Source organism: Propionibacterium sp., assembly GCF_047719395.1.
In the GTDB taxonomy this organism is placed as follows: domain Bacteria; phylum Actinomycetota; class Actinomycetes; order Propionibacteriales; family Propionibacteriaceae; genus Propionibacterium.
In genome coordinates this window covers 1-53343 of sequence record NZ_JBDNTB010000012.1, presented here as the reverse complement: position 1 = coordinate 53343, position 53343 = coordinate 1, and the positions used below count along the sequence as shown (strand labels likewise).

The following is a 53343-nucleotide window of genomic DNA, read 5'->3' as shown; positions in this document are numbered from 1 at the left end:
CTGACAAGCTCGGACGCAAGCGCCCCTACCTGGTGGTCGCCGGCCTGTGCGTCGTGCTGCCCTTCGTGTACTTCCCGATCATGGAAACCGGCAAGAGCTGGCTGGTGCTCATCGCCGTGCTGCTGGGCTACGCGACCGCTGCTTATGGGGCCGTCGGTATTCAGATGTCCTACTTCCCCGAACTGTTCGGCAGCCGCTACCGCTACGCCGGCATGACCCTGGCCCGCGAAGTCTCCACCGCGATCGGCGGCGGCATCGCACCCTTCGTCTGCACCGCCCTGCTCGCCAAATTCCACATCTGGATTCCGCTGGCCATCTACATGGCCGTCGCCGGCATCATCGCCTTCGCCTCAGCATGCACCGTGCCCGAGACCGCCAACCGCGACCTCACCCTGCTCGACGACGCCAAGCCCGGAGAGGCCCAGCTGCCCAGGAAATCCAGCGCTCAGGTCCTGGCTGCAGAAGCCCTCGGCTCGGATGCCCTCGTTGCCGAAACAACCGAGGCATCGGAATCAGCCGTTCCTGTCAAGGTGATCGGCATCGACGGCTCAGTTGTTGTCAACGACGATCAGACCACATTGACTGTGTGAGTTCGCACGCCTCGGACGGCCCGACTGTTGCACAGTGAAAGTGGCCCGGTGGTACATCGGCCAGATGTCCGATGCAGGTGCTGACCGCGTCGTCGTGGCGCGCCGGACCGGCATCGTTCATCTGGCCGATGGCCTCTGTGGAAGATGCGCGTCCAGGCGATCGAGAACCGGAGGACCTTCGCGCCCATCTGTGTCAGCTCGCAAAGCTATTCTGTCAGCGCCGAGCTGGGCAATCCGCTGAGGGGAATCGGGCTCATGACATTGCGTGTACTCACCGTCTGTACTGGGAACATCTGCCGTTCGCCTGCTGCAGCGGCGATGCTCAATGCAGCCCTTCCCGGTGTCGTCGAGGCCACCAGCGCGGGAACGAGATCGGTGCGAGACTCCGACATGGAACCGCACATTCGTCAGCTGCTTGTTTCCCGGGGCATCACTCCGGACCCACACCGTGCGCACACGGTGACTGAGCGTGAGCTCGACGGCATCGACTTGGTACTCACCATGACCACGGATCAGCGCGGAGCCGTGGCGGAGCTCAACCCGATGGCTGTGCGCAGGAGTTTCACTCTCAAGGAATTCGCCCGCATTGCTGTCGATCTGGTCGACTCGGGCAGGGTTCAGTGGCAGGCCCATGATGAGCCGGAAGAGAGGTTGCGCCAGATGGTGGAGCCTGCGTCCCGGTATCGCGGCAGGTCGTTCACGGGCGACGATGACGTGAAGGATCCCTACGGGGGAACGCAAACGGACTACGAGCAAGCCATCGTGCAGATCGAGCAGGCCGTCGAGACAATCCGGCGGACATTCCTGGAGTGAAAAACGCACGTTGAGAAGGCGTCCCTGCGCGCCAGTCCGTGGGCGAGGGGCGCCGCGTGGGAGAGGCTCGCATGAATGGCTCTGGGACGGGCGCGATGCCTCCTGTCCTGCCTGTCCGTCCAGGCCAGGCGTGACGCCGTCATACTCGAGGTATGCGGGATGTTGCCGAGGAAGCGTCGAGATCAACAGATTCGCGGGCTCGTTGCGGCGCCTGTTCGGTAGGCCAGCGTGGTGCCATCCTGCCAATGGGAGCTACTTCCTCGACTGAGTTGATGGAGTCAGACGAGTCTTTCTTGATGGAGTCAGACGAGTCTTTCGAACTCCTGTATTCGTATCGATAGCCATACCCATCGCCATAGCTCCCCCGAGAGCCATCAAGCCTGTTGAGAACAATGCCCAGAACGTTTGCATCAACCTGCTGCAGCGAATCGAGCGCTGCGCCGACCTCAGGTCGCTTCACCTTGTTGGCGCAAGCAACAAAGACCACGCCATCGGTCCAGCGGGTGAGCACCGCAGAGTCGGTGACCGGAAGGACAGGCGGGGCATCGATGATGACCCTGTCGTAGCTGGCTGCCATCTCCTTGATGAGTACCTTCATGCGCTCAGAACCCAGCAGCTCACTGGGGTTCGGCGCACGGCGTCCGAGTGGCAGCACATCAAGCGTGCTGTCCTGCCAGGGCTGAACGACATCTCGCAGACGGGCACGGCCAACCAGAACGGTCGTAAGACCAACATGGGACTCGATGCCCAAGGTTTTTGCTACTGAAGGCCGGCGAAGATCACCATCGACGAGCAGCACCCGCTCCCCCGTCAAAGCCAGCGCAGCCGCAACAGCGATAGCCGTGGTCGTCTTGCCTTCACCAGGGATCGCGGACGTGATCTGGAAGACCGATCCCTCAACGGTGACCGCCACGAACTGCAGATTCGTTCTCACCCGGCGCACGGCCTCCGCCCACTGGCTCTCGGAGTCGCCATCGCGAACCAAAGCCATGCGATCATCCATCGTCGCGGTGGGAAGCCCACCGAGCTCGGGGACATCGAAGGACTTGAGGTCACGGCCCGAACGGATTCGGGTGTCGAAGTTCTCCACAAGAAGAGCCGCCGCAATGCCGATGACCAGGCCGACCAGCACACCAATACCGATGTTCCTGACCGGCTTCGGGCTAGACGCAGCCGATGGAAGCGTCGCAGGAGTGATGACGCTCACTTTGATCGTGGCCGAACCATCCGACCTGGCGGGTGACAGCCCTTGAACCACGGTGATCAATTGCACTGAAATTGCCGTTGCGATCTCGTTGGCCGACTGCGCGGAATCCGCCTCGACACTGAGATCCATGACGACAGTACTGGTCGTTGAGGTGGCCACTACGCTCTTAGCAAGCTTCGTCGGCGTCGTAGCCAGACCAAGCTTGTCAATCACCGGCTGCAGAACACTGGGAGACGTCGCCACTTGAGAAAACGATTTCATCTGCTGCTGGGTGAAACTGGAACCCTCATTGATATCCGCATTTGACTGCGCGCCTGTAGTAGCGAAGAACAGCTGCGTATCCGATGTGTACTTCCGTGGCATCGCCACCGTTACCACCGCGGAGACAGCCACAGCAAACACGAGCCCAAGTACCACACAGAACCACCGCTTCCGGAGCACGTCCGCATAGTTTCGCAGGTCCATGAGCAGCCTTTCAGGCACTGAGAACGACAGCTGAAGGGTATCAGGGCACGAAGTGCGTCATACCAATACGGTGCGCTGTACGAAGCGTCACTCCTCAAACTCATGCCTTGGCCCGCGCTAGACGGTATGTCGTGACCCCATCTGGGGTAGCTCTGGCGGACCGGGGCCTCTCCGCGTAATGATGCGTGGGTTGCCAGGCGGGTGGGCTGTCTGGCTGTTCCGACATTCGTGGGAGGCCCCGTTGTTCAACGAGCGTACGAGTGTGGGACTGGATGTGCACGCCCGGCAGGTGGTGGCACACGCGATGGATTGAGGGGTTGCCGGGTCTTGCGGCGGCGATCTACGAGGCAGGCCCGACGGGCTACGGGGCCCGGGCACTGATGTTGGGGGGATCCGCTGTGTGGTGGCCGCTGCCTCGAAGGTGCAGCGTCCGGCTGGCGAGCGGGTCATGACTGATGCCCGGGATGTCGCTCATCTGGCCAGGCTGCTGAGGTTGGACGAGTACACGGCCGTCACCGTGCGGCCAGGAGACCGAGGCCGTCTGGGATCTGGTGCGGGCCCGCGAGGACTGCAGGGCCGATTTGATGGGGACCCGGCACCGGGTGCCCAAATTGTTGTTGGGCCACGGCGTGGTGTACTCGGGTGGGAAGGCTTGGGCGGGGGCCGATTTGGGTTGGCTGGAAGGCCAGCACTTCGACCTGGCGGCCACCCAGACGGCCTTCGACGAGGGCCTGGACCACGTCATTTCCACCATCCGGCGCAGGGACCGTCTCGACGAGTGGATCAGCCAGATCACCGCTGATTCATCCTGGACCCTGATCATCCGACGCCTGGGGTGGCTGAGGGGCATCTCGGATCTGACGGGGTTGGGTCTGGCCGTCGAGATCGGCGACTGGAACCGGTTCACCGGCAACTCGCTTGGCGCCTGTGTGGGCTTGGTGCCCTCCGAGTGTTCCTCGGGCGCTTCCAGGGCCCAGGGCCCGATCATCAAGACCGGCAGGACATGTCGCCGGTTGCTGGTCGAGGCGGCCTGGCATCACCAGCACCGTTACGTGGCCGGCAAGGCGATGCGCGGCCGCTGGGATCTCGCATCGCCTGAGGTCTGGGCCCGCGGCGACGCGGGCAACCGGCGTGGAACCAGTTCAAGGCCCGTAACAAGCGTCCCAGTGTGGCCAACATCGCTATCGTTCGGGAACTGGCGGGCTGGTGCGGGTCCCACAGTCTTGACCCGAACCTGCTCGCTTAACAAAACAACACTACATATCAGATGTATTTCCCCGGCAAGTTGTGAACGGCTGAGGTAGGTGAAGACCTCCGGGAAGGATGTGGGTTACCACATTCACGTGCGAACCACGGAGGTCTTCTGACTCACGCTAACGCGCCCTTGACGCCGGAGGGGCGTCGTCGTCTTGCTTTATTGCCGTTGATCGGCGCTGGTCGTTGCGGCGCACGGCGGAACGGTTCCAGTGCTCACCGGCCACGGCGGAACGGTGGGTTGACCGGTATCGGGCCAGGCTGCCGCTGACTGACCGCAGATCGAGGCCGCAGACGTCGGCGAACAGGCTGGCGGTGAAGTCGGAGCGGCGGATCGTAGCGTTACGGTTCACCCGCCAGTGGGGTCCGCACCGGATCGCGTATCACCTGCGGTTGCATCGCTCGACTGTCGGACGCGTCCTGGGCCGATACGGCATGGCGAAGCTCGCGAACACCGACCAGTCCACCGGGTTGCCGGTGCGTAAGCCGGCACCGAAGCGGTACGGGGTCGCCGCGCCCGGCCTACTGGTGCACGTCGACATCAAGAAGCAGGGCCGTATCCCCGATGGCGGTGGGTGGCGCGCTCCCGGGCGCGGATCGATCCAGGATCGCAAGGCCGGTATCGCACGCGACAAGGCTGCCCGTTCCGGCGCGGCCATCTCCCGTAGGCTACCGGTATTTCCACCATGCCGTGGACGACCACTCCAGAGTCGCCTACTCGGAGGTCCTCGACGACGAGCGCAAGGCGACCGCGACCGGGTTCTGGACCCGCGCGAACAGGTTCCTCGCCCGCCTCGGCGTGACCATCACCGCTGTGATGACCGGCAACGGATCCTGCTACCGCTCCCACGCCTTCGCGGAAGCGCTCGGCGAGGACGTGAAGCACAAGAAGCACAAGTGAACCAAGCCCTACCATCCGCAGACCAACGGGAAAGTCGAACGCTTCTACCGCACGCTCGCCACCGAATGCGAGGCTGTCGACGCCAATCCCGACTCCACCTCGATAGCTTGATCAGAAGACTGCCCGTCCCCGCTCAACTGCGGATCGTGGCTCATCACAGTGCTGCCCCGAAGTGACTTCCATCCAGGCTGGCGTCGGCCGCATCAGCGGCCAGACATGTCGCCCGTCTGGAAGGAATCCGCCGTGACCTTCGTCGCGCATGCCCACCCGTTCATCATCGGCGCAGACACCCACGCCCTCGCCATCGTGGTCGCCGCGACCGGCGAACTAACCGCAACAGAACAGTTCCCCACCACCGACGCCGGCATGAACCGGTCGATCGCATGGGCAGCACGCCGCATCGAGGGCTACCGGCCACCTTGTGGGCAATCGAAGGCGTCACCACCTATGACGCCCAACTGGCCTCTGCGGTGAATCGAGCCGGCTACGACGTCGTGGAGGCTACGCGAATGAACGCGCGAGCCCAACGCGGCAGTGGAAAATCGGATCCATTGGACGCCCACAGGATCGCTTCGGCTGTCCTGCCCCCGCGACCTGATCAGCTTCGACACCCGCGTAGCACTGGCAGCGTCCGAGCTGCGCAGCGAATCCTCGTCACCGCGCGTGAGAATATGACGACCGAGCGCATCGCGACAATGAGTTCGCTGAGCAGTGGGGTGAACGATATCCGGCGATCATCCAACTCTGGCGCAACTCCTGAGCGCAGTATCGTGCCGTTCCTCGAATACGACGTCGAGATCCGGCGAGTGATCTGCACGACCAACACGATCGAATCGATCAACGCCCGCTACCGCAGGGCCGTCCGAGCGCGCGGCCACTTCCCCAACGAGACCGCTGCACTGAAGTGCTTATATCTCGTAACACGGTCGCTTGACCCTACCGGCGGCGGGAGGCACACTGGATGATCCGGTGTAAGCCAGCCCTCAACGCCTTCGCGATCACCTTCACCGGACGGTTCGAGAAAACCACCCACTAATGAAAACCGCCAGGCCCACACACCGTTTAACGAACAGTCCCCATGATGAGAACATCGTGATCATTGGCGGGACGTTCGAGATTGCCCTTGAGGCTACTGGCCCGTCTGGTCGTCAAATTCGATTCTTCCGCGTGCTGAACGTCACCATCCTTGATTCGACAGTGGCTGAGTGGAGGGGAGATTGGTGCGCGACATGCGCGTTCTGCAAGAAAGTCTCTGTCTATGGTATGCGCATTAGTGGCTCCTAGGCGCTATCGGTGAAGATGGGCTGCCGCATAGACGACCAGTCGCGAAACAGGTAATTCTTTCGGCGTGGGCTCTGGTCGTTTGATGAACATTACACTCACCCCAACAATAAAGAGTACGACGATCACCCCTACGAGCCCCCAAACTCGCATAGACCTCAGCCAGCAGCGGATTCGATCCGTTTGTGACCAGTAACCCATCCCTTCGCTCACGATCTACCCAGTGGAAATAGGTTTACCAAGCCAGAGTGAGCGGGGCACCCAAAAAGGATTAACCCAAGGAAGTTCGCCCCCCAACGTGGGCTCTCCTGGGAGTAGTAGATCAGGGTATCCACTGTCTGCTTGAATCCGTCGAAGCCCATGCTCAGCAAATATTCCCTGAGGTCTTGTTGTGTAAGTGCGCTTGACGCAAATGACGTAGATAGTGTGTTATCTCGTAGGTCCTTTACTAAAGCGAAGACAAATAGTAGGAAGAATGTCGCCGCTCCAGTGTACAGTGCCTTGATAACTGGTCGGCAAAAGTCGAAAACCAGTAATGTCACAGCGAAGGCGATTCCCAGAGTTGGAATCTGGGCAGTGCTGGCGGAAAACTCACTATGCAGACGACAGCACCAACCAGAAATAGGCGCACCCGAGAGATATTGTGGAGCGCCCGCTCGGGCGAGTTCCTAAGAGCGATGATGTTCAACCGCAGAGCCACGACGGCAAAGCTGCGAGCAATGAACAGTCCCTGGGGAGCCTCCCAGGTCTTCCGTCGCGTCAGCGCGAGCCGTGAGGAGCTGGCTGGGCCCAGCTAACACACCAAGCGCAGCCACAACCGCGGTGAACACCAGGCTTAGCTTCAGCGCAAGCCGGATAGAGCGCTGCGTGAAGACGCTCCCCGCGAGGGAACTCTTCGACGACCTGCGTATCCATTTTCCGTACGGCGGTGAGCTGACACGAGTCCCATGCCCACTAGCAGAGAGAGCAGACCGAGCGCTAGGACGAAGAGTCCCGCGTTAAGTTGTTCCGTACTGTAGGAGCCGCCGAATGGCTAGCTATTCTTCCTTATCTGGAAGGCTGCAGGGACCGCCAAGAACAGCGCGAAGAAGTAGGAGATGCCCACATAAGTCCGCCCACCCTCCGGGAGAGGACAGTTCCCAATAGCACCGCCATGGTGGCTGCCACGAATACACCCGAGACAAAGGCGGGGTCCGTCGATCTCTGCGCGCCGATGACAATCACGATCACAAGCAGCACGATCCCGAAGGGATAGGCCGCTGAAGAAAAGAACACCAACGGCAAGTCAGCGTGACCAGAGCTGTCGCGCTCCTCACGTGGACGCAAGCCTGAAACCGCAGGCGTCAGCATCCGCAAGCCCTCGCACCTTGAACCTGAGTCTCACCTTCGGTTGGGTGCAACTGTGCTACTGCGAGCTGGCTCTCTCCCCCATACGAGCTGGCTCTCTCCCCCATAGGAGAGCCGAGCCACAGCCTTCAACGCAACAGGGAGGTCGAAGTCCGCAGTGGACCCGCACAATTGTTGTCGCAGCATGTCAAGCATTCTTCCACTCCCATCTTAATCTGACAAAGCAACAGGACAGCCGCAAACTTGTGCCTCAACTGACGGAAGGTCAAAACCTTCAACCAGAGATGGAAGACAAGGGCCTTGACATGTCGATACAATCAAATCACCTCCTTGTCTGGCACGCGGCCAAGCGCAAGAATCCTGGATTGTCCGCAATAATCATTGCGACTTGGGTCGCAGAACCATTGGTAGACTGTCATTTCGCCCTCACCATCCATTCCTGGATTTTCCGACAGAATCGGCTCCTGCCAAATCGTTCGACCATGCTCATGGAATTGATGCTTGAGCTCAGGTCCATGGCGGCTGCGACAGCTCGACCAATGGCATTTGGTTCATCCGAACTGGCCGTTACCCCGGAAATACCATCGATATGGGATTCCGTTGCACCGCCGATTCTGGTGGTGACCACTGCTGTGCCTGCTGCGTGAGCTTCCACCGGCATGATGCCGAAATCCTCAATGGCCGGGAAAACAAAGAGTCGGGCGGATTGGTAGAGTGCGTACAGCAAAGGAGTAGATGGATCGATCACAAACCTCACGAGTACGTTGACCTCCTCGGCCATTGCCCTCAGGTGAGCTTCCTCCGGTCCTCCACCTGCAATAACGACTGGAATGTCAACTTCTGCACACGCCCGAATAACCCAGTCGAGGCGCTTGTACGGAACGAATCTTGATGTACCGAGAATGAATTCTTCTGGCAGCGCTTCAATTTCACTCAACTCTTGGGAAGTAAGTCTGATTCGCCAATCAGATACGCTCTGAATCAGCTCCACGTCCACCGGACGGAGAAATGGCGGAGGAGCTTGTGCCATACACGTCGGACTCGCTCTTGAACAAACTTCGAATTTGAGGCAATGGAGATTACTTCTTGCGCCCGACGGAAATCCAGAGGCTTGAGCATCGACGACACGCCTCTGGTGGCTAGCCACTTCCCCGTTCATCCAATTCCTGCTCCCAAATATAGCGAGCGGGTGTGTGAGTGTATACAAACTTTGGCACTCTATCCCCAGCGAGGTTGCGAACATCTACGTGATGCGCAAAGAAATGCGAACTCACCAACACCCAGTCGTAGACGTCGGTAGGAGGTACAACGTGCCTCCTACGTGCGGCATGAGTGGCAGCGCCCATGCCTTGTGATGACGCAGCGGGGTCCGTGCGAGCCATGGCTCATGAACGCCAATGTACTTTTCGGGTGCGTCATTCCATAGGGCAAGAAGATCTGCTGCTGGGAATGCCTGCCGCATAGCGTCTACTACTCGTTCGGACCCGCCACGGAGGGCCAACCACTCATGAACAATCAGACCGCTCATTGGGCGGACTTTCGCGCAATGAAAGCCACAGACTCTCCGACCTATAGCCCATAAATGGGTCAACAATTCTTGACTTCGCGACTCTATTCGGGGTCTTCAGAGGTGTGCTCTCCAGCAGCGCACCCACTTGGACGAAGTGACCTCCGTGAAATGTCTGAGTCCTTCAAACCGTGCTGCCAGTTGACGTCAATAGGCCCCATCCGGCCTCAGAACCACCCGCACTGTCTTGAGAATGATCATGAGATCCCCCACCAGCGACCAATTCTCCACATACCGAAGGTCGAGCCGGACGCTCTCCTTGAGAGATAGGTCTGAGCGCCCGTTCACCTGCCACAGACCGGTGATTCCCGGTTTGATGAGCAGGCGACGGTAGTAGGCGCGGCTGTACTCCGACACCTCCCGCAGCAATCCGGGTCGTGGCCCCACCACACTCATACCGCCCCTCAGCACGGACCAGAATTGTGGCAACTCATCGATCGAGTACTTCCGCAGGATCCTCCCGATGGGTGTGATGCGGGGGTCGTTCTCCATCTTGAACAACAGCGCTTTCCCACCATTGGCGTCGATGAGTGCGTCGATCTTCGCCTCGGCATCCACGCACATGGTGCGGAACTTGTGCACTGTGATCGTCGTGCCCCGCAGCCCGATGCGGTCCTGGCGGAAGAACACCGGACCACCGTCGTCTCTCTTGATGAGCCCTGCCACCACCAGGAACACCGGTGAGAGCAGAACGAGCGCGATCGCCGAGACCACGATGTCGAAGCCGCGCTTGAGCCAAAGCCTCCAGCCTCTGAAGCGAGGCAGGTCCACGTGCACCAGCGACAAGCCCTCCACGTCGCTGATCTGTATTCTCGGCCCCGCTATGTCCATGATTCGGGGCAGGAATATGAGCTCGGTTGGTCTGCTCTCCAATTGCCAGGCGAGATCGCGCACGATCGAGCGTCTCAAACCATCAGCGATGATGACTGCACCATAGGTTCCCTCTGTAGCAGCCCAGATCAGGTCATCAGGCCTGTGAACAATCACATCTGGTGGTAGCTCGGTATTGGAAGCGCTCGGCCCCACGACGCAAACACCTGCTGCCCGGTAACCCACATCAGGTCGCTTTTCGAGCGTACGCAGCAGGTCGCTCACCTGAGGTGCAGTGCCCACGAGGAGTGTCGACGTCATGGCCCGGCCCTTGACACGTTGGGCGCTGATGACCTTCCTGAAAGTCCATCGCTCGAGCAACAGCATCGTCACGCCCACCGGGAGAGTGATGACGAACAGCCATCGTGAGATCGAGGCCTGGAGCACGTACGACACCACCGCCCAGGCACCGAAGAACCACAGGCTGGCTTCGACGACTCTTCGGTACTCCTCAAGCCCCGCCCCGAGCAGTCTCGTGCAACGCGCCCCTGCAGCGCCCATGACGAGGAACCAGGTAGGGATGGCCACCACGGCAAGCATCCAGTAGGAGATACCGATCAACCCGGTAACCCGGGAATCCGGATCCACCCAGAAGCAGACAGTCACGAGCACGGAAGCAGCGATCACCAGGAAATCGGCACAGGACAGGATTGCGCGAACTTTCCGTTGCCAGCTCCTGCGAATGCCCGTTACGGTCTGCGTTTCCGACCAGGGAAAAGACATTTCTGTGGCTGCTTGTGCTGCAGACAACCCGATCCCTTCGTTTGTCAGGAGTTTTCGCGTTTGTCAGGAGTTTTCCACCCTGCTGCGAATACGAACTGACGAATCCGAACCAGTGAATTTCAGAGGTTTCTCAACTGGTTATCGTATAGATGATAAGGAACTGAGTCGAACTCTGGGGCGAAATCTCGGTAATCGTCTGGAAAAGGATCCGCATCTGCACAAGTAAGGCCGACGCTCCCACGGGGCTCCTCACCGGTGATCGTGCTTGTCGACCCATATTCGAGCCTTCCGCAATGAGCCCGTGCCCGAGCAACCGGGCAGCATTCGCAACCATCAAGTAACCATTGATGCCATGGCCGACCTCATCCGCACTCGGTTCCAGAACCCATGGGAACCCCGAACAACCCCTTGTCGCACGGGCATGACGGAAGCACGCAGAACCGGGCGTGAAAAACCATCGGTCTCCAGTGCCGTAACCACCCATTGAGACTGGAGAATCCTCAGAAGTTCACGCCCGGTTCTTCATCAGGCAAATCTCAGACCTGCTTCGCGATGGCTGCACCCACCTCGGAGTCGATCTTGGTCCAGTACTCGATCATGTGGGTCTTCACCGGCTCTTCCACATCGGTGTCGACGATCTGGCTCACGAGCGTGTCCACAAGATCGGCGCGCTCCTTGTCGCTGAAGACGTCGCGCACCAAGGAGTGCGCCTGGCCGAAATCATCGTCCTCAGCATGCAACCGGGCTGCAGAACGCACCAGGTCACCGTCGTTCTCCCAGGAGTCATCGGCCTTGCCCTCACCCACAGCCCAGGGGCGCCCGTAGGAATTCGGGGCGTACACCGGCGCATTGCCCGAATCCGCGACGCGCATGTGCCCGTCGAAGGTGTAGGCGTTGGTCGGCACGATCGGACGATTCACCTCCAGCTGCTCGAAGTTCGGCCCGATACGGGTGCGAGCGGCGTCGTTGTAGGCGAACACCCGGCCCAACAGCATCTTGTCCGGCGAGAAACCAGTACCCGGCACGGTGTTGGACGGCGAGAACGCCGCCTGCTCGATCTGACCGAAGAAATTCTCCGGATTGCGGTTCAGCTGGAACTTGCCGACCTCGATGAGCGGATAGTCCTTGTGCGGCCACACCTTGGTGAGGTCGAAGGGATTGAAGCGGTACCCCTCGGCGTCCTCATAGGGCATGATCTGCACCTTGAAGGTCCAGCTCGGATAATTGTTCTCGGCGATCGCGTCGAAAAGATCCTCACGGTGATAATCGGCATTCTTGCCGGTGATCTCCATGGCTTCGTCGTTCGACATGTTCTCCACACCCTGGTCGGTGTGGAAGTGGTACTTCACCCAGAAGAGCTTGCCCTCGGCATTGGTCCATGAATAGGTGTGCGAGGAATAGCCGTTCATGTGGCGCCAATTGCGCGGCAGGCCACGCGGGCCCATCAGATAGGACACCTGGTGCGCCGATTCGGGCGACAGCGTCCAGAAGTCCCACTGCATGTTCGGGGAACGAAGCCCCTTGTCAGGAAGCCGCTTCTGGGACCGGATGAAGTGCGGGAACTTCAGGGGATCGCGGACGAAGAAGACCGGCGTGTTGTTGCCGACCATGTCGAAATTGCCCTGCTGGGTGTAGAACTTCAGCGCGAATCCGCGTACATCGCGCCAGGTGTCGGGTGAGCCCTGCTCACCGGCCACGGTGCTGAACCGGGCCAGCATCGGGGTGTGACGACCGAGCTGAAGGAAATCGGCCTTCGTGTAGGCGCTCACATCGTGGGTGATCTCGAGCTCGCCAAAAGCACCCGAGCCCTTTGCATGGGGGCTGCGCTCGGGGACCCGTTCACGATTGAAGTGCGCGAGGGTTTCCACCAGGTGCACGTCATGAAGGACGACCGGGCCGTCCGTGCCTACCGTCAGCGAATGCTCCTCGCTGATCGCTGGGGAACCGTTCTCGTTGGTCGGCGGATTCTTCGGATCGATGGCCATTGTGTTCTCCTCACTGCTTGTTGCGCGTCGCTGCGTGCGTCGCGGCCTTCGATGGGCCGGGGCTCTGCGTGTACTGAGGTTCTGCTTGTTCCATCTGTTCACTTGTTGTCTGGTCGGCGCGGACACCGCAACCGACCGCCACACCCATGCTTTCACGCTTGGCAAGCGGTTTCTACGATGGGGACCGTGCCCGAGCAACCGCGCAGCATCCGCAGCCACCAAGCCATCATCGAGGCCACGGCCGAGCTGATTCGCACCCGGGGTGTCTCCGGCATCTCGATAGCCGACATCATCGCCGAATCGGGCACCTCGGCAGGTTCGATCTATCACCACTTCCCCAACAAGCAGGCCATCGTGGTGGAGGTGGCTCATCAAGCAATGCGCTGGCCACTCACTGCGATCGACGCCTACGCCGACAACCCCTCCTCCCCCGCCGAACTGTTCGGCTTCGCCGTGGAAGCGCTGCGCTTCGACACCGACCTGGCAGATCTACTGGTGCAACTCGGCTCTGGCGCCCTCACCGATGATGGACTGGGACGCCACCTGCGTGCTGAGTTCACCCAACTGCGCGATGCCCTCGATGCGACCCTCGGCTCATGGGCGGAGTGCAACGGCGTCGCCCACGAACGCGTGAATGGCCTGGGTCAGATGCTGGTGGGGCTCATCTTGGGCTTCGCGGCCCAACGCGTGCTGGTGGACGAGTTCAACGATGAGGCCTACCTGGCCCACGGCAAGGCCCTGCTCATGGCGCCGGTGGAGCGCAACTGAGCTAGCGCAACTGAGCTGGAGTGGTCCTCAGCCGACGAGCTGCTGTATCTGCGCGCGGGCATCGGCGAGCGCGGGGCCGTACCAGGCCAGCGGACGCTCAGGGACAATCCGCACATCCATGCCGGGGAAGCACTCGGGGCCATCGCTCGGGGTGAATGAGTAGGGCGCGTCCATGAGCAGTACGAGGTCGGCGCCACTGGCCTTCAAGGCATCCAGCTCGAGCTTGGGATAACGGGCGTGCTGCCAGTCCTCGATGGGGAGCGGTGCCAAGCCGACACAGCTGCGGTGCAGCACATCGGCTGCATAAGTGTCTGGGCCGATGACCATCCAGGGGTCGCGCCAGATGCACACGATGGCGGTCCTGGTGATGGGCGGATCGGGTTCGAGCCAGTTGTTTCGAGCCTGCACCAACCAGTCGGGCGGGGCCACGCCGAGAGCTTGGTCGAAGAGCCGGCCAAGACTGCTCAACGCCTGGTCCACGGTATCGATGCTTGTCACCCACACAGGGACGCCGGCATCGCGGAGCTTGTCCACGTCGAAGCGGCGATTCTCCTCCTGGTTGGCGATCACCAGATCCGGGTGCAATGCGGCAATGGCTTCGCGATCGGGGTTCTTGGTGCCGCGTACACGGACAACCTCGTGCCCGGCGCGCCGTTCGATGTCAGCCGGGCGCACGCACCAGTCGGTGCACCCCACCAGCAGCTGCGGTACCGACTCGGCGAGGGCCTCGGTGAGCGATGGAACGAGGCTCACCACACGCTGCACAGGTTGGGGAAGCTCCACCTCGTAACCCAGATCATCTCTTGTCACCACTACATCTTCCTCCACGCACCTCAGCTGCCCGCATCCACGATGGCGAGCGGTGGAGCGTCGCTGTTCGAGTGCCTGGAAAAGTGACGGTGACCTTGTGGGCAATTCGATTCCATTCGGACCCCAGTGTGCGATGCCTGGAACGGCCCAGAAGGCGTCCTACAGGCAATCGCGCGTTTGGATTCCGCACAGTTTGCTCGTGAGACCCCGAATTACCGTCCTCAGCACGTGAAACTCCCGCAAATACGGAAGCGGGATTGTGGTTGCATGGGCACATGCCCACACTGACGGTCGTCCAGCACGTTGCATTTGAAGATCTCGGCGCATACGAACCGGTGCTGCTCGATTACGGCTACGAGATCCAGGTGCTCCAAGCGGGTGTTGACGACCTCGCTCCGATCAAGACGGCAGACCTTGCGATCGTGCTGGGGGGTCCCATCGGTGTGGGCGATGTGGACCGCTATCCCTGGCTCGCCCAGGAACTGGCGACCGTCTCTGACCGCGTCAATTCCGGTCGGCCAACCCTGGGCATCTGCCTCGGCGCCCAGCTGATGGCCTCAGCTCTGGGCGCGCGAGTGGCGCCGACCGGCACCAAGGAAATCGGCTACGCGCCGCTGGAACTGACCATTGACGGACGCAACTCGATCCTGGCGCCCTTCGCCAATCAGCCGGTGCTGCACTGGCACGGCGATCACTTCGAAATTCCCATGGGTGCAAAACTGCTGGCCAGCACGCCGATATGTACTGAGCAGGCATTCGCGCTGGGCCCGAACCTGCTCGGTTTCCAGTTCCACATCGAGGTTCGCCCTGACCACATTGAGCGCTGGCTGATCGGTCACACCCAGGAACTCGGCGATGCCGGAATCGATCCCCGCACCATACGCCACGACGCAGCACGGCTCGGGTCCCTGGTGGCCGAGCGGGGCGTCACGGTGCTCGAGAGCTGGCTCAAGGGCCTCGACGACTGAGCCGGTGCCCGGCGGAGTCCCCCGTCGCCCCCGACAGGGTGTCATGGGTTCATTCCATTTCGCCCTGAAAGCACGTGATGTGATCTACCGCAGATGCGTAAACATCCCTCACTGATCTTTGGCATCAGTCGAAAGTCAGCTCTAGGCTGACTCGCGACAATCGTGACAAATGTGGTTCCTGAATCGTCCTCCAGCCCGAGACATGCTCATGTGAACCAAAGGACGAATCGAGGTACCCACGACGACCACGGCGACATATCAACTCGTTCGCACTGAAATCCCGAATACGCGCCATGGGTTGTCGGCCGTGTGGAGCGACTGGGACAGCCCAGCAACAGGCAGGCGAGTTCCTGGCAGCGTCCCTATCGGCATCATTGCCGCCCTGGTTTCCCTCGTGGTATCGGCATTCATCGTACGCACCGGCTTCAACCTGGCGTATTCCGACGCTCAATCGCATCTGACCATCGCCCGGCAACTCCTCGACACTCGCAGCACCCCCGGCCTGGTCCAACTCGGCACGGTATGGTTGCCGGTTCCTCACCTGCTGTTGGCACCTCTTGTTCTTGTCCTGTGGCTGTGGCACACCGGCTGGGGTGCAGCGATACTCGGTGCAGTGTGCCTGGGTGTCACCGCTGCGAGTCTCTACAGAGTCATGGCCAGGTGGGGAGCCGGTCGGTTGGGCAGGCTGGCGGCAGTCGGCGTGGTTGTCGTCAACCCGACCATGCTGTATCTGTCCTCTACTGCACTTACCGAGCCGGTACTCATCGCGTGCATGTCGGCCAGCCTCGCGGGCATCGCCACCCTTGCCACCCGGCGCCGCCTCTCCAGCCCCGGGGAAGCCGCCATCTTCTGCGGGATCCCCGCTGCTCTGGCGGCTCTGTGCCGCTACGAAGGGTGGGCGCTCGCCGTCACCGGAGCCGTCTTCGTGGGTGTGCTGAGCTACCGGCGGAGCAATGGCAAGGCCTCCAGAACGATTGCGATGATGGTGGGATTCATAGCCCCGCCGCTACTTGCGATGTCGTGGTGGGTGGGGTTCAACTGGGTCGTCTTCCACCAGCCACTGGAGTTCCTCAGCGGCGAGTACTCAGCAAATGCTCAGCAAACCGGCGTCATCTCCGCTGGAACGAGTACGCAAGCACATCTCGCAGCCACCATACGGACATTGAACATGGCGGTCTCGTCGAGCGCGGGCTGGGTACCGCTGGTTGTTGCCGCGATGGGACTGCTCGTGGTGCTATTCAGACCGCACAGGCTCCTGCCTCTGCTGTTCCTTGTGACATCGGCATCCAGTTATCTTTTCCTGGTTGTTGCGCTGTACACCGGACAAGCGATCATCTGGAACAAGGCCACGGGGGCTTCCTATGCCTGGAACAACCGCTTCGGCATGGCCAGCATCCTTCCCATCGCCCTGCTCACCGGCGCCGGCGTCGAAGCGCTGGCCCACGCCGCCCGAAAGACAGGTATACCCACACCGGGAATTCGGGCTGTGGCAGTTCTGTGCGGTGCTTCCCTCATGATCGCGCTGGTGGCCCAGTCGATGTGGATCTTGCAGCGTCCGACCGAGCGATCTCTGGTTCTCACCGAAGCCGCCGAGTCCTGGGACGCTGGAACCTACTCACGCCATGCCGCGGAATGGCTGCACGACCACTACGACGGCGGCGGCATACTCCTTGATGAGACCATCAACAAGAATGCCAATCTTCCCCAGATCGGGATTCCGCTCCGTCAGTTCTACATCCGCGCCGACGACACCCTCTTCGACCAGGCGGTGGCCGATCCGCTCGGCCACGCACGATGGATATGGATGAGCTCCAATCAATCCGATGCTGTACGGCAGGCAATGGCCCCCGAAGAGGTCCGGAGCCACTATCGAATCGCATACCGCAACGAGGAGATCACGATTCTTGTGAGGACTGACAGATGACAACCCTCGGCAAAGGACACAATCTGTCGCCCGACATGCCATCAAGTGACCATGGGATGCCCACGATTGACTCCCGGATGGCTGATCCCCAACTGCTCATTCGCATGGGCTACGGCGCTGATGCCGTGAATGTAGAACGCAACTCGATTCCCTGGTGTCTGGAAGGCACGACACTGTGGATTGCTGCCTCTGAGCCGGTGGGCGTCTCGATGGAAATGGCCATTCGTGATGAGCTCGCCGAGAAAAACCAAGATCGCGTGCACTTCGACAACCTGGGGTTTCTGGCTGCGAGTCATGAGACAATCGCCGCTGCCCAACGGGAACTGCGGGAACAACTGAGGGTTGAGGCGTCCGAGAGACTCGCCGAGGATCATCCCCGCTTCTCGGCCCGAGACGGTCTGCACAGTTGGCAGATGGCGTTTCCGGCAATCCTCATCGCGCTCGGGGGTATCGGTTTCCTGACGGGCTGGCAGCGGATGGTCATCATCTTTTTCGCCGTCGGCAATGTATTCTTCTTCGCCAATGTAGGGTTCAAGGTGGCGGCGGCTTGTGCCAGGCCGGGCAGGAGAATCCGCGACAATCGGTTCAGATCAGCAGAAGCGCGCCTCGTGGCAGAATCCCACCCGCTCACCGCGCTACCCACCCCGCCGGAACAGAATTCCACACACCACAAACAGCTCGACGATGAATGGCCCATCTACTCGATTCTCATCCCTGTTTACAAAGAGGCAGGCGTACTGGCCCAGGTAATACGAAGTATCGGTGAGTTGGACTACCCGCACGACAAGCTCGATGTCATGGTTCTTCTCGAAGAAACAGATACTGAGACAATCGAGGCCGCTCGGACCGCGCGTCCCCAGCCGTGGGTAAGACTCGTCATTGTGCCCGACGGCGAGCCCCGCACCAAGCCACGTGCCTGCAACTACGGGCTTCAGCTGGCTCGGGGCGAATACGTGGTGATCTACGACGCGGAGGATCGCCCCGATTCCGACCAGCTCAAGCGGGCACTCATCAGTTTCAGGCAAGACGCACTTCTCCGTGAATATGGGAGCTCCACAAAAACGCTGGCCTGCGTTCAAGCCTCACTGAACTTCTACAATCCTGACTACAACGTGCTCACCCGTATGTTCTCCATCGAGTACGCGCAATGGTTCGATTCCATGCTCACCGGACTGGATGTGTTGAATACTCCAATGCCGCTCGGCGGCACGTCCAATCATTTCTTGCGCAGCGCGCTCATGGAGGTTGGCGGGTGGGATCCCTACAACGTCACAGAGGACGCCGACCTTGGACTGCGTCTCACTGCTTCAGGCTATCGCGTGGACATGATCCGCTCTACGACTTGGGAGGAGGCCACCCCTGAGTTAGTGCCGTGGATCAAGCAGCGCACCAGGTGGATCAAGGGCTACCTCATCACCTCTGCCATCAATTTGCGGCGTCCCCTGCGTTGGGTCCAGCGCAATGGCATACGAGCCTCCATTGCGATGTTCGGCCTCATTTTTGGCACCCCCATCTCCTTCCTGTTATATCCGATTACCCTGCTCTTCACCGCATTCGCATGGCTTATCGGCCCGGTATTCCCGATCTGGATACCCTGGCCGCTTCTCGTATTCGGGATGTTCAACATGATCGTCATGAATCTGGCCATGATAATCAGTTCTGGCTGTGCGGCCTGGCGCCGCTACAACTGGCGCATCGCCTTCTTCGCCGTGTTCCTGCCCATCTATTGGCTGCTTCACTCAGTGGCGGCCTGGCGGGCAGCGATTCAGCTCATCTATGCGCCATTCCAATGGGAGAAGACACCCCACGGTCTCACCGAGGAGTACGACGACGAGATCGTCGACACGCATGGTCTTGCGCACTCTGCACGGGGCTGAGGCTGACCGCTGTTACAGCCCTACCGCCCTGAGTAGGGTTTGACACGGCCTGTGGCGAGAAGCACTGCGAGAGAGGAATCGAATACCAGATGAGCACGACGACTCTCAACGAGGCACCTTCGGGCCCAGCCAGGGTCAAAGCCATGCTCGCCTCGCTGGGGCCAGAGGACCGAAGGTCGCTGGCCGGGATGGCTGCTGTCATCGCCGCGCTTCACCTCATCGGCTTCGGTGTGCTGTTCGTGCTCGTGGCGCCGAAGCACTACGCGCTGGGCGGCAGCACTCCGGTATTCACCGTGGGAGTTGGGTTGCTGGCCTACACCTTCGGGTTGCGCCATGCTTTCGACGCCGACCACATCGCCGCCATCGACAACACCACTCGTAAGCTGCTCACTGATCGTCAACGCCGGGAGTTCGAAAGCCTCGGTTTTCAGCGCCGCCCCTTGTCCGTGGGTTTCTGGTTCTCGCTGGGCCACTCGACGATCGTTTTCGCGTTGGCATTCCTGCTGAGTGTTGGGATCCGTGCGCTGGCAGGCCAGCTCAGCGATGGCGGGTCCGCGCTGCGCACCGTCACCGGGATCATCGGCTCAGCGGTGTCAGGGGTGTTCCTGTGGATCATCGGGATCCTCAACCTCGCGGCCCTGATCGGGATCGTGCGCGTCTTTCTTGGGATGCGTAGGGGGCAGTTCGATGAGGCCGAGTTGGAACACAGCCTCGACCAGCGCGGCTTCATGAACCACTTCCTCGGCGGGCTGACCAGGTCGGTGCGCAAACCCGCGCACATGTACCCGATCGGAGTGCTCTTCGGTCTTGGCTTCGACACGGCCACCGAGGTCGGCCTGCTCGTGCTGGCCGGTGGAGTTGCGGCTTTTCACCTGCCGATCTACGCCATTCTCGTGCTGCCGGTGCTTTTCGCCGCTGGGATGTCGCTGATGGATGCCCTCGACGGAGTGCTCATGAACGGCGCCTACGGCTGGGCCTTCTTCAAACCGGTGCGCAAGGTCTTCTACAACCTCACCATCACCTCGATCTCAGTGATCGTTGCCCTTGCCATCGGCACAATCGAGATCGTCAGTGTGCTCGCAGACCAGGCGCACATCGAAACAGGGATGCTCGCCGACATTGCTGCCATTCCGCTCGACATCGCCGGATACGGCATCGTCGCACTGTTCCTGCTGGCCTGGATCGTTGCACTCGGCGTGTGGCGGATCGGTCATGTCGAGGAGCGCTGGTCTGCAGATCTGCAGATCAGCGACTGAGGCCTCCAGCCTCATTCGGGCCGCCGCTGCGGCAAGAATCGGAACATGGATCCGAGCCGGCGAGCCGCGGCTAAACTCGCTTTCACTTGGTAGCAAAACCGACGGGAAGGTCGCCATGCAGCTCTCGCCCCGCGAGCAGGAGAAACTCATGATCGTGGTCGCCGGAGACCTCGCCCACAGGCGACGCGAACGGGGCCTGAAGCTCAACCACCCGGAGGCCACCGCCTACATCAGCGCAGAGCTCATCGAGGCGGCCCGCGACGGTCGCACCGTTGCGGAACTCATGTCTCTCGGCGCCACCCTGCTGACAAGGGATGATGTCATGGAGGGCGTGCCCGAGATGTTGCACACCGTGCAGATCGAAGCCACCTTCGTGGACGGCACGAAACTCGTGACGGTGCACGATCCGATCAGATGAGAGGTTGAGCGTGATTCCAGGGGAATTTCACCTCGGTGAGGAGCCGATCGAGATCAACGCGGGGCGGCCGAGCATTGAGCTCAGTGTGCTCAACACCGGCGACCGGCCGATCCAGGTGGGCTCGCACTACCACTTCGCCGAGACCAACTCCGCGCTTCACTTCGACCGGGACGCGGCCAGGGGTTTCAGGCTGGACATCCCCGCTGGAACCGCCATCCGCTTCGAGCCGGGCGACGCGCAGACCGTGCAGCTGGTCGCCATCGGTGGCGCCCGCCGGGTCTACGGCCTCGACGACCAGGTCGATGGACCACTCGATCCCGGCCCGGGCGCCACAGGCCCCGCAGGTGCCCACTCACCGGACGTCACCTCCCCCGCATCCGAGCTGCCCACCGGCGACTCGTCCCAGGATGAATCGCCGGTTACCGATGCCCCCGACGCCGGAACGAGATTGCAGTCATGAGCCGCACACTTTCCAGGCAGACCTATGCCGCACTGTACGGACCCACCACCGGCGACTCGGTGCGCCTGGCCGACACCGATCTGTGGGCCAAGGTCGAGCGCGATTGCACCATCTACGGCGACGAGGTGGTCTTCGGCGGGGGCAAGGTGATCCGCGACGGCATGGGCCACAACGGCCAGTTGGTGCGCGACCAGGGCGTGCCCGACACCGTCATCACCAATGCCCTCATCATCGATGCCACCGGCATCTACAAGGCCGATGTGGCGTTGCGGGACTCGCGCATCTTCGCGATCGGCAAGGCCGGCAATCCCGACATCCAGGATGGCGTGGACATCCCGATCGCGGCATCCACCGAAGTCATCGCGGGTGAGAACAAGATCCTCACCGCTGGCGGCATCGACGCCCATGTGCACTTCATCAGCGTCGACCAGATCTGGACCGAGCTGGCCTCGGGCGTCACCACGATGATCGGCGGCGGCACCGGCCCGGCCGACGGGACCAACGCCACCACCATCACGCCCGGCTCATGGCATCTGACCAGGATGCTGCAGGCCACCGAGGCCTTCCCGATGAATGTCGGCTTCTTGGGCAAAGGCCATGCGTCCCGGGTTGAGCCGCTGGCCGAGCAACTGCGAGCCGGCGCGATGGGCCTGAAGATTCACGAGGACTGGGGCGCCACCCATTCGGCGATCGACACCTCGCTGCGCGCCGCCGACGAGTTCGACGTGCAGGTGGCAATCCACACCGACACACTCAACGAGTGCGGCTTCGTGGAGGACACCATCAAGGCGATTGCCGGGCGTTGCATCCACACGTATCACACCGAGGGCGCTGGCGGAGGCCACGCACCCGACATCATCCGGATGGCCGGGCTGGCGAATGTGCTTCCCAGCTCCACAACGCCGACGCTTCCCTACACGACCGACACCATCGATGAGCACCTCGACATGCTCATGGTCTGTCACCACCTCAACCCGCAGGTGCCGGAGGACATCGCCTTCGCCGACTCGCGGATCCGCGCGGAGACGATCGCCGCCGAGGACGTGCTGCATGACATGGGCGTGTTCTCCATGGTCTCCTCGGATTCCCAGGCAATGGGACGCGCAGGTGAGGTGATTCTGCGCGCCTGGCAGGTGGCCGACTGCATGAAGCAGCGTCGCGGCTCGCTGGAGGGCGACTCGGAGTTCGACGACAACGAGCGCATCAAGCGTTTTGTGTCGAAGTACACGATCAATCCGGCCATCGCGATGGGCATCGCCGCCGAGGTGGGTTCGGTCGAGGTGGGCAAGTGGGCCGACCTGGTGCTGTGGGAACCCGCCTTCTTCGGGGCGAAGCCGTTCATGGTGATCAAGGGTGGCCAGATCACCGACGCCGTGATGGGTGACCCGAACGGTTCGATCCCCACGCCGCAGCCGCTCACGATGCGCCCGCAGTTCGGGGCCTTCGGCGCCGCGCCGGGCAAGAATTCGCTGACCTTCATGTCGCAGGCTTCAGTGGACGCCGGGGTGCCAGCGGAAGCGGGTCTGCACCGCGAGGTGGCAGCAGTGCATGGCGTGCGCCAGCTCACCAAGGCCGACATGGTGCACAACAGCGCCACGCCTGACATTCACGTGGATCCGCAAAGCTATCAGGTGAGCGTGGACGGCAAGCCGATCACCTGCAAACCGGCCGACCAGCTGGCTCTGGCCCAGCGCTACTTCCTGTTCTGAGGCAACATCGTGATCATCGAGGAATTGCAGGGCAATGTCGTCGACATCGACGCTGCCGAACTGAGGAGTCTGCACGTGGAGACCGTGCGTCTCGACGAGGAGGACCTGCGCAAGCCCGTGCAACGAGTGTGCAGCGACCACGGTCACGAGTACGGCCTGCGGCTGCCACGCGGTACCGTGCTCGCCGATGGTGACCTCATCGCCCGCAACGATCACGGCATCGTGGTGATCAAAGTGGCATCCACAAGGGTGATCGTCATCACGCCGGTGAGCACCGAGCAGATGGGGCGGGTGGCTCATGCCCTCGGCAACCGCCACATGCCCGCCCAGTTCAGCACCCACGCTGACGGCACGACCGAGATGGTGATGCCCGAGGACCACACGACCATCAGCTACCTGCGCCACGAGGAGGTGCCGTTCTCGGTTGAGGAGCGGGTGCTGACCGAGCCCTTCCACCATGCCGAGCACACCCACTGAGTCAGAGGCGGTCGGCCCAGGGGCTGCGCCGACCGCCGGCTCGGCCGACCAGCTTCATGGCAAGGCTCTGACATGAGCACTGCGAGGAGTAGCTCGCCTTCCCGAAATGACGCAGCCAACACAGCAACCGGCCGGACTGGGTTCACCTCTCACCCCGACTGGAACCAGACGCTCCCCTTCGCGCCCTGGCGGTTGCCGCTCGCACAGATCCTCGACTCTGCCGCCCCCACCGGAACTTTTTCGCACTCCTTCGGCATGGAGACCGCTCTTGTCAGGGGAGTAGTGCATGACGCGGACAGCTGCGCGGCGTGGCTGCGGGCCTATCTTTTCGGGTCGCTAGTGCTCAACGATGCCCTCGCGACCCGGCTGGCCGCCCAGGACTTGTCCGCCGAACAGCTGTGCGATCTGTCGGATTACCTGGAGGCATCGGTGATGGCACCCGAGGCGCGGCGCGCCAACAGCGCCGTCGGCCGGCGGATGCTGCAGATCGCCGCAGATGGGTTCGGCATCCCGGTGGTGCAACAATTCGCTGAACTTGCTGGTCAGCGGCACATTCATCCGCATCCGGCGCTGGTGGCGGCTGCAGTGGGTTGCGGGCTGGGCGCGCCGTGGCAGGAGACCTGCGGGCTGTACCTGTACTCCTGCCTCACCAGCCTCGTGCAGAACGCGGTGCGCGCCATCCCCCTGGGTCAGGTGGCTGGGCAGGCGGTGCTCGCCGGCCTGACGTCACCGGTCGTGGATGCAGTCATGGCCGCCGAACACGCCGACGAGCACGATCTCGGCGCAAGCAGCCCGCTGCTCGACGTCTACCAGTGCGAGCACGAGACCCAGCTCGGCCGCATGTTCATCTCGTAATCTCGGCAGGACAACGGAGGGAGTATTCATGTCACGACAGGCAATCCGGGTGGGAATCGGCGGACCGGTAGGGGCCGGCAAGACGCAGCTGGTCGAGCGAATGACCCGCGCGCTCACCGACGAATTCTCGATGGCCGCTGTCACCAACGACATCTATACGATCGAAGACGCCAGGATCCTCACCGCTACGAGCGTGCTGCCCCCCGACCGCATCGTCGGCGTGGAGACCGGCGGCTGCCCGCACACCGCCATTCGCGAGGACACCTCGATGAACGAAGAGGCCATCGCAGGGCTGCTCGAGACCCACCCCGATCTGGAAATCATCTTCGTGGAGTCCGGGGGGGACAATCTGTCGGCAACCTTCAGCCCGGAGCTGGTGGACGCCTCCATCTACGTCATCGATGTGGCCCAGGGCGAGAAGATCCCCCGCAAGGCAGGCCAGGGCATGATCAAGTCGGACTTCCTGGTGATCAACAAGATCGACCTGGCGCCCTTCGTCGGTGCCGACCTCGACGTGATGCGCGCCGACTCCCTGCATTTCCGCGGTGACAAGCCATTCTGCTTCACCAACCTCAAAACGGATGAAGGCCTCGACGCAGTGCTCGACTGGCTGCGTCACAACGTGATGATGGTCGACCTCAGGTGACCCGGACCGGTGAGGCGCGCCTCACCCTCGCCAACCGCGGCAGCCGAACCATTGCGGCGGAGCAGTACTGCCGCGGCGCGCTCAAGGTGATGCATCCCAGCGTCGGGGCGGGGCCGGCCACGCCGCGCTGGACGCTGGTGAACCCCGGCGGCGGCTTCGTGGACGGTGACCGCTACAGCGTGAAGATCGAGGTTGCCGAAGACGCCGTTGCGGTGGTGGATGCGCAATCGGCCACCAAGATCTACCGATGCCAACGCGACCACGCCCAGCAGAACATCGCGGTGACCCTGGGCTCCCACGCCACGCTGAGCCTGCGGCCGCATCCCCTCATCGCCTACCGCGACGCCCGCTATGTGCAGGACATGGTGGTCACGATGGATCCCACAGCCACTTTCGTCAGCCGGGAGTTGGTCACCGCCGGTTGGTCGCCTGATGGTGCCCGGTTCAGCTACGGTGCACTGCGGCTGCGCCAACAGGTGCGCTTCGCCGACGGCCGACTGGCGCTGGTGGACAACCTCGTGCTCGAACCGGACGCGTTGGACCCGTGCTCCCCCACGGTGCTGGCCGGTCACACCCACCTGGGCACACTGACCGTGGTCGCTCACGGCCTCCCCGACGTTGCGCGGATTCGTGAAGTGTGCGCTGAGTCCCGCGGCGCCATGGGCCCGGAGACGAATTGCCGCTGCGGGGTCGGTGGCATTCCCGGCACCTCGGTGCTGGTCCGCTGTCTGGGCGGCTCCACCCAGCAGGTCGAGCACCTGCTCGACACCGTGGAGACCCTGTTGTCCTAGCGAACCCCGCCGAGCGCATCGGCCAACGCGACCAGTCTGGCAAGTCCCAGTTTGGAGATGTAGATGAAGGTGGATCGCCGGTCGCGTGGATCAATCTCGCGGTAGACCAGGGACTTGGTGGCCAAGATGTCGATATGCCTTGTCAGCGTCGGGGATGTGGCGCCAGTTGCCTTGGCCAGGTCGGTCATCGACATGCCCTGAGGTGTCACCTCGGCGAGCGCGGCGAGCGCCAGAAAACCCTCGAGGCTGATCCCGACAGCCCGTGACATGGACGCCACATCTGCCATGAGCGCGCGTGCCTCGCGGATCTGGTGGAGCGCGTCGGCAGCAGGACTCAGCGCGGTTCCAGTATCCATGGACATCACGACCTCCATCACTTGTCAGACATCTGGTCAAGTGAACGACAGGTTACAGGGCTTTCTCCAACCTCTGGACGCCGCGTCGGCCCGCCTGCACTCGTGCCGATTCGGCCCTCGGGCTGGCCGGCCCCGCCCTGACCCTGGGACGCCCGTAGGCTTGAGGAGATTCGTGGGGCCTCACGCGACGGCCAGAACACCAACAGTCGGCCAGTGAGAACAGAGCACTGCATACCAACGCGATCGGGGGTGAATCCGTGGTCTACAGGATCGGGATGGTCCTCCCCCTCCAGGGGCCGGGCGGCCTCTATGGGCCCTCGGCGATGGCCAGCGCCGAACTCGCAGCCCAGGAGATCAACGACGACGGCGGACTGCTCGGCCAGCAGATCGAACTCGAGTGGGTGGACGGTGGCGAAGCCCCGGGGGCGATCGCCCGCGATGTGGATCAGCTCATCTCGCATCGCGGTATCCAGGCGATCGCCGGCTGGCACATCTCGTCGGTGCGCAATGCCCTCGTGCCCGTGGTCGCAGGCCGGGTGCCCTATGTCTATCCCGCGCTCTACGAAGGCGGCGAGGCCCGACACGGCGTGTATTGCACCGGCGAGAAACCCGAGGCCTATCTGCTGCCCGCGCTGCGCTGGTTCCAGTCCACCCTGGGTGTGCGCCGTTGGTTCCTGATGGGCGACGACTACATCTGGCCCCGCCGGGTGTGCGAACTGCTGGAGCAGCGCGCCGCCTCGCTCGGCGTGAGCATCGCCGGACACCGCTTCCTCTCCTACGGCAGACCCGATCCGATCGGCATGCAATGCGGTCTGGACACCATCCGCGCCAGCCACTGCGAGGGCGTCATCTCGTTGATGATCGGGCAGAATTCGGTGGACTTCCACCGCGCCTTCGCCCAGGCCGGCCTGCCGGACAGTGTGGTGAGGCTGTGCCCGCTGTCCGACGAGAATGTGCTGATGGCCAACGGCGCCCCCAACAATGAGGGGCTGTATGCCGCCAGTGCCTACTTCAACACGCTCACCACCGAACCGGCTCTGGACTTCATCGGCCGCTACTACCGTTTCTACGGCGACGGTGCCCCCGCGCTGTGCGGACCCGCCGAGTCGTGCGTCGAAAGCCTGGACGCCCTGGTCGCGCTGGTCCGCAAGGCCGGCTCGCTGAGCACCACCCAACTCGACCGCGTCGTCAACGGCACCAGCTTCCGGAGCCCCCGCGGCACAGTGCGCTTCCGCGGGAACGAGATCCAGCAAGCCGTCTACCTCGGCAGATCCGACGGCCTCCGGTTCGATGTGCTGACCGACATCGACTGAGCCTGGCAGGGCCACACACTCCTGGTGCATGACACCGACCTCAGATGGTCAGCACCTCGCGCACCGCACTGACCGACTCTTGGCCACCATTGCCCCCGGAGAGGATGCGTCCCGAAGCCATCACGAAGTACCGCGAGCAGTGCATCACCGCGAAGTCGATCTGCTGCTCGACCAGCAGCACCTGAATGCCGCTCGCCGCGAGTTCCAGAATGGTGCGCCGGATGTCGGCCACGATGGAGGGCTGGATGCCCTCGCCAGGCTCGTCGAGGATGAGCAACTTCGGCTGGGTGATCAGTGCGCGGGCGATGGCCAATTGTTGACGCTGGCCACCACTCATGAGTTCTGCCTTGCGGGAGCCGTATTCACGCAGATCAGGAAAGCGATCCATCATGTCGTCGATGAGGCTCTTCGGCGCGTGGCTGGATCCCGCAACCAGCTCCATGTTCTCCAGCGCGGTGAGTTGCCCGAAGGACTGCTGGCCCTGCGGCACATAGGCGATTCCGCGGCGCACCCGCTCATGCGGCGACACCTTGGAGATGTCCTCGCCGTCCCACATGATCGTGCCATGCAGGGTGCGGATCAGCCCGATGATCGTCTTCATCAACGTGGACTTGCCAGCCCCGTTGTGCCCGAGGATCGCCACCAGCCCCTCGTCGGGAACCTCCAGCGAAATCTCGTGCAGCACCTTCGTGCGCCCATAGCCCGAAACAAGGCCCTCGATACTCAACATGTTCAGACCGCCTCCGCTGCCCCGAGGTAGACATCCTGGACCCGCTTGTCCGCCTGGATCTGTTCGACCGAGCCCTCCACGAGCACAGAACCCCTGGCCATCACCGTGACGGCGTCGGCATATTTCCGCATGAACTCCATGTCGTGCTCGACGATCATGACCACCCGCCCAGGGCAGATCGTCTTGAGCAGCTCTCCGGTCTGGTCGCGCTCCTCCAAAGTCATTCCTGCGACTGGCTCGTCAAGCAGCACCACCCTGGCGTCCTGCGCCATGACCATGCCGATCTCCAGCCACTGCTTCTGACCGTGCGAGAGCGCCCCTGCCAGCTCGCTCATGTGATCGGTGAGCCCGATGACCTGCAGAATCTCATGGATCCGCTCGGGAATCCCACGGCGCAGCGTGAACAGCGAGGTCCAGCTGCGTCCACCGCGGTAGGCGATGTCGAGGTTCTGCAGCACCGTCTGACGCTCGAAGACCGTGGCGGTCTGGAAGGAGCGGCCGATGCCGAGCCGGGCGATGTCCTGCACCCTCATGCCAGCCAGATCATGCCCGCCGACGGTGATTTTCCCGGTGTAGGGGACCAGCCCGGTGATCGAGTCGATGAGCGTGGTCTTCCCCGCACCATTCGGGCCGATGAGGAAGTGCACGTGGCCCTCTGCGACGTCGAGATCCACGTGGTCGACGGCGTGGAAGGCGCCGAAGGCAACCACCAGATCCTCGATCTTGACGTCCAGGTCCTTCGCGTCGTGCAGCGATTCGCGGGGGCTCATCGGGTCACCAACTCCTCAGTTCCAGTGGCCGATGCCACGCCCTGGGCATCACTCGCCGGTGTTCGGCGCCGTTTGCGCAAGAACTTTCCGCCCATCGAGGCGAGGCCACCCGGCAGCAGGGCGATCACGACGATGAACAGCGCGCCTTCCAGGTACACCCAGAAATCGGGGAAGGCGTTCGACAAGGAGTTCTGCGCGATCGAGACGATGAGCGAACCGATGATCGGGCCCAGGAAGGTGGAGCGACCACCCAGTGCCACACCGAGCAGGAAGATGATCGAGGGCGTCACGCCGATGTCCGACGGCGAGATGATCCCCACGATGGGCACGAAGAGTGCGCCACCAACACCGGCCAGCACAGCGCCGTAGACGAAGGCGAAGGTCTTGATGGACGCCGGATCGTAGCCGAGGAAGCGCACCCGCTCCTCGGTGTCGCGCACTGCAACCAGCACCTCGCCGAAGCGGGAGTACATCAGGAAACCCGTGGCGAGGACCATGATGAAGGCCACGATCAGTGCGATGTAGAACAGCGTCAGCTGGTTCTTCGGGTCGAAGAGTGCGAATCCGAAGAAGCCGGTGAAACCGCTCAGGCCGTTCGAACCGCCGGTGGTGGTCTGTGCGCCGATGAGCAGCAGCGAGAAGGCCGCGACGAGCGCCTGGGAGAGGATCGAGAAGTAGGCGCCCTTCACCCGCCGAGTGAACACTGCGGCACCCAGACCCCAGGCCACCAGCGCCGGGATCAAGAAGATCGCGATGATGGTGAACACCGGGCTGCGGAAGGGCTCCCACCACCACGGCACTTGACCACTGCCGTACAGGAGCATGAAGTCCGGAACGCCATTGCCGCCGCTGGCGGAGGCATCGGCGAGCTTCATGTGCATCGCCATGATGTAGGCGCCCAGACCGAAGAACACGCCCTGGCCAAGGCTCAGTACGCCGCCGCGGCCCCACAGCAGGCCCAGGCCGACGGCCACCATCGAGTAGCACAAGAACTTGGCCATCAGGCCGGTGCTGAAGTCGTTGAGGAACAACGGCACCAGCGCCAGCACGATGAACAGGACCGCGAACAGGATCCAACTGGGCCGTGTGGGCCCCGCATGCGGTGCATCGCGCGTTGCGCCCACCGCATTGGCTCCGCGAGCAGGGGAACTCATCGGATTGCTCACGCCAGGCTCCTTGTCTTGAGGCTGAAGATGCCCTGCGGACGGAACTGCAGGAAGATCACGACCACGAGGAAGCTGACCCAGGTGGCCACACTCTGCGTCGACTCGTAGGCGATGGCGGACTGGATGATGCCCAGCGCGAAGGCTGCGATCACTGCGCCCCAGATGTTCGACAGACCGCCGGCGACCACGACGAGGAAGGCGTAGACGATGTAGTTCGAACCCAGCGTCGGGGTGGTCGAACCGATCAGCGTGATGGCCACGCCGGCCACACCTGCTAGACCGGAGCCGATGGCGAAGGTGAGCCGGTCTGTGTGACGGGTGGCGATACCGGAAGCTTCGGCGAGCTCACGATTCACCGTGACGGCGCGCATCTGGCGTCCGAGCTGGGTGGCCTTGAGCAGGCGTTGCAGCAGCAGTACCAGCACCACCGCCAGCACGATGATGAAGATGCGCGACACCGGAACGGTGGCGCCGAATATCGTCAGATGATCGGACAGCAGCGTGGGGATGTCGATGGACACCGCGGGGGCGCCGAAGACATTGCGCGCCAGCTGCTGCAGGATCAGCGACACACCGAAGGTGACCAGCAGTGTGTCGAGGGTTCTTGAGTACATGTATTGCAACACGCTCTGTTCCAGGATGACGCCGATGACGGCAGCCAGGAGGAAGGCGCAGGGCAGTGCGACGACGAAGGACCACCCCGGATTGCTGATCACGTGCTGCACCATGTACGTCGTGTAGGCGCCAATCATGATGAATTCACCATGGGCCATGTTGATGATGCCCATCTGGCCGAAGGTCAGGCTCATGCCGACTGCCGCCAGAAGCAGGACGGAGCCCACACTCAGCCCCGCGAAGAGCTGACCGACAATGATGTCCATTCCGTATCTCTCTTTCGCTGTCCGGGATCAGCTCAGGCCCTGGGCCCAGCTGTAGCCCTTGAGGTAGGGGTCGGGCTTGATGGGGGCGTCGGTCTGCCAGATCGTGTCGATCAGCGAATTGCTGTTGATCTGGCCGACTCGCGGCGTCTTGTACACGTGGTGGTTCTCGCCGTCGATGGTCATCTTCCCCTCGGGGGCATTGAAGGAGATGCCCCCGGAGGCATCTCTCACCTTGTTCACATCGAAGGATCCGGCCTTCTCAACGGCCAGTTTCCACAGGTACAGCGAGGAGTAGGCGGCCTCCATCGGATCACTGGTGACCCGATTCTGGCCGTAGCGCTTCTTGAAGTCCGCGACGAAGGTCTTGTTCTCGGGAATGTCGAGGGTCTGGTAGTAGTTCCAAGCCGTGTACTGGCCCTCGATGTTGTTCAGCCCGATGCCGGGGATCTCCTCCTCGGCTATGGACACCGAGACGGTGGGCATGTTCTGCGGGTTGAGGCCCATCGAGGCGAACTGGCGGAAGAAGGCGACATTCGAATCACCATTGAGGGTGTTGAACACCGCATCGGCACCGGAGTTCTTCAGCTTGTTGGCGATGGTGGTGAAGTCGGTGGCACCCAGCGGCACGTACTGCTCATCGACCACTTGCATGTCGTGCGACTTGGCATAAGCCTGGATGATCTTGTTGGCCGTGCGCGGGAAGACGTAGTCGGAACCGACCAGGAAGAGCCTCTTGTAACCCTTCGACTTCATCCAGTCCAGCGCAGGAACGATCTGCTGGTTCGGCGCGGCACCGAGGTAGTAGATGTTCGGCGAATCCTCCATGCCCTCGTACTGCACGGGGTAGTAGAGCAGGCCGTTGTCCTTCTCGAAGACCGGCTTCATGGCCTTGCGGGATGCGGAGGTCCAGCCACCGAAGACTGCAGCGACGCAGTCGGAACGGATCAGCTGGTCGGCCTTCTGGGCGAAGGTGTTCGGGTCGCTCGCACCGTCGGCGCCGACGATGTCGAGCTGCTTGCCCAGCACACCGCCACTGGCGTTGATCTCGGCCGCAGCCATGTCGAGGGAGTCACGCACCGTCTTCTCCGAGACGGCCATCGTTCCCGACAGCGAGTTGAGGAACCCCACCTTGATCTTGGAGCCAGAGGTGTTCACACAGGATTTCACCAGCTGCGAGGGGGCGGCTGATTCCTCCCCCACCCGGGCGCCGCACCCGGAGACGAACAGCCCGAAGGCGGCCGTGACTGCCACGAGCGGCAGGAGCGCCTTCCGCGGCAAACGGTTGAACTTTTGCATGAGCACCCTCCGAGATCAGCTCGGCTGCTAGGTTCCACTGAGTTTGTTTCCAGATGGAAAGACCACCGGTGAAATTAGCACCATTAAGACTCTCTACAGGGTCTGGTAACACGACCTTAACGAAGGGGTGACAAGGCCGTACGCATGCACGCACGGGTGCACGGCGGGCTGAGCCGCCCATTCTCGGTTCGGGCCAACCGGCAATACGACCGACGCCGGGGCCGCCAGGATGGCGCTGGCAACCTGTTGTCCGGCCATCCCCGAGGCATGCTGCACGGCTCAGGAATTAGGCTGAGCGGGTCGGCCCCTTGGGAAGGATGACCTTGAAGGACATCGTGGTGTTTTCCGGCTCGGCGCACGAGGAATTTGCGCAGAGCATTTGCGATCATCTCGGACTTCGGCTGTCCCCGGCCAGGCTCAGCCGTTTCAGCAATGACTGCCTGCAGGCGCAGCTGCTCGAGAATGTGCGCCAGCGCGATGTCTACATCGTCCAGCCCCTCGTGAAGCCCACCCAGGACAATCTCATGGAGTTGCTGCTGATGATCCAGGCGGCACGCAGCGCCTCGGCGGCGCAGATCACTGCGGTGGTCCCGCACTACTCCTATGCGCGCTCGGACAAGAAGGATGCCTCCCGCATCAGCGTCGGCGGGCGCCTGGTGGCTGACTTGCTGAGCACCGCCGGTGTCGACCGGGTGCTCACGATGCAGCTCCATGCACCGCAGGTGCAGGCCTTCTTCAGCGTGCCGGTGGACCAGCTGACCGCCATGGGGATCCTCGCCCAGTACTTCCACGGGCACTGTGACAACGCCGTCGTGGTGAGCCCCGATTTCGGCAACGCCAAGAGCGCGTCCACTTTCGCCAGGCTGTTGGGCGTACCCGTGGCGGCCGGGTCGAAGCGGCGCTTCGGCGATGACAATGTGGTGGTGGACACCATCGTGGGAGATGTGGTCGGCAAGCACGCCATCGTGATGGACGACGAAATCGCCACCGGCGGGTCGATCCTGGAACTCACCCGGCAGCTCAAGAACCAGGGCGCGCTGGATGCCTATGTCACCTGCACCCATGGGTTGTTCGCCGGCAAGGCTGTGGAGCGGCTGCGGGCGGAGCCCTTCATCCGCGGCGTCGTGACCACCGACACCGTTCCGGCACCCACAGGGTGGCCGGGACTGACGGTGCTGAGCGTTGCCCCGCTGTTCGCCGAGGCGATCGACCACATTCATGGCGGTAAGTCGGTCAGCAAGATCTTCGAGGGCATCGACCCGGTATATGCCCCACCGAAAGGCCAGGACGAGCTCTTCTGAGCACTGGGAACCCTTCGATATGCTCCAACAGGTTTGACCCGATCCAGCGAATTGATGCTCCATGAGGAGACAGATGCGAATCACCGTTGCCGGTGCAGGTTATGTGGGATTGTCGAATGCGGCGCTGCTCGCCACACACAATGACGTGGTCCTCATGGACATCGACACCGGCAGGATCGGTGCGGTGGCCCAGGGGAAGTCCCCAATCGTCGACGCCGAACTGGAAGAGGCCTTGTCCGGCAATGGTCTGTCGCTCACCGCGACGACCGACCCCACCATCGCCTATGACCACCCTGATGTGGTGATCATCGCCACGCCCACCAACTACGACACCCGCACGAATCTCTTCGACACGCGTTCGGTGGAAAGCGTCACCGAGGAGGTCGCCGAACATTCACCGGAATCCCTGGTCGTCATCAAGTCGACCATTCCGGTGGGATTCACCGACCAGATTCGCGCCGGACACACCGACATGCGCATTCTTTTCGCGCCCGAATTCCTGCGCGAGGGTCATGCATTGCATGACAACCAGTACCCCTCGAGGATCATCGTCGGCGACCAGGGCGACGACGGCAAGACCTTCGCCGGCCTGATGTCCGAAGGAGCACTCGCGGAGGACGTACCCGTGCTGCTGATGCCGTCCACCGAGGCAGAGGCCGTGAAGCTGTTCGCCAACACTTTCCTGGCGTTGCGGGTGGCCTACTTCAATGAACTGGACACCTACGCGGCGGTACGCAACCTCGACGCGGCCCGGATCATCGAGGGCGTCGGGCTGGACCCCCGGATCGGGCAGTATTACAACAACCCCTCATTCGGCTACGGCGGATACTGCCTGCCCAAGGACACCAAGCAGCTACTTGCCAACTACGCGCAGGTGCCGCAGGACCTCATCTCCGCTGTCGTCGCGGCGAACACCACCCGCAAGGACTTCATCGCCACCGACATCCTGGCCCACAATCCGACAGTGGTGGGCATCTACCGATTGGTCATGAAGTCGGGTTCGGACAACTTCCGCTCCTCCGCGGTGCAGGGCATCATGAAGCGGATCAAGGCCAAGGGCGTCGAGGTGATCATCTACGAACCCACCCTGGGCGATGACGAATTCTTCCGCTCAGAAGTGGTGCGCGATCTCGACGACTTCAAGGCGCGCGCGGATCTCATCGTGAGCAATCGCCGCACGCCTGAACTGCACGATGTCACCGACAAGGTGTACACCCGCGACATCTACGGACGCGACTGAGCATCACCCCTTGTCGACCCGCGATGGCCCGCACAGCGGACTTTTTGCTCCGAGACAGGGGACTTGTTGCTCCGAGGACGAACGAGCGCCGGAAAACCTCGGCGTGAGGCTAGACCGGACTGCTGAGCAGGCCGACCCGGCGCGGGATCTCCTGACGCTGCCCGCCGACGTGCTGGATGTGGGTGTCCTCGCCCTCGCCCACCACGGTGAGCTGGGTGCGGTAGCAGCGCAGGGCGGCGAGCACCGCCTCGGTGATCGCCGGGTCATCGGGTTCCAGCCACAGCGCCTCATCGGTGCTGGCGCCGGGCACATCGTCGTGTGAGGCGAACTGCACGAGGGCCAGCCCCGCCCGCCTCGCAGCCAGACCTGCAACCTCGTGCACCCGGATGTGGTCGGGGTGGCCATAGCTTCCGCCGTTGTCGTAGCTGATCAGCACATCGGGGCGCGCCACTGACAGGCCGGCGAGGACATCGTCCACCTGCTCCTCGACGGGCGCACCGGTCACCGACTCCGGACCCGCATCACCTGCCGGGCCGGCCACTGTGGGCGTCACCCAGCGCATTCCGGAATCCTTGTACCGACGCTCGGCCAGGCCCGCGGCGCGCCACGGCGTCATGCCCATGAACCAGCGGTTCCGCACACCGAGGCAGTCGCACGCTGCGGCTCTTTCGGCCTCGCGCGCAGTCACCAGTTCCTCCGGTCCCACCCCGGCCGGTAGCACTCCGGGCACGATCTCGCCTCGCTCGCCGCGGCAAAATGTGAGCAGATCCACCTGCGCGCCACGACGGCTCAACCAGGCGATGAGCGGTCCGGTGGACAGCGTGTCGTCGTCGGGATGAGCATGCATCACGAGCACACGGAGTCCCTCTGGACTCTCCAGAATACGGTGGATCATCGAGTTGTCTGTCACGCGAGTCACGCCTCTGTCCTGACGGCGGCCGGACTCCCGTCGCGCGTGCCGGACTTGGCATGGGCGGCGAGCACCCGACGGTAGCTTTCCACCAGGCCCGCAGCCGAGACATCCCAGGAGTGCTGTTCGGCGAAAGCCCTTGCCGCAGCGGACATCTGCTCCCGCAGCGTGGTGTCGCCGGTCAACTGCTCGATCGCGCCGGCCCAGCTCGAGGGTTCCCGGTCGTCCACCAGGATGCCGGTGGAACCATTGCGCACCGATTCGGCCAGACCGCCGACATTGGAGGCAATGACCGGCACTCCGCTGGCCTCGGCCTCCAGGCAGATGAGACCGAAGGTCTCGGAGAAGCTGGGATTGAGCAGTGCCAGCGCACCACGGAGCATGGTGGCCAGGGATTCGCGGCTCTGCGAACCGAGGAAGGTGACGCTCGGCCCAAGACCGAGCTCGTCCACCAGGCGGTGAAGGGTGGCGCCGTATTCGGCGAAGTCCTGTGAGGGTTCGCCGGCGAGCACCAGGTGGGGACGCCGCTCGGCGGGGATTTCGGCCAGTGCGCGTAATGCGAGGTCAGGACCCTTGAGTGGCTGCGGGCGAGCCGCGCACAACAGATAGGGCCGCTCTCCACCCCAGCTCCAGGATTCTTCGCCGGGAACCAGTGGGCGGAAGAGTTCGAGGTTCACACCCGGAAGGACCACGTCGATCCTGTCGAGTGGGCACGCATAGCGCTCGTGGATGGTCTGCTTCTCGGCCTGGCTCACAGCGATGACATGGTCCGAGCGCTCCGCCACGAGAGCCTCGCCTGCCACGCGTCCAGCAGACTCCGGCGGTTCGCCTGCATACAGCGTCTCTGCATCGGGGGGCGCCGAGACCGAGTGGAAACTCTGCACATGCGGCAGCCCCCAGGACTGCGCGAGTCCGATTGCCGCGACCCCGCTGAACCAGTGATGGGAATGGATGATGTCGTAGTCAGGCGGCAACTGCGCCATGGCCCGGTGGAACGGCTCGATGAGGGACTCTGAACGGCTCTTCGCCACCGGATGCGCAGGCCCGGCATCAAGATTGAGCAGCCGGACGCCCTCGGCCACCTGTATGACGGCCGGGACCTCGGGGTTGTCTCGGCGCGTGATGAGGTCGACCTGGTGACCGGCCTTCGCCAGGGCGAGGGCGGAATTGAGCTCCACGACATTCATGCCCCCGGCATCGGCGCTGCCCGGGATGGCGACCGGAGACGTGTGCAGTGACACGAACCCAATCCGCAGCGCTCTTACCATCCCGTTCTCCCCCATCGATTCTGTTTAGCATCCCACAAGGCCAAAAACACTCCGGTTCTCGGTCAGCGTGAACGCCTTGGCCTGGGCAGCGGCCGGTGGTCAGGCCCGGTCGAGGGCCAGCAGTGTGCCGGACAGGGAGTACCAGCCGGTCTGCGGGCTGTCGTCGTCACCGCTGGACGCCTCGATCACCTGCTGGCCGAACCGATCTGACCACGCGATCCGCAACCGGTTGATTCCGCTCTGGTCGCTGGGCAGCCCGGATGGGGCCGTCAACCCCGCCAGCACATCAGGGTCCACCGTGGTGAGGTCGAGTGGGTGCTCCAGCAGGGTGTCCGCGTCCGGCGGTGCGGAACCGGTGGAGATCGGCAGAAAACCCTTGGATCCCTGGGCGTAGCAGAACCGCGTCTGGGTGATCCAACCGGTTTGCCCGGCAGCCTGCTGGCGCCAAGTGGTGGCGGCGCGGCATCCCTGCTCGTCCGTATCGGGCGCCACGAATTCCACCGAAGCAATCCGTTTGGGGCTCAACCTGGTCAGGTCGGACATCATCGTGGACAACGAATACTGTGTTGACAGGCCATCCTGCAGCTCGACTGGCCATGAGCCGATCCATTCCTCGGTGGTGACCGTGCCGTGCGCGCAACTCGCCGTGTAGTGCATGACACCACCCCAGGTGGCGTTGCCGGCGAGCCGGATGTCGGATTGGGCACAACTGGAGATTTCCGAGGTGAACTCCTTCCAGTCCAGCTCGAGATGATCGCCCAGGATCTTCGAGGTCTCCACCGTGCCCTTGGCGATATCCAACGGCTGCGTGTCCACCATGCGAGGAAGGTCCTGCGGAAACGCCTGCCAGTGCTGGTCCACGTCACCGTGGCGCATCGTGAGGTCGAGTTCGTCATTGCTCAGCTGCAGCGAGGTCACGCCCGACGAGGCGCTCTGCCTGCTCACCTCGGCCAGTGCCCAGGAGATGAATGCCTGGCTGGCCGCGGAGTCATCGCGTGGGACGCCGGCCTGGGCGCGTGCCACCAGCTCGCATCCGCTCGCCCCGCCAAGCAGCACGAGCGCGATGGCAATGAGGGAGATCAGCCGAGCAGGCCCCCAGCGCGGTGACTGGCCCACTGCGAGGTGGACCCCTCGCCCCTCAGCACGCATCTGTCCCCTCTCCGGACCGATCCTCCGCCGCGGTCAGTGCAGCGTCGCGAGGCCCTCGGTGAGCAGATCGAGGCCGTGGTCCACATTCGCCGGGGTGGTGGCCAGGTTGAATCGCACGAATCCCTTGCACCGAGGGCTGAACCATTCGCCGTAGTCAACGGCCAGCCGGCAGGTCTTCGCCATGAATTCGCGGGTCTTGGCCGGGTCGGTCTGGCCACGCAGGTCCATCCACAGCAGATAACTGCCCTCAAGCGTGGGCATGAAGATGTGCGGGCTGAATTCGGCGAGCCGGGTACGGAATGCGGCATCGTTGCGTCGCACCACGGCGAGCATCCCCTCCAGCCAGTCCTCCCCGTACAACCACCCGGCCTTCGCGGCGGCCACGCCGAGCAGGTTGACCTCGGTCTGCACGATGCCCTTGGCCCATCTGTCGTAGCGGGCGCGCAGATCCGGGTCGGGAATGATGATGTGGGAGTGGATCAGCCCCGCCAGGTTGAAGGTCTTCGACACGGCATTGAGCGTGATGAGGTTGTTGGCGTACTTGCCGCCGGCCACCTCCTGCGCGGCCACGAAGGGTCGGTCGGTGAGCAGGATGTCCTGGTGGATCTCGTCGGAGACGACCAGCACATGGTGGCGGGCGCACAACTCGAGCATGCCTTCCAGCTCGGGTTCGGTCCACACGCGGCCCACCGGGTTGTGCGGTGAGCAGGCGATGAACAGCTTCACGTCGTTCTCGACGATCACCCGCTCCATGTCCTCGAGGTCGTAGCGATAGACGCCGGACTCGTCGCGAACCAGCTCGGTGCTCACCAGCTTGCGGTTGTTGTTCCGGATCGCAGCATGCATCGGGTAGTAGACGGGCGTGGCAAGCATCACTGCGTCGCCCGGTTCGGTGAACGCGTTGACCATCCAGAAGAAGCTGTTGACAACGCCGGTTGCGAAACGCACCCACTCGCGCTGGACGCGGGCCTCATGGTGGCGCACCGCCCAGGCGTCGTATGCCTCGAAGTAGGAGTCGTCGATCATGCCGTAGCCGAAGGCGCCGTGGTCGATGCGCTCATGCAGGGCGTCGAGGATTTGATCGGGGGCCTTGAACTCCATGTCGGCCACCCACATCGCGAAGAGATCCGGGTCGCCGTAGCGCTCCTGCAGACCATCCCATTTGAGGGAGTCCGTTCCGCGTCGCTCGACGGCGAACTTCTCGACGAAGCTTTCCAGATCCATGTGACGACTCCTCGGGCCCAACGGTGACCCTCGGCATTCTGCCACTGCGCCGCCCCTGCACCTGTTGACACCGTTACCCGTGAGCACCGATCTCGTCGATCGGCGAGACGCGCCGGACATTGCCCTGGGCCGGCCTGCGCAGCCTCAGCTATTAGTGAACCATGAGTCTCGTAATTGTGCGCGCAGGTGCCCTCGATGTGTGTCCCCCTGAAGTGCAGTGGCCGCTGTCCGGGCCGGTGAATGACCTTGTCATCAGGATTTCGCGCGCAGCCGACCGACCAGGCTCACTGGCTTGCGCGAGTGGCACTTGTGACGACGTCCCCCGTTGTCGGCAGCCCCGCCATCCGCACCGAAAACCCTCGTGGTGGTTCTTCCGGAAGCCTCGCCTAGAGTGGAGAAAAATAGCGAAATACCTCGTGAAAGAAGATTCAACGATGGCACAGGATGTCCGAAGCGTTGCAGTTCTTGGTCTCGGCGCCATGGGTTCCGGCATGGCACACCGCATCCTCGATGCGGGCCTGAAGCTGACCGTGTGGAACAGGTCCCCGCAGAAGACCGAGCCGTTCCAGGACACCGCTGCCACCATCGCCCCCACCCCCGAAAGCGCGGTCAAAGATGCCGATGCCGTCATCACGATGCTCTTCGACGGGAATGTGGTGCGCGAGGTGATGACCCGGGCGCTGCCAGCCATGACCGAGAGAGCCATCTGGATGCAGTCCGCCACAGTCGGTATCCAGTCCACCAAGGAGCTGGCAGCGATGGCAGACCAGGCTGGCGTGCGCTATGTGGATTCGCCCGTGCTGGGCACAAAGCAGCCGGCGGCCACCGGGAATCTGATTCCCCTGCTCGCCGGGCCCGACGATGCCGTGTCCGAGTTGGCTCCACTGCTGGCTGCCCTTTCGAAGCGCCAGGTGCGGGTGGGCGATGCCGCACCGGCAGGGTCGTCATTGAAACTGGCCGTGAACGCCTGGATCGCCACCATCACTGCCGGAATTGCGCAGTCGCTGACCATTGCCGACCGGCTCGGCGTCGACCCCTCACTGGTCCTTGCAGCGATTGACGGCACCCAGACCAACTCCCCCTACGCCCAGCTCAAGGGCAGGGAGATTCTGGACGACAACTTCGACCCGCAGTTCGAGGTGCTCGGCATTCTCAAGGACGTCCGCCTCGCCCGGGCCGAAACGCCGGAGATGGTTGACAGCCTGCTCGCCGTGCTTGAGAGCCTGTATGCGGCTGCCAGCGGTGCCGGTCACGGCAAGGAGGACATCGCGGCGGTGTGGAAGACCTTCCAGCACTGAGGCGAGCCCCCGGGGCTGAGTTCGCCGCCCAGCGCAGAAACTCATCAGGCCCAGCCGCTGCCCGCACCTGAATTGGCTGGGCGCAGGGCTTGGCTCTGATGGACTGCGAAGTTGTGCCGTTTACGTGCACAACGATCGCAGTCCAGCGTGTGGCGGACCTGCTCAGGCAGCGGCCTGAAGACGGGCGGGTGCGCAGCTGATGATCCGCAGCGGCACCGGGCGCTCAGCAACAACCTGGCCCGCAACCCTCCTGCTCACCGGTGAGCACCGACGTGGGAGTCGTGCAGGTCTCCCCGCCCCACGCCTCACGGCCCTCACGCACCGCGAAGTAGACGATGACAAGGCCCGCAACAGGATCGGCCCAGGCCCAGCCGAGGGTGGCATTGAGTACCAGACCGATGAGCACCGCCACCGACAGCGCCGCGCACACCAGGGTCTGCTTCGAGTCCGCCACCGCGGACGCCGAACCCAACTCCTGCCCGGTGCGCCGTTCCAGCAGGCTCAAGCCGGGCATGATCAGCATGGAAGCGATCGCCAGGCCGATTCCGACCGGCGAGTGCTCGGGTGTCTTCAGGCCGATCAGGGTGAGCACCGCGTCGACGAGCACGAAGGCGGCAACCCCGAAGAAGGAGATCGAGATGAGCCGCAGAGCCGCCCTTTCCCGCTTCTCCGGGTCGGGGGCTGCGAACTGCCAGGCAATGGCTGCAGCTGACAGAATTTCAACCACCGAATCGAGACCGAAGCCGATCAGGGCAGTTGAGTTCGCGGCGGCTCCGGACGTCAGGGCGATGATCGCCTCAAGGACGTTGTAGGCAATGGTGCCGGTAACGATCCAGCGAATGCGCCGCTGGAGGATTCGACGCCGATCGTCGGTCAGGGAAGTCGTGATCGTACTCATGCGAGGCCTCCGGTTGAGGTTGTCCGGTACTGGATGATTGCGCTAACGCCCTTGCGCATACATGTGACGCTGCGGTGGATGAATGTGGTCATGCGATTCCTGCCGAACGAGCAGCGACGCCGCCGCCATGATCTGCCTCGGTGCGCACGACGACGCCTCCACCGGTCTCGTCGCTGCTGGCCACTGGCCCTTCGGGGCAGCAGTCGTGGCATGCCTGGGTTTCGTCCTCGCAGTCATTGATGCATGCATGGCCCTCATCCACTGCCAGGAACACGTCGAGCAATGCCGACAGCGCCACACCGATGTGCGGGTCAGCGAGTTCGTAGCGCGTCGAGCGCCCTTCGGGGACGGCCACGACGATTCCGCAGCCACGCAGACAGGAGAGGTGATTTGACACATTTGACCTGGTCAGATCCAGATCGACGGCCATCTCGCCGGGGTGTCCCGGCGCATCGAGCAGCCGCAGCAGGATGCGTGCCCGGGTGGGATCGGCCATCGCATGCCCGATCCGGGCCATGACCTCAATTCGCTCAGCACTGGTCAGCATGGGCTGACCATACATCGGATGCTGACCACTGGATCGCGGTCCGTTCAGTGGTCAGACATCTGGGTCATGTGAGAGCTGCTCCCATGCAATCGCGGCGTTGGCCGGCCGTCTGCCTCCAGGACTGCTCCCCGCAGTGGATGGATCGCTCCTGGCGCATCAGGGAATGGCCCGGTGCATCGCGGCGTTCCCCCTCAGAATGATGACAATCCCTGGTCGGCAGGGGAGCCGGCCACGACCACGAGGAGAGCTGGCATGGCCGACACCAAGAGCGGATTCAGCGCCGAAGAACGCGCCGCGATGAAACAGCGCGCCGACGAGCTGCGTTCGACGAAGGGCCTCAAGGGCGCCGCGAAGCTCGCGAAGGAGTTCGAGGCGTGTGTCGAGGCGATCGAGAAATTGCAGGACGTGGATGGCGATCTCGCCCGAGTCGTGCATCGGATCGTGACCGAAGAGGCGCCCGGCCTCAATCCGAAGACCTGGTACGGGTTCCCGAGCTATGCCAAGGACGGCACTGTGATGATCTTCGTGCAGCCGTCAAGCAAGTTCGGCACCCGCTATCCGACGCTCAACTTCGCTGAGAGCGCCAACCTCGACGACGGCGAGATGTGGCCCGTGTCGTTCGCGGTGACCAGAGTGACGGGTGCCGTGGAAGACAAGATTCGCGCGCTCGTGAAGACAGCCGCGTCCTGACGGCTTCTCCATACTGCCAGGAGCGAAGCAGGGCAGATCCTCCTGAGCTGCACGCGATGCGCCGGGGCCTCAGTCGCTGAGCTGGTCCACGACGAGTCTCACCAGGGCGCCCATTCGCCCCCGGTCGGGGTAGCGCACCGGCAATCCGAGGGCGACGAGGGGTTCCGCAGTCATCGGGCCCACCGCCGACAGTACCAACGAGCCCGCGGCGATCCGGGCCCGTACCTGGGCCAGCTGATCCTCATCAAGCACCGTCAGCCAGCCACTCGCGCCAGGAGCGGAGGTGAAGGCAACGGCATTGAAACGACCACCGGCCAGCTCGGCGCATGCGCGCCCCACCGCCACTGGATCAGCGGGCGCGCCATAGCTGTAGAGCGGCAGTTCGAGCACCACCGCGCCCGCTTCACGCAGCCCACGGATCAGCGCGGGATCGCCGGTCCCGTCGAGCTGAACGGCAACTTTCAGGCCCGAAACACCCCGTGCCACCAGCACATCGCGAATCTCCAGGGAGCTCTCGGAGGGCGCCACCCAGGCAGGAGTCACCCCTACCTGCTTGAGCGCACCCGATGCCTTCGGGCCTCGGGCCAGGACCTCGGTCTTTCCGAGCATCTCCAGGAGATGGGGCACCAGCCCAGCGGGATTGAGCGTCTCCATCCACATCCGAAAACCGAAACCCGTGGTCACCACCACGATGTCGGCTCCATCAGCGATCAGCGCACGCGTCCGCTCGATGAGCGTGGCCTCGTCGGCGCGTTGCTGCACGGCCAAGGTGGGGATGACAGCCACCGATGCCCCGTGGCGCTGCAGCGCCGCCGACAGGTCCTCGGCGCGGCGTTGCGCGGTAACCCAGATTTCGGCGCCGGCCAGCTTTTGCTCCCCCAGCGCTGGACGGTCTGGAGCGCCGGATGGCTCGGCGCGACCTTCAGCTGCCACCGGGGAAGCGCCGCCCACGTGTCCGTCCGCATCACCGAGACCGGCGCCGGCGTTCGCGTCCAGATCCCCTGCTCGTGGCGATTGCTCCATACATCGAGCCTGCCACAGCCTGCCAGTCCACCAGCTACCTCAGCCGACAGCGGCACCGATCGTCCAGCCGAGCAGTGCCACCAACACAGCGATCACCATCATTCCCACCTGGAGACCCAATGCCACGCCACGGCGCCCGGACATTGCCAGCCGCACCACCTCGACATTGGCGGTGCTGAATGTCGTGAACCCGCCCATCAGACCAGTGCCGAGGACGGCCAGCACCGACGCCTCCCCGCCGTGTGTCATGGCGTGGCCGGTGAGCAGGCCGAGCAGGAAGGAGCCGATCATATTGATGGTCAGCGTGCCGATGGGCACCGAGTGCCGCCAGGATCGGCTGATGACGCCGTCGAGCCGGAAGCGACACCACGAGCCGACGCCACCTGCCACGAAAATGAGCACCCAGGTCATGCCGTCTGGCTCCCCGGGTGCATGCGGTCGGCGATCAGCGTGCCGGCCAGGCAGCACAGAAAACCGCCCGCCAGACTCGCCACCAGATAGGCCGCGGTCAGCACCAGGTGGTCACCGCGCAGCAGACCGGTGGTCTGCACCGCGAAGGTGCTGTACGTGGTGAACCCACCCATCACGCCGGTCCCCACACCGAGGCGGATCTGGCGGCGCCAGCCCTCATCGGGGCCGCTGAGCACCAGATGCCGCAGCAGCCAGCCCAGAATGAGAGCGCCGAGCAGGTTGATGGTGAGTACTGTCGCGGGGAAGTGCCCGGCGTGATCGGGCCAGATCGTTGACGCCAGTGCTCGCACCAAGCTCCCGATTCCACCCCCGACAAGCACCAGAACACTGTCAGGGAGCTTCACAGCAGGGGCTCCTTCCAGTCCACGACCGAGATGGGGACCATCAGCACCGGGCGGTGCTGGTGGTGCACGAGATGCATGCCCACCGAGGTTCGCAGCAGCTCGCGCAGGCTGGGCCCGGCGTGGCCCTTCGCGCCGACGACGATCGCCGCGGCGTCCACTGCGCGAACCAGGTGAGTGAGTGCCCGATCCGGGCGGCCGGCCAGATAGCGGAACTGCCAGTCCACACCGCTGCCGGCCAGCAGTGTTTCCAGAACGCTCCGCAGCTGGCTGTCGCGCTCCTGCCAGCTGTCGTCAGGCACATCGGGATCGATCTCAGTGTGGGTGACGGTGCCGTCCGGGTGCTCCTCGACGGTGACGCGCGAGGGGTCGGCGTACCCGATGTACAGCGCACTGCCGAGGGTCTTCGCCCATGCCAGAGCCGTGAGCACGACCAGCTCGCTGGTGCCGGGCTCGGTGCCCACGACCAGGGGATGCCCGGCAAGGGGGACCATCCGGTCCACACTGGGTTGCGGTGTCGGTGTCATGCGGTTCACCCATCCGGGGCAGAATCCGCCCCATGTGAAGGAGCAGGAATCATCAGCCGGGAGGCGGTTCGGGCGAAGCCCAGGCGGAATCCATCGCCGACTTCAGGCTAGCCCAACGGGGAACAGCGCGAGGAGGCGTCCACCCAGGTCAGGAGACACGAAGCGCTCATGGGTGGGATGGGTCCGAGTTCACACTGGCGACCACCGCAGGCTCCGAACGGCCGGCGGCGTTACGATGCGGAGGGAATTCAACGCTGGCGCGTCACCACCGGATGCCCAGACGCCGCCCGTCTCGACCACAAGGACCCCTCATGAGTTGGTCTCTCTACCAGGAACTGCTCTCCCAGATTGACGACTGGAAGGTCACCGAGGGTGCGGTGTTCCCGGTGTGGTCCTACATCAAGACCGAGGACAATGCCGGGCTGGCGATGACCCCACCCGAGATCCCCCACCAGACCTGCTTGGCCGGGAAGCTCGTCGGGATGCCGCTCAGTGAACTGGCTTGTCACGTCATGTCCTGGGATACTCAGGAGGCGACCATCGCGACGGCCGGAGTGAACGCCTTCTACAACAATTCCGAGCGGCTCCCCTCCTTCGGCGACTGCTGGGTGAACACCCCCGACGCCCCGGACACCATCGAATGGATCGAACGGATGGGTTTCGAGAAGGTGGCCTTCATCGGGCACTATCCCGTCCTTGACAACTACCAGGGAAGTTGCAAGTTCACCATCCTGGAGAAACAGCCGCAGCCGGGCGACCTGCCGGACATGGCATGCGACTTCGTGCTGCCCGATCAAGACGCTGTGTTCATCACCGGTGCGACCTTCCCGAACAAGACGATCGTGCACCTGCTCGACATCTGCCGGTCGGCCAATGTGTTCACCGCGCTGTGGGGCCCGACGGTGCCGTTGTCGCCGGTGCTGTTCGACTACGGGGTTCAGGCGGTGTTCGGAACGGTGGTGCGTGAACCCGCCGCGGCCAGGGCGATCCTCGAGCAGGGTTCCTGCATCATGAAGGCCAGCGACCACCTGCAGCGGGTGCTGCTCAGCAACGACCCCTACGCACGCGCCGCGATGGTCAAGCCCCGAGCCGAAGGCGTGACCGGGCACCTCTTCTGACCCGGGCCCTTGGGATGGACGTCGATGGTGCGCTGTCCAGCGCGCGATGCCCGAAATGGCGCAGATCTCGGCGCTCAGGAAATCGAGTGATAGATTCCGCACGAATTCCATCACCGGCCACCCTCCGGCAACCAGCATCGTCACGTCGTACGCTCGGATCGCGAGTTGGGGCCGAGGTTGGGTCCACCCGGCGTTTCACGGCATCAGGGATCTCGGGGCGCGCCACCGGACACTCCCCGGAGGCCAGCAGACTCGCGCTGATGCAGCACGCGATCCGACCAGGAGATCCATGAACTTCTCGTCCCTCTACGACCAGGGCTTTGCGCGCATCGCGGCGTGCACCTCCGCCACTGCGGTCGCTGACCCAGCCACCAATGTGGCGCGCATCATCGAGCACACCACCGAGCTCAGCGCCCAGGGCGTCGCGGTGGCAGCTTTCCCGGAGCTGGGCCTCACCGGCTACGCGATCGACGACCTGCTGCTGCAAGATCCGGTTCTGGACGCCACATGCGAGGCCATCGAGATGCTTCGAGAGGCCTCGGCAGACCTGCTTCCGATGATCGTGGTGGGTGCGCCGTTGCGCAACGGAAATCGGCTGTACAACTGCGCCGTGGTGATGCACCGTGGTCATGTGCTGGGCGTGGTGCCCAAGAGCTACCTGCCCACCTATCGCGAGTTCTACGAGCGCCGCCACTTCGCCAGCGGAGTCGGCATCGGCGGTACCGTCGAGATCAACGGGGAACAGATCCCCTTCGGCGCGGGGCTGCTGTTCCGGGCGTCAGACATTGCGGGCATGGTCATCCATGTCGAGGTCTGCGAGGACATGTGGGTGCCGATCCCGCCCAGCGCCACTGCGGCGCTGGCAGGTGCAACGGTCCTGGTCAATATCTCGGGCTCCCCCATCACGATCGGGCGCGCCGAGGACCGCCATCTGCTGTGCCGCAGTTCCAGCGCCCGCGATCTCGCCGCTTATGTGTACTGCGCAGCCGGGATCGGGGAGTCCTCCACCGACCTGTCCTGGGACGGCCAGACGATGATCTACGAGCGGGGCCACCTGCTTGCCCAAACCGAGCGTTTTCCCTTGTCACCTGGCCACAGCCTGGCCGATGTCGATCTCGACGTACTGCGTCAGGACCGGATGCGCCAGGGCACCTTCGAGGACAATGCGCTTGCCCAGGGCATCGGCGCCCAGCAGGCAGGCAGCGAGCACGAGGCCTTTCGCGTCATCGATTTCACTCTCGATCCGCCGCGCACCGATCTCGGCCTGGCTCGCGAGGTGGAACGCTTTCCCTTCGTCCCGGCAGACGAGGCGCGGCTGAACCAGGACTGCTACGAGGGCTACAACATCCAGGTGTACAGCCTCAGCAAACGCCTTGGGGCGATCGGCGGGGCGAAGATCGTCATCGGCATCTCGGGCGGGCTGGATTCCACGCATGCCCTGCTGGTGGCGGCGAAGGCGATGGATCTGGCCGGGCGCCCGCGCTCGGACATCCTCACCTTCACGATGCCCGGCTTCGCCACCAGCGCGCACACCAGGAACAATGCGACAGCCCTGTCGCTGGCACTGGGCACCACCTTCGAGACCCTCGACATCCGCCCGGCCGCCGAGCAGATGCTCAAAGACCTCGGTCATGCCCCCGATGTCTACGACGTCACCTACGAAAACGTGCAGGCCGGGCTGCGAACCGACTACCTGTTCCGCATCGCCAACCAGCGCGGCGGCATCGTGCTGGGCACCGGCGACCTGTCCGAGCTGGCGCTGGGCTGGTGCACCTACGGCGTGGGCGACCAGATGAGCCACTACGCCGTGAACTGCGGTGTGCCCAAGACGCTGATGCAACACCTGATCCGCTGGGTCATCGCGAGCGGACAGTTCTCGGACGAGGTGGGCGGCATCCTCCAGTCGATCCTCGATACTGAGATCACCCCTGAACTCGTGCCGGTGGCCGAGGGCGAGAAACCGCAGAGCACCCAGGACACCATCGGTCCCTATGCATTGCACGACTTCACGCTGTACTACTGGCTGCGCTTCGGGCTGCGCCCATCCAAGATCGCCTTCCTCGCCCAGCACGCCTGGTCCGAAGTGGACGCCGGTGCATGGCCGGTGAACTTTCCGGAAGCCGAGCGGATGTCCTATTCGCTGGCAGAGATCAAGTCGTGGCTGAAGGTTTTCTGCCGGCGCTTCATGAACAACCAGTTCAAGCGCACCGCGATCCCGAATGGCCCGAAGGTGCTTGCCGGAGGCTCGTTGTCGCCGCGCGGGGATTGGCGCTCCCCTTCCGACGCCAGCGCCGCAGCGTGGCTCGCCGACCTGTGCCGGGTTCCTGACGGCAGGTGAACCGGTGATTCCCCACCACCCCGTATGGTTGATGGATCAACCGGACGGGGACTCCAATGCTGCAACTCAACATCTTCGACACCGTCGCCGGCTTGCCGGTGCACGCGCTGATCGTGCACTTTGCGGTGGTTCTGTTGCCCCTCGCCAGCCTGGCTCTCATCGCTGAGGTCATCCGCCCGGCGTGGCGGCAGCGCTACGGGCTGATCACCGTTGTGGTCCTCACCGTGGGGGTGGGGGCAGCGGTGATCTCAAGACTTTCCGGCGAACAGCTGGCCACACACCTCGGCCGGCCGGTGACGCACGCCACCTGGGGCACCATCACCACGGCCGTTTCCATCGCGTTGTGGCTTGCCAGCATCATCTACGTGAGGCTCACCCGCATCCCGGACGGCCAGCCGGCAGATCGACCCAGAGCTGGTGTCGCCGGTGTGGCCACCGTGGTACTGGCCCTGGCCACGCTGGGAGCCGTCACGGTGACAGGGCACAGCGGAGCCGAGGCTGCTTGGGGAGGTCGTGTCGTCGAGACAACTCCCCCGAGCGCTACTGCGACGACTGCCCCAGGAAACTCCGCCAGCCCCGCGCAGACCACCTACACCATGGCCGATGTGGCAACGCACAACTCGGCCTCGTCCTGCTGGGCCGCGATCGAGGGCACTGTCTACGACCTCACCAACTGGATCAACAGGCATCCCGGCGGCAGCCAGCACATCCTCGCGCTGTGCGGCACTGACGGCACAAGCACCTTCGAGGGCCAGCATTCCGGAGACCGACGCCCGGCCTCCGAGCTGGCCAACTACAAGATCGGCACACTCAGCTGACACTTGTCCGCGCACCCTCACGAGACCGGTGCAGTGTCTACTGTGTGATTCCCAAGCTGGCTGCCATGGTGCCGTAGCGGTGGTGGTAGCGGTCGTAGTTGGCCTCGATCTCCTCGGCGGGGAGTTCGCAGACCTGCCCGATCGTCATCGCGACCGCAACGGTGTGAGCAATGTCCTCGACCATGACGGCTGCCTGGAGTGCCTTCTCGATGGTCGGGCCGATCGTGAATACACCATGCTGGCGCATCAGGATCGCTGCCGACCGGCCGATCTTGGCCACGACTTCCTTGCCGATGGCATCTCCGCCGATGGGCGCATAGTCACCGCAGGGCACCGCTCCGCCGAATTCGTCGGAAATAGCCGTCAATACGCAGGGGATGGGCTTTCCCACCGCCGCGAACGCCGTGGCATAGCGGGAATGGGTGTGCACGACCGAGTGAATATCGGGCCGGCGCGCATAGATACCCAGATGCGACTGCGTATCGGAGGAGGGTCCGTGATGACCTTCCACGACCCGTCCCTGGAGGGAGACGACGACCATGTCGGCGGGCGTCATTTCGGAATAGCGCAATCCGGACGGCTTGATGACGATGACACCATGCTCCTCGTCCAGGGCCGAGAGATTTCCGCCGGTCCAGGCGACAAGGCCGGCTTCTGCCAGTGCGAGATTCCCCTCGCACACCTTTTCTTTGAGTTCTTCCAGCATGAAATTCCAATCTGAAATCAGTGAATTGCTGTGCAATCAATCGGTGACGATGCCAACACCGGCATCAGTGAGCATTTGCTCGACGATTCGGCGGGCCTCGATGCACCGTTCGACAGAATCGGGAGCGTTGTCGTTCCACATTTCGATCATGATTCGCCCGCTCCAGCCTTGCCGGGCCAGCTCGGCGAAGGCCTTGGGGAAATCGGCGATTCCGGTGCCCATGGCGACCCGTCGCGGCTCGCCGACGCGGACATCCTTGACATGTATCGCGAGCATGTGACCCTCGCCGGCGCGAAGCTCCTCGATCTCATCGAGTTGCTGCTCGGCGATATTGCCGACATCTGGATACATTTGAAGCCATGGTGAATCTATTTCCCGGACAATATTCATGCCCCGTGAAATGGAGGTGACATCGTTTCCGTCGACATTCTCGATGCCCAGCAGCACACCCGACTGGGCCGCCTTCGGAATAGCTCTGCGCAAGGACTCCACATAACGGGAGCGCTGACCGGGATCGGCCTGCTCGTAATAGGCGTAGTAACCCGCGACCTGCAGCACGGGGATTCCCAGGTCGTGGCACAGCTCGATGCCCTGGTCGAAGATCCGATCGGCCTCGGCCCTGACCGTGGGATCAGCCGAGCCAGGGCCGAGAGCGCGATGAATCGAAAGGCACAGGCCACCCAATTGGGTGCCTTGGCGGGCTGCGGCCTCGCGAATGTGCTGACGTGTCTGCTTGCTCCAGTGCAGCCGGCTCTTGCGCTCAGGGCTTTCGTCCACCGAGATGTCGACGAAGCTGAAACCGGCGCGGCGAACATCGGCGAACAGTTCGTCCCAATCAGCTGTCCAGCGCAGCGCCTTCTCGTAGATTCCCAGACTGACCTGCGAGGTTCCCGCTCGGTGATCGGTGGCTTCGAGCGTGGCACTGCTCATGCCCACACCTCGGCCATCTTGCTCTGCAGCGCGGTCGCAGCCTCCAGTGGATCGTCTGCCTTGACGATGGCCCGTCCAGCGATCACGACGCCGACGGGAGCACCTTTGAAGGTATCGAGATCGGCCACCGTGACTCCGCCGGTGACAGTGACGGTGAATCCCATGGCGGACAGCTCATGGATACGCTGCACATCATCGGGCTTCCAGGACAAATCCCCTGCGGCTTCACGATCCCGGGACCGCTTGACGATCACGTGCTTGGCTCCCAGCCGACGCCACTCGCGAGCCTTGTCCGCGTCATAGCTCTCGCCCAGTTCAATCTGCACCTCGCCGCCGTACTTGTTCGCGACCTTCACGACCTGGGCGACTGTGGTCAGTGAAGCGCCCGCCACGACACTCACCCAGGAGGCGCCTGCCTTGAAGCAGTTCTCGGCGAGCAGCGTTCCGGCCTCAGCAATTCGGATGTCGGCAAGGATCGTCTTGCCGGGGTACAGCGCCCTGACCTCGCGGACTGCGCGCAGACCCTCAGCGATGATGAGGATGGTGCCGCACTCGATCACGTCGATCTGGGAAATTGCCTGGTTGAGTGGACGCAGGGCCGCGGGAATGTCCGTGGTGTCGAGGGCGACTTGGAGACGCGGCTTGGGAAATTGATCCTGCGTGTCTTGCGCACCGATTGTGTCCTGCGTGATTGATGTTGTCATTGCGACACTCCTCGCCTGAGGCCCGCTTCGATGGGGACCGTTGTTCTACGGCTTGAAAGTACGGCTGATCATGGCGGGAATCCATTAAGTAGTGAAACTATGTGCACAGAACGTGCGCGATGAACATGAAATACCTTGTCACAATGACTATCTATCTCACAGAAAGAGACATCAATCCACTATAATGAACATATGCTCATGAACTCTGAGGCTGGGGCGCCCGGGAGCGCCATCCAGAAACACCGCTCACGGACATCGGATGCGCGGGAACACACGGCACTCCTGCTCGAGGTCGCCCGTCGCTATCATCTGGAGGGCCAAAGCCAGGCCGAGATCGCACGTGACGTGGCATTCTCCCGGGCAACGGTCTCCCGGATGCTGTCCGAAGCACGACGACGGGGAATCGTGCAAGTGCGGATCAGCCATCCCCTCGAGCGTGTTCTCGGCATCGAGAGGGCCTTGATGAAGACTTTCGGCCTCAAGTCCGCCCGGGTGGCCGACCCCGAGGATCAGTCCTCCATCCCGTCCGAGGTGGCGCGATGCGCAGCGGATCTGATCGTCGAGACTGCCTCCGAGGACGTCTTGCTGAGCGTGTCGAATGGTCAGGCCGTGGCAGCCACGGTGGATGCCATGCCTCAAATGACCTGGCCGCGATCTCAGGTCGTCCAGCTCATCGGCAGTTTGGGAACATCGCAGCGGCTGCACGATTCACCCGAAACGTGCCGACGGATGGCACGCAAACTCGGGGGTTCCTTTCATCCGCTGCCAGCACCCCTGGTGGTCAGCGAGGCGTCAGTGGCTCGTGCGCTCGAGCGGGACAATCAGATCGCGACGACCCTTGAGCTGGGGGCCCGTGCGGACATCGCCCTTGTCGGTGTGGGATCAGTGCACGACGGGCACTCGGGCACCATTCTGCAGCAATACGAGGACGAGCAACTCACCGAAGAAGTTCGCCGGGCTGGTGCCGTGGCGCACATGTGCGGTCACCACATCGCTCCGGACGGTCAACTGGTGATGACCGGCATGAGCACACGCACCATTGCCGTCAAACCCGAAAGATTGCGTCAGATACCCCTCGTGGTGGGCGTGGCATGGGGCGAGCAGAAGGTTGCGGCACTGGCCGCTGTCATGCGGGGAAAGTTCATTTCCTCGGTGGTCACGGACAGGTCCACCGCCTTGCGCCTGCTGAAACTCGCCGAGTCGTAGCGGAATGACAGAACCCTGGAATTACTCCTGAGCTCAAACATGTCCGAACGAGGGTGGTGGGGGGGGGGCCACAACGCACGGCCCCCCCCCCCAAACAAGAAGAAAATTAATATAAAAGAGTGCTTGGCGAGATGAGACACGGTGGTGAATTGGTCAACCAAA

Annotated in this window: 47 protein-coding genes, 5 pseudogenes and 1 riboswitch; of the genes and pseudogenes, 28 read left to right on the top strand and 24 right to left on the bottom strand. The window is 63.2% G+C overall.

Features of this window, described 5'->3' with window-relative positions; translation table 11 throughout:
- Both ABF648_RS03590 and ABF648_RS03585 read left to right on the top strand, forming a co-directional pair.
- On the top strand, nucleotides 1-590 hold a 590-nt coding region (locus ABF648_RS03590), incomplete at its 5' end, for an MFS transporter (protein WP_415630921.1).
- A 255-nt stretch (nucleotides 591-845) separates the two neighbouring features.
- Nucleotides 846-1403 (top strand): hypothetical protein, encoded by a 558-nt coding sequence (locus ABF648_RS03585; protein ID WP_415630920.1) that lies wholly within the window; start codon nucleotides 846-848, stop codon nucleotides 1401-1403.
- Nucleotides 1404-1542: 139 nt separating this feature from the next.
- Here the strand turns inward: ABF648_RS03585 and ABF648_RS03580 are convergent, their stop codons facing one another.
- Nucleotides 1543-3075 (bottom strand): polysaccharide biosynthesis tyrosine autokinase, encoded by a 1533-nt coding sequence (locus tag ABF648_RS03580; RefSeq protein WP_415630919.1) that lies wholly within the window; start codon nucleotides 3073-3075, stop codon nucleotides 1543-1545.
- Between the two features lie 602 nt (nucleotides 3076-3677).
- On the opposite strand from ABF648_RS03580, the gene ABF648_RS03575 reads away from it, so the two are divergent.
- The 5 genes and pseudogenes from ABF648_RS03575 to ABF648_RS03555 all read left to right on the top strand — a co-directional run.
- Nucleotides 3678-4379, top strand: coding sequence for a transposase (locus tag ABF648_RS03575; RefSeq protein WP_415630918.1), 702 nt, complete (start codon nucleotides 3678-3680; stop codon nucleotides 4377-4379).
- Between the two features lie 59 nt (nucleotides 4380-4438).
- A pseudogene (locus tag ABF648_RS03570) lies at nucleotides 4439-5296 on the top strand (IS481 family transposase); the annotation flags it as partial.
- 177 nt (nucleotides 5297-5473) lie between these two features.
- The gene (locus ABF648_RS03565) at nucleotides 5474-5704 is read left to right on the top strand and encodes a hypothetical protein (protein ID WP_415630924.1); all 231 of its coding nucleotides are present in this window, start codon (nucleotides 5474-5476) and stop codon (nucleotides 5702-5704) included.
- Nucleotides 5614-5880, top strand: a pseudogene (locus ABF648_RS03560) (hypothetical protein); the annotation flags it as partial. The gene ABF648_RS03565 and the pseudogene ABF648_RS03560, both read left to right, overlap by 91 nt.
- 47 nt (nucleotides 5881-5927) lie before the next feature.
- A pseudogene (locus ABF648_RS03555) lies at nucleotides 5928-6266 on the top strand (transposase); the annotation flags it as partial.
- Nucleotides 6267-8273: 2007 nt separating this feature from the next.
- On the opposite strand, the gene ABF648_RS03550 reads toward ABF648_RS03555, so the two are convergent.
- From ABF648_RS03550 to ABF648_RS03540, 3 genes are all read right to left on the bottom strand, one after another.
- Nucleotides 8274-8855: a glycosyltransferase gene (locus tag ABF648_RS03550; protein WP_415630917.1), complete on the bottom strand. Its 582-nt coding sequence runs from the start codon at nucleotides 8853-8855 to the stop codon at nucleotides 8274-8276.
- A 717-nt stretch (nucleotides 8856-9572) separates the two neighbouring features.
- Nucleotides 9573-10922, bottom strand: coding sequence for a sugar transferase (locus ABF648_RS03545; RefSeq protein ID WP_415630916.1), 1350 nt, complete (start codon nucleotides 10920-10922; stop codon nucleotides 9573-9575).
- A gap of 632 nt (nucleotides 10923-11554) precedes the next feature.
- Nucleotides 11555-13003 (bottom strand): catalase, encoded by a 1449-nt coding sequence (locus tag ABF648_RS03540; RefSeq protein WP_415630915.1) that lies wholly within the window; start codon nucleotides 13001-13003, stop codon nucleotides 11555-11557.
- Between the two features lie 186 nt (nucleotides 13004-13189).
- Between ABF648_RS03540 and ABF648_RS03535 the strand changes: the two genes are divergently transcribed.
- Nucleotides 13190-13771: a TetR/AcrR family transcriptional regulator gene (locus tag ABF648_RS03535; RefSeq protein ID WP_415630914.1), complete on the top strand. Its 582-nt coding sequence runs from the start codon at nucleotides 13190-13192 to the stop codon at nucleotides 13769-13771.
- Nucleotides 13772-13798: 27 nt separating this feature from the next.
- Here ABF648_RS03535 and ABF648_RS03530 read toward each other — a convergent pair whose 3' ends face one another.
- Complete coding sequence (locus tag ABF648_RS03530; protein WP_415630923.1) at nucleotides 13799-14581, bottom strand: helical backbone metal receptor; 783 nt, start codon at nucleotides 14579-14581, stop codon at nucleotides 13799-13801.
- Between the two features lie 275 nt (nucleotides 14582-14856).
- Between ABF648_RS03530 and ABF648_RS03525 the strand changes: the two genes are divergently transcribed.
- The 11 genes and pseudogenes from ABF648_RS03525 to ABF648_RS03475 all read left to right on the top strand — a co-directional run bounded on the left by ABF648_RS03525 (nucleotide 14857) and on the right by ABF648_RS03475 (nucleotide 25962).
- Entirely contained in the window at nucleotides 14857-15549 is a 693-nt protein-coding gene (locus ABF648_RS03525; RefSeq protein ID WP_415630913.1) for a glutamine amidotransferase, read from the top strand.
- A gap of 394 nt (nucleotides 15550-15943) precedes the next feature.
- Nucleotides 15944-17473: an ArnT family glycosyltransferase gene (locus ABF648_RS03520; protein WP_415630912.1), complete on the top strand. Its 1530-nt coding sequence runs from the start codon at nucleotides 15944-15946 to the stop codon at nucleotides 17471-17473.
- Nucleotides 17470-19350 (top strand): glycosyltransferase, encoded by a 1881-nt coding sequence (locus ABF648_RS03515; protein WP_415630911.1) that lies wholly within the window; start codon nucleotides 17470-17472, stop codon nucleotides 19348-19350. Before ABF648_RS03520 ends, ABF648_RS03515 begins: the two co-directional genes overlap by 4 nt.
- A gap of 89 nt (nucleotides 19351-19439) precedes the next feature.
- Nucleotides 19440-20606 carry a HoxN/HupN/NixA family nickel/cobalt transporter gene (locus ABF648_RS03510; protein ID WP_415630910.1) on the top strand — a complete coding sequence of 389 codons (1167 nt, stop codon included), beginning with the start codon at nucleotides 19440-19442 and terminating at the stop codon, nucleotides 20604-20606.
- 115 nt (nucleotides 20607-20721) lie between these two features.
- Nucleotides 20722-21024 carry an urease subunit gamma gene (locus tag ABF648_RS03505; RefSeq protein ID WP_415630909.1) on the top strand — a complete coding sequence of 101 codons (303 nt, stop codon included), beginning with the start codon at nucleotides 20722-20724 and terminating at the stop codon, nucleotides 21022-21024.
- 10 nt (nucleotides 21025-21034) lie between these two features.
- Nucleotides 21035-21340, top strand: a pseudogene (locus ABF648_RS03500) (urease subunit beta); the annotation flags it as partial.
- Nucleotides 21341-21480: 140 nt separating this feature from the next.
- The gene (ureC, locus tag ABF648_RS03495; protein WP_415630908.1) at nucleotides 21481-23193 is read left to right on the top strand and encodes an urease subunit alpha; all 1713 of its coding nucleotides are present in this window, start codon (nucleotides 21481-21483) and stop codon (nucleotides 23191-23193) included.
- A 9-nt stretch (nucleotides 23194-23202) separates the two neighbouring features.
- Complete coding sequence (locus ABF648_RS03490) at nucleotides 23203-23670, top strand: urease accessory protein UreE (RefSeq protein WP_415630907.1); 468 nt, start codon at nucleotides 23203-23205, stop codon at nucleotides 23668-23670.
- A gap of 72 nt (nucleotides 23671-23742) precedes the next feature.
- On the top strand, nucleotides 23743-24525 hold the full coding sequence (locus ABF648_RS03485) for an urease accessory protein UreF (protein ID WP_415630906.1): 783 nt from the start codon (nucleotides 23743-23745) through the stop codon (nucleotides 24523-24525).
- A 28-nt stretch (nucleotides 24526-24553) separates the two neighbouring features.
- The gene (ureG, locus tag ABF648_RS03480; RefSeq protein ID WP_415630905.1) at nucleotides 24554-25171 is read left to right on the top strand and encodes an urease accessory protein UreG; all 618 of its coding nucleotides are present in this window, start codon (nucleotides 24554-24556) and stop codon (nucleotides 25169-25171) included.
- Nucleotides 25168-25962, top strand: a complete 795-nt coding sequence (locus ABF648_RS03475) for an urease accessory protein UreD (RefSeq protein ID WP_415630904.1) — start codon at nucleotides 25168-25170, stop codon at nucleotides 25960-25962. Before ureG ends, ABF648_RS03475 begins: the two co-directional genes overlap by 4 nt.
- Here ABF648_RS03475 and ABF648_RS03470 read toward each other — a convergent pair.
- Nucleotides 25959-26318 (bottom strand): MarR family transcriptional regulator, encoded by a 360-nt coding sequence (locus ABF648_RS03470; RefSeq protein ID WP_415630903.1) that lies wholly within the window; start codon nucleotides 26316-26318, stop codon nucleotides 25959-25961. The genes ABF648_RS03475 and ABF648_RS03470 overlap by 4 nt on opposite strands.
- 275 nt (nucleotides 26319-26593) lie before the next feature.
- On the opposite strand from ABF648_RS03470, the gene ABF648_RS03465 reads away from it, so the two are divergent.
- Nucleotides 26594-27631 (top strand): substrate-binding domain-containing protein, encoded by a 1038-nt coding sequence (locus ABF648_RS03465; protein ID WP_415630902.1) that lies wholly within the window; start codon nucleotides 26594-26596, stop codon nucleotides 27629-27631.
- A gap of 40 nt (nucleotides 27632-27671) precedes the next feature.
- Here ABF648_RS03465 and ABF648_RS03460 read toward each other — a convergent pair whose 3' ends face one another.
- Genes ABF648_RS03460 through urtA form a run of 5 tightly spaced genes read right to left on the bottom strand, consistent with a single transcriptional unit; the run spans nucleotide 27672 to nucleotide 32474 of the window.
- Nucleotides 27672-28361, bottom strand: coding sequence for an ATP-binding cassette domain-containing protein (locus ABF648_RS03460; RefSeq protein WP_415630901.1), 690 nt, complete (start codon nucleotides 28359-28361; stop codon nucleotides 27672-27674).
- Nucleotides 28362-28363: 2 nt separating this feature from the next.
- Nucleotides 28364-29131: an urea ABC transporter ATP-binding protein UrtD gene (urtD, locus tag ABF648_RS03455; RefSeq protein WP_415630900.1), complete on the bottom strand. Its 768-nt coding sequence runs from the start codon at nucleotides 29129-29131 to the stop codon at nucleotides 28364-28366.
- Nucleotides 29128-30297: an urea ABC transporter permease subunit UrtC gene (urtC, locus tag ABF648_RS03450; protein ID WP_415630899.1), complete on the bottom strand. Its 1170-nt coding sequence runs from the start codon at nucleotides 30295-30297 to the stop codon at nucleotides 29128-29130. The genes urtD and urtC overlap by 4 nt, the downstream gene beginning before the upstream one ends.
- Nucleotides 30294-31178 (bottom strand): urea ABC transporter permease subunit UrtB, encoded by an 885-nt coding sequence (gene urtB, locus ABF648_RS03445; RefSeq protein WP_415630898.1) that lies wholly within the window; start codon nucleotides 31176-31178, stop codon nucleotides 30294-30296. The genes urtC and urtB overlap by 4 nt, the downstream gene beginning before the upstream one ends.
- Before the next feature lie 27 nt (nucleotides 31179-31205).
- Nucleotides 31206-32474, bottom strand: coding sequence for an urea ABC transporter substrate-binding protein (gene urtA, locus ABF648_RS03440; RefSeq protein ID WP_415630897.1), 1269 nt, complete (start codon nucleotides 32472-32474; stop codon nucleotides 31206-31208).
- A gap of 323 nt (nucleotides 32475-32797) precedes the next feature.
- On the opposite strand from urtA, the gene ABF648_RS03435 reads away from it, so the two are divergent.
- Complete coding sequence (locus tag ABF648_RS03435) at nucleotides 32798-33775, top strand: ribose-phosphate diphosphokinase (protein WP_415630922.1); 978 nt, start codon at nucleotides 32798-32800, stop codon at nucleotides 33773-33775.
- A gap of 73 nt (nucleotides 33776-33848) precedes the next feature.
- Nucleotides 33849-35015 carry a nucleotide sugar dehydrogenase gene (locus ABF648_RS03430; RefSeq protein WP_415630896.1) on the top strand — a complete coding sequence of 389 codons (1167 nt, stop codon included), beginning with the start codon at nucleotides 33849-33851 and terminating at the stop codon, nucleotides 35013-35015.
- A 109-nt stretch (nucleotides 35016-35124) separates the two neighbouring features.
- On the opposite strand, the gene ABF648_RS03425 is transcribed toward ABF648_RS03430, so the two are convergent.
- From ABF648_RS03425 to ABF648_RS03410, 4 genes are all read right to left on the bottom strand, one after another.
- Nucleotides 35125-35934, bottom strand: coding sequence for a PIG-L family deacetylase (locus ABF648_RS03425; RefSeq protein WP_415630895.1), 810 nt, complete (start codon nucleotides 35932-35934; stop codon nucleotides 35125-35127).
- Nucleotides 35931-37166 carry a glycosyltransferase gene (locus tag ABF648_RS03420; protein ID WP_415630894.1) on the bottom strand — a complete coding sequence of 412 codons (1236 nt, stop codon included), beginning with the start codon at nucleotides 37164-37166 and terminating at the stop codon, nucleotides 35931-35933. The genes ABF648_RS03425 and ABF648_RS03420 overlap by 4 nt, the downstream gene beginning before the upstream one ends.
- A 126-nt stretch (nucleotides 37167-37292) precedes the next feature.
- A complete protein-coding gene (locus ABF648_RS03415; protein WP_415630893.1) occupies nucleotides 37293-38342 on the bottom strand; it encodes a hypothetical protein in 1050 nt (349 codons plus the stop codon).
- Between the two features lie 33 nt (nucleotides 38343-38375).
- Nucleotides 38376-39566 (bottom strand): MalY/PatB family protein, encoded by a 1191-nt coding sequence (locus ABF648_RS03410; protein ID WP_415630892.1) that lies wholly within the window; start codon nucleotides 39564-39566, stop codon nucleotides 38376-38378.
- Between the two features lie 434 nt (nucleotides 39567-40000).
- On the opposite strand from ABF648_RS03410, the gene ABF648_RS03405 reads away from it, so the two are divergent.
- Nucleotides 40001-40864 carry an NAD(P)-dependent oxidoreductase gene (locus tag ABF648_RS03405; protein ID WP_415630891.1) on the top strand — a complete coding sequence of 288 codons (864 nt, stop codon included), beginning with the start codon at nucleotides 40001-40003 and terminating at the stop codon, nucleotides 40862-40864.
- Between the two features lie 223 nt (nucleotides 40865-41087).
- Here ABF648_RS03405 and ABF648_RS03400 read toward each other — a convergent pair whose 3' ends face one another.
- Both ABF648_RS03400 and cmtR read right to left on the bottom strand, forming a co-directional pair.
- The gene (locus ABF648_RS03400; protein ID WP_415630890.1) at nucleotides 41088-41762 is read right to left on the bottom strand and encodes a cation diffusion facilitator family transporter; all 675 of its coding nucleotides are present in this window, start codon (nucleotides 41760-41762) and stop codon (nucleotides 41088-41090) included.
- A gap of 235 nt (nucleotides 41763-41997) precedes the next feature.
- Nucleotides 41998-42309, bottom strand: a pseudogene (gene cmtR, locus ABF648_RS03395) (Cd(II)/Pb(II)-sensing metalloregulatory transcriptional regulator CmtR); the annotation flags it as partial.
- A gap of 252 nt (nucleotides 42310-42561) precedes the next feature.
- Between cmtR and ABF648_RS03390 the strand changes: the two are divergent.
- On the top strand, nucleotides 42562-42999 hold the full coding sequence (locus tag ABF648_RS03390) for a hypothetical protein (RefSeq protein ID WP_415630889.1): 438 nt from the start codon (nucleotides 42562-42564) through the stop codon (nucleotides 42997-42999).
- A 69-nt stretch (nucleotides 43000-43068) separates the two neighbouring features.
- Here the strand turns inward: ABF648_RS03390 and ABF648_RS03385 are convergent, their stop codons facing one another.
- From ABF648_RS03385 to ABF648_RS03370, 4 genes are read right to left on the bottom strand one after another with little or no spacing between them, the layout of a single operon-like run.
- Nucleotides 43069-44022: a uroporphyrinogen-III synthase gene (locus ABF648_RS03385; RefSeq protein WP_415630888.1), complete on the bottom strand. Its 954-nt coding sequence runs from the start codon at nucleotides 44020-44022 to the stop codon at nucleotides 43069-43071.
- A 39-nt stretch (nucleotides 44023-44061) separates the two neighbouring features.
- A complete protein-coding gene (locus ABF648_RS03380) occupies nucleotides 44062-44433 on the bottom strand; it encodes a fluoride efflux transporter FluC (protein WP_415630887.1) in 372 nt (123 codons plus the stop codon).
- Complete coding sequence (locus ABF648_RS03375; RefSeq protein WP_415630886.1) at nucleotides 44430-44837, bottom strand: fluoride efflux transporter FluC; 408 nt, start codon at nucleotides 44835-44837, stop codon at nucleotides 44430-44432. The genes ABF648_RS03380 and ABF648_RS03375 overlap by 4 nt, the downstream gene beginning before the upstream one ends.
- Nucleotides 44834-45361: a universal stress protein gene (locus tag ABF648_RS03370; protein WP_415630885.1), complete on the bottom strand. Its 528-nt coding sequence runs from the start codon at nucleotides 45359-45361 to the stop codon at nucleotides 44834-44836. The genes ABF648_RS03375 and ABF648_RS03370 overlap by 4 nt, the downstream gene beginning before the upstream one ends.
- A 36-nt stretch (nucleotides 45362-45397) precedes the next feature.
- Nucleotides 45398-45468: riboswitch (Fluoride riboswitch) on the bottom strand.
- Between the two features lie 204 nt (nucleotides 45469-45672).
- On the opposite strand from ABF648_RS03370, the gene ABF648_RS03365 reads away from it, so the two are divergent.
- The 3 genes from ABF648_RS03365 (at nucleotide 45673) to ABF648_RS03355 (ending at nucleotide 49635) form a co-directional block, all read left to right on the top strand.
- On the top strand, nucleotides 45673-46479 hold the full coding sequence (locus ABF648_RS03365; RefSeq protein ID WP_415630884.1) for a Rossmann-like domain-containing protein: 807 nt from the start codon (nucleotides 45673-45675) through the stop codon (nucleotides 46477-46479).
- A 289-nt stretch (nucleotides 46480-46768) separates the two neighbouring features.
- Complete coding sequence (locus ABF648_RS03360; protein WP_415630883.1) at nucleotides 46769-48817, top strand: NAD(+) synthase; 2049 nt, start codon at nucleotides 46769-46771, stop codon at nucleotides 48815-48817.
- Between the two features lie 56 nt (nucleotides 48818-48873).
- Nucleotides 48874-49635 carry a cytochrome b5 domain-containing protein gene (locus tag ABF648_RS03355; protein WP_415630882.1) on the top strand — a complete coding sequence of 254 codons (762 nt, stop codon included), beginning with the start codon at nucleotides 48874-48876 and terminating at the stop codon, nucleotides 49633-49635.
- Between the two features lie 37 nt (nucleotides 49636-49672).
- Here the strand turns inward: ABF648_RS03355 and ABF648_RS03350 are convergent, their stop codons facing one another.
- Genes ABF648_RS03350 through ABF648_RS03340 form a run of 3 tightly spaced genes read right to left on the bottom strand, consistent with a single transcriptional unit; the run spans nucleotide 49673 to nucleotide 51975 of the window.
- Nucleotides 49673-50341, bottom strand: a complete 669-nt coding sequence (locus ABF648_RS03350; protein ID WP_415630881.1) for an L-ribulose-5-phosphate 4-epimerase — start codon at nucleotides 50339-50341, stop codon at nucleotides 49673-49675.
- Nucleotides 50342-50377: 36 nt separating this feature from the next.
- Nucleotides 50378-51271, bottom strand: coding sequence for an L-ribulose-5-phosphate 3-epimerase (locus tag ABF648_RS03345; protein WP_415630880.1), 894 nt, complete (start codon nucleotides 51269-51271; stop codon nucleotides 50378-50380).
- Nucleotides 51268-51975 carry an orotidine 5'-phosphate decarboxylase / HUMPS family protein gene (locus ABF648_RS03340; RefSeq protein ID WP_415630879.1) on the bottom strand — a complete coding sequence of 236 codons (708 nt, stop codon included), beginning with the start codon at nucleotides 51973-51975 and terminating at the stop codon, nucleotides 51268-51270. The genes ABF648_RS03345 and ABF648_RS03340 overlap by 4 nt, the downstream gene beginning before the upstream one ends.
- A 198-nt stretch (nucleotides 51976-52173) precedes the next feature.
- Here ABF648_RS03340 and ABF648_RS03335 point away from each other — a divergent pair, with 198 nt between their 5' ends.
- Nucleotides 52174-53181: a sugar-binding transcriptional regulator gene (locus tag ABF648_RS03335; RefSeq protein WP_415630878.1), complete on the top strand. Its 1008-nt coding sequence runs from the start codon at nucleotides 52174-52176 to the stop codon at nucleotides 53179-53181.
- The last annotated feature ends 162 nt before the right edge of the window (nucleotides 53182-53343 follow it).

Coding starts and splice junctions, on each gene's coding strand:
- ABF648_RS03585 (WP_415630920.1), top strand. CDS start 846: ATGACATTGCGTGTACTCACCGTCTGTACTGGGAACATCTGCCGTTCG.
- ABF648_RS03580 (WP_415630919.1), bottom strand. CDS start 3,075: ATGGACCTGCGAAACTATGCGGACGTGCTCCGGAAGCGGTGGTTCTGT.
- ABF648_RS03540 (WP_415630915.1), bottom strand. CDS start 13,003: ATGGCCATCGATCCGAAGAATCCGCCGACCAACGAGAACGGTTCCCCA.
- ABF648_RS03525 (WP_415630913.1), top strand. CDS start 14,857: ATGCCCACACTGACGGTCGTCCAGCACGTTGCATTTGAAGATCTCGGC.
- ABF648_RS03515 (WP_415630911.1), top strand. CDS start 17,470: ATGACAACCCTCGGCAAAGGACACAATCTGTCGCCCGACATGCCATCA.
- ABF648_RS03510 (WP_415630910.1), top strand. CDS start 19,440: ATGAGCACGACGACTCTCAACGAGGCACCTTCGGGCCCAGCCAGGGTC.
- ABF648_RS03505 (WP_415630909.1), top strand. CDS start 20,722: ATGCAGCTCTCGCCCCGCGAGCAGGAGAAACTCATGATCGTGGTCGCC.
- ureC (WP_415630908.1), top strand. CDS start 21,481: ATGAGCCGCACACTTTCCAGGCAGACCTATGCCGCACTGTACGGACCC.
- ABF648_RS03485 (WP_415630906.1), top strand. CDS start 23,743: ATGAGCACTGCGAGGAGTAGCTCGCCTTCCCGAAATGACGCAGCCAAC.
- ureG (WP_415630905.1), top strand. CDS start 24,554: ATGTCACGACAGGCAATCCGGGTGGGAATCGGCGGACCGGTAGGGGCC.
- ABF648_RS03470 (WP_415630903.1), bottom strand. CDS start 26,318: ATGGATACTGGAACCGCGCTGAGTCCTGCTGCCGACGCGCTCCACCAG.
- ABF648_RS03465 (WP_415630902.1), top strand. CDS start 26,594: ATGGTCCTCCCCCTCCAGGGGCCGGGCGGCCTCTATGGGCCCTCGGCG.
- ABF648_RS03460 (WP_415630901.1), bottom strand. CDS start 28,361: ATGTTGAGTATCGAGGGCCTTGTTTCGGGCTATGGGCGCACGAAGGTG.
- urtD (WP_415630900.1), bottom strand. CDS start 29,131: ATGAGCCCCCGCGAATCGCTGCACGACGCGAAGGACCTGGACGTCAAG.
- urtB (WP_415630898.1), bottom strand. CDS start 31,178: ATGGACATCATTGTCGGTCAGCTCTTCGCGGGGCTGAGTGTGGGCTCC.
- urtA (WP_415630897.1), bottom strand. CDS start 32,474: ATGCAAAAGTTCAACCGTTTGCCGCGGAAGGCGCTCCTGCCGCTCGTG.
- ABF648_RS03430 (WP_415630896.1), top strand. CDS start 33,849: ATGCGAATCACCGTTGCCGGTGCAGGTTATGTGGGATTGTCGAATGCG.
- ABF648_RS03415 (WP_415630893.1), bottom strand. CDS start 38,342: ATGCGTGCTGAGGGGCGAGGGGTCCACCTCGCAGTGGGCCAGTCACCG.
- ABF648_RS03410 (WP_415630892.1), bottom strand. CDS start 39,566: ATGGATCTGGAAAGCTTCGTCGAGAAGTTCGCCGTCGAGCGACGCGGA.
- ABF648_RS03405 (WP_415630891.1), top strand. CDS start 40,001: ATGGCACAGGATGTCCGAAGCGTTGCAGTTCTTGGTCTCGGCGCCATG.
- ABF648_RS03400 (WP_415630890.1), bottom strand. CDS start 41,762: ATGAGTACGATCACGACTTCCCTGACCGACGATCGGCGTCGAATCCTC.
- ABF648_RS03390 (WP_415630889.1), top strand. CDS start 42,562: ATGGCCGACACCAAGAGCGGATTCAGCGCCGAAGAACGCGCCGCGATG.
- ABF648_RS03385 (WP_415630888.1), bottom strand. CDS start 44,022: ATGGAGCAATCGCCACGAGCAGGGGATCTGGACGCGAACGCCGGCGCC.
- ABF648_RS03380 (WP_415630887.1), bottom strand. CDS start 44,433: ATGACCTGGGTGCTCATTTTCGTGGCAGGTGGCGTCGGCTCGTGGTGT.
- ABF648_RS03370 (WP_415630885.1), bottom strand. CDS start 45,361: ATGACACCGACACCGCAACCCAGTGTGGACCGGATGGTCCCCCTTGCC.
- ABF648_RS03365 (WP_415630884.1), top strand. CDS start 45,673: ATGAGTTGGTCTCTCTACCAGGAACTGCTCTCCCAGATTGACGACTGG.
- ABF648_RS03360 (WP_415630883.1), top strand. CDS start 46,769: ATGAACTTCTCGTCCCTCTACGACCAGGGCTTTGCGCGCATCGCGGCG.
- ABF648_RS03355 (WP_415630882.1), top strand. CDS start 48,874: ATGCTGCAACTCAACATCTTCGACACCGTCGCCGGCTTGCCGGTGCAC.
- ABF648_RS03350 (WP_415630881.1), bottom strand. CDS start 50,341: ATGCTGGAAGAACTCAAAGAAAAGGTGTGCGAGGGGAATCTCGCACTG.
- ABF648_RS03345 (WP_415630880.1), bottom strand. CDS start 51,271: ATGAGCAGTGCCACGCTCGAAGCCACCGATCACCGAGCGGGAACCTCG.
- ABF648_RS03340 (WP_415630879.1), bottom strand. CDS start 51,975: ATGACAACATCAATCACGCAGGACACAATCGGTGCGCAAGACACGCAG.
- ABF648_RS03335 (WP_415630878.1), top strand. CDS start 52,174: ATGAACTCTGAGGCTGGGGCGCCCGGGAGCGCCATCCAGAAACACCGC.